We start from the raw sequence: 57,671 nt of genomic DNA on the forward strand, positions 1-57,671 counted from the left end.
AACCCGTGCATTGACGGTCCGATTTAATGCACAATTGTCAGCTGGACGGGTACAGACTCCTACACTTGGCATGATTATGGATAGGGAAAATGAGATCAACGGTTTCCGCTCGCAGGAGTATGAGACGTTAACGGCAGATTTGGGCGGTTTTCAGGCGGTATGGCGGGCTGCAGGCGGTGATTCACGCATTTTCGATCCGCAGGAGACACAAGAATTAAAAAAACGGGTCGACGGCCGCAAAGGGACGATTGCCCAAGTGAAAAAAAGCGAGAAAGTTGAGCCGCATCCGCTGGCTTATGACTTGACGGAATTACAACGGGATGCCAACCGGAAATACGGTTTTTCTGCCAAGCAAACTTCGAATGTGCTGCAACGACTATACGAACAGCACAAGCTGGTAACCTATCCGCGTACAGACAGCCGTTATCTGACTTCGGATATGACAGGTACATTGAAAGAGCGCTTGGAGAGTGTAGCGATTGGCCCTTATGCGTCGTTGGCTCGTCCGTTGTTGCGTAAAAATCTGAATATTACCAAACGTATCGTGGATGACAGCAAAGTGACGGATCACCACGCGATCATTCCAACAGAACAGACAGTTCTCCTTAATCAGTTGAATCCAGAGGAGCGAAAGCTATATGATCTCATCGTACGCCGTTTTATCAGCTTGTTCTATCCGGCGGCGAAGTACGATTCTGTGGCGATCACAGTTCAGGTGGGCACTGATTCCTTCCATGTGAAAGGCACAACGGTAAAAGAAAGCGGCTGGCGAGAAGTATACGGCGGGGATTATAGCGATGAGGATGATGATCGTGCTGACGATCCCTCAGACCATGAGCGTGCGCTTTTGCCAGAAGTAAAGCAAGGACAGTCAGTGACCGTTCAACGGTGTCATATCAAAAGTGGGCGGACGATGCCGCCTAAACGTTATACCGAAGCAGCATTACTTTCCCAAATGGAGAAGCATGGATTGGGTACGCCGGCTACACGTGCGGATATTATCGAGAAGCTGGTCAGTTCCGACACCATTGATCGTCAAGGCAACAGCATGCATCCAACAGGAAAAGGAAAGCAGTTGTTTGAACTTGCTGCCCCTCAGCTGCGTACCCCGGAGCTAACAGCCCGTTGGGAAGCTGAACTGGAGCGCATCGCACGTGGACAAGGGAAGCCTGAGCCTTTCCTGGAGAGTATACGCTTGATGGCGAAAGAGCTTGTATCTACGGTAAAAGGAAGCAAAGCCGAGTACAAGCCGCATAATGTATCCAATAGTCATTGTCCGGATTGTAATGCCCGCTTGCTGGAGAAGAAGGGCAAACGCGGCAAGTTCCTCGTGTGTCCTACAGAGGATTGCGGATATCGTCGTTCGGCAGAGAAAAGATTATCCAACCGTCGCTGTGCACAGTGTCACAAAAAGATGGAGATAAAAGAGGGTAAGGCAGGGTTATACGTGCAGTGTCTGCCTTGCGGCATAACGGAAACATTAGATAAAGACAAACAGCATGTGAATAAACGCGATCAGCAAAAGCTGGTTAAACAATATGCGAAGCAGGAGTCGATCGGTTCCAATCTGGGAGAGTTGCTGAAGGCAGCCATGGAGAAGAAGGGAGAATAAGTCCTTAGAAGAACACAAGCGGTGATGGTCGTATAAGATTCTCCTTTTTCAGGCAACGTAAGCCTAGGAGGTGATACGCAGATGCCACATAACAAACCAGAGAAGATTCATAATCAGCAGAACAAAGACAGTATTCAGGAAGAAAGTATCGCTGTACGTCCCGATAAGGCAGCTAAAAGAGTACCCAGCCTGAATGGTATTCCTAAACAGGAGTCATAGGATCAATATTCGGGCTTCATTGTTTCTAAATATCTTTGCGGTTCCCTTCTCGCGTTGATCATGTTCCTTCAGAGGACTATAATGGAGGTACAGGGAGATGTCCCGGGATAGGGGGACCGCTAAAAGGATATGCAAACCGGATTGATACTGTGGTTCTTATTTATCAACGTAGTAGGTTACCTGGTCATGTCAGATGACAAGAAGCGTGCGCAACGCCGTCGTGACCGTACACCCGAACGAACGCTCTTTCTGCTTGCCTTCATCGGTGGAGCTTTAGGAGTGTGGATTGCAATGTATCGTAAACGTCACAAAACAAAACATCCCAGCTTCACGATTGGCATTCCGTTGTTGTTGTTTCTGAATGCGGTAATCTATGGTTATTTTCTGCAATAAGATGACGGAATAAATGGATGTTAATAATTTGTGGTGATTCTTGTGAATTACTCGTAGTACTGTGTAATTATTTCCGTACGAATGGTTCACTTGGTCAAGGGACGTTTAAGGAGTTACATGAATTCTTGTATTATATTTTAATTTATTTTATGTCAGACCGAAGCTTGCTTCGAGTGTTCTACATATAAAGGAAGGGACGGGATTTTCATGTTATTCTCCAAAATACTGGTTGCTTACGACGGTTCAAAAGCTTCAAATAAAGCACTTGATCGTGCAATTGAGTTAGCCAAAGTTTCCCCGAACGCTGTACTGGATATTATTCATGCCTTTGATTTCCCACGTGTATTCATTGGAGAAGGATTGGCACCTTTGCCGCCATCAATCAATAATGACTATTATAATCTGGCAGTTCAAACCACAGATGAAGCGAAAGAGCGGGTCCAAGCCGCGGGAGTTACCGCGAACGTCGATTTGATTCAGGGTGCTGCTGCCGAGGTTCTTCTGGATTATGCCAAAGAAAACGGATCGGACATCATAATCATTGGTAGCCGCGGTCTCGGGGGAATTCGTGAATTTGTATTGGGCAGCGTCAGTCATAACGTGGTGCAGCATGCTCAGGTTCCTGTTCTTATCGTGAAATAAAAGTAGAAAAAATGATTACAAGAAATAAGCAGGAAGCCGGCTGTCTTCGATGGATTGAAGAGAAGTCGGCTTTCTTTTTTGGCCTAAACTGGATGGACTATCTCTATAATGTTCGTTATTCCCGAACATTATATTTGTCAATATGTTAAATGTTCGTCTTTAAGTTGACATTAGCTGTAGGGGATTGTTAAAATGTTAGATGTGTCGATCAGATGAAAATAAGGTCGAGTAAGAGCGAAGTGTGTAGAAGATGGAATAGAATGAATAAGATGGTTTGAAAAGATATTTGCTCGTATAACGCCGGGAATAGGGCCCGGAAGTATCTACCCGGGAACCGTAAATTTCCGGACTACGAGGAGATACGGCTGAGAGTCGCATGAATACAGATGCGGACAGCAAGCCCACTTTTGGCATGCCCAAATGCGGGATACGTATTTCTTGGAGTCCGGTGTCCGAAGAAAATGTGATGTTTTCGAGGGTAGCGGATTTTTTCATTTCATAAGGAAATGGAATGAAACAAGATACGATGAAATCAAAAAAGCTCAGACGGGAGTTGGATTATACATGTCATTGCAGGTCGCTGTAATTATGGGCAGCAAGTCAGATTGGGAAACGATGAAGCATGCGTGTGAGGTGCTGGACGAGCTCGAGATTGGATATGAGAAGAAGGTCGTATCTGCGCATCGCACACCGGATTTGATGTTTGAATATGCGGAGCAAGCGATTGGCCGCGGATTCAAGGTTATCATTGCAGGTGCGGGCGGAGCAGCACATTTGCCCGGCATGGTTGCTTCCAAAACGATGCTTCCGGTCATTGGAGTTCCTGTACAGTCCAAGGCGTTGAACGGGCTTGATTCCTTGTTGTCCATTGTTCAGATGCCTGGTGGAATCCCCGTCGCAACTGTAGCGATTGGCAAAGCAGGTGCAACGAATGCAGGATTGCTGGCAGCTCAGATCATCGGTGCTTTTGACCAGGATGTCCAACGTCGTAGTGAAGCTCGCAGAGAGCGTATTAAACAAGAAGTGCTCGAAAGCAGTGACGAAATATGAATAATACACATACAAGGGCTCTATCTGGATCGGGAGGCGAATCAGAACATGTCTTGCTTCCTGGGAAAACAACCATCGGCATTCTCGGGGGAGGGCAGCTGGGACGCATGCTGACATTAGCCGGGACAGCGATGGGTTATCGGTTTGTTACGCTTGATCCGGCAGCAGATGCACCCTGTGGACAAATTGCCGACCAGATTGAAGCTGGATATGACGACGAGAAGGCAGCGCTCGAACTGGCCCGGCAATGTGATGTAATCACGTATGAGTTCGAGAATGTAGATGCAGATGTTGCTGCATTGCTGGAGCGGGAATCCTACGTGCCTCAAGGAAGTTCATTATTGTACACGACTCAGCACCGTCTGCGTGAGAAACGAGCCATTGAAGCAGCAGGTGTGCGCGTAGCCCCCTATCGAGAAATTACAAGTAAGGATACGATGCAAGCAGCCGTAAGCGAACTTGGGGTTCCTTGTGTACTGAAGACAGTGACCGGAGGTTACGACGGTAAGGGCCAACGGGTCATTCGGGAAGCGGATCAGGCGTTAGCCGCTTATGAAGAACTGGCAGCTACCGGTGCAGAACTGGTGTTGGAGCAATTCATCAAGTTTGACTGCGAAATCTCGGTTGTCGTTGCACGGAGCACCAATGGGGAGATTAAGACATTCCCGCCTGCGGAGAACATTCATGTGAATAACATTTTGCATGCCTCGATTGTCCCAGCGAGAGTGGCTACGGAGGTGCAGATTGAAGCGCAGAAACTGGCAGCAGCCGTGGCGAAATCGATGCAAGCCGTTGGATTGCTGGCGGTGGAACTGTTTGTTGCGGCAGATGGAAGACTGTATGTGAATGAGCTGGCGCCAAGGCCGCATAATTCGGGTCACTATACAATGGAGGCCTGTGCCACATCACAATTTGAACAGCATATTCGTGCGATTTGCGGATTACCGCTTGGAGATACTTCATTATTGAGTCCGGTTGTTATGGTTAATGTGCTTGGAGAACATCTGGAAGGCATTATCGCCAGAACAGGGCAACCTGATGCAGAAGCGATAGAACTCGGTGTGATTCCCAAGCTTCACATATATGGTAAAACCGAAGCGAAGACAGGACGTAAGATGGGGCATGTGAATCTACTCTGTCAGGATGTTGAAGAAGGATTGCAATGGATTGAACAAACTAATCTTTGGAGGAATACAAATTCATGATTGAACGTTATAGCAGACCTGAAATGAGAGCCATCTGGACCGAAGAGAACAAATTCCAATCGTGGCTGGAAGTTGAAATTTGTGCATGTGAGGCGTGGGCTGAACTGGGTGTAATTCCGAAGGAAGAAGCAGCATTGCTTCGTCAGAACGCTTCTTTTGACATCGACCGCATCTATGAGATTGAAAAGGAAACACGTCATGACGTTATTGCATTTACACGTACGGTATCGGAAAGTCTGGGTGCAGAGCGGAAATGGGTCCACTACGGACTGACTTCCACGGATGTTGTTGATACTGCTTTGGGATATGTACTGCGCCAGGCAAACGAAATTTTGGAACGCGATATTGTGAACTTTATTGAAATTTTACGTGAAAAAGCGCTGACTTATCAGCACACGCCAATGATGGGACGTACACATGGGGTTCATGCGGAGCCAACAACATTTGGACTGAAAATGGCATTGTGGCATGAAGAAATGAAACGGAACCTGGAGCGTTTCCGTCATGCGGCAGATAACGTACAATACGGCAAAATCTCCGGCGCAGTCGGCACATACGCAAACATCGATCCATTCGTTGAAGAGTTTGTCTGTGAGAAACTGGGCACCAAACCTGCCCCAATCTCGACCCAGACGCTGCAGCGTGACCGTCATGCCGAATACATGGCAACCCTGGCATTGATCGCCACATCTTTGGACAAGTTCGCTACAGAAGTACGTGCACTGCAAAAGAGTGAATTCCGTGAAGTGGAAGAAGCATTTGCGAAAGGTCAAAAAGGATCTTCTGCAATGCCGCACAAACGTAACCCCATCGGCAGTGAAAACATCTCCGGTCTATCCCGCGTCATTCGCGGACATATGGTATCGGCATACGAGAACGTGACACTGTGGCACGAGCGTGATATCTCCCACTCTTCCGTAGAGCGGATTATTCTGCCGGATGCAACGATGCTGTTAAACTACATGCTGAACCGTTTTGGTAACATCGTGAAGAACTTGACCGTGTTCCCTGAAAATATGAAACGCAATATGGAGCGTACCTTCGGTGTACCATTCTCCGGTCGCGTCATGACGAAGCTGATCGACAAAGGTTTCAGCCGCGAGCAGGCTTACGATACGGTTCAACCACGTGCGATGCAGGCATGGGAAGAACAACGCCAGTTCCAGGATATCGTGAAATCCACACCGGAAATTACGGAAGTACTGAGCGAAGAGGAAATCGCAGATGCGTTCAACCCATCGTGGCACCTGAAGCATGTGGATACCATCTTTAAAAAACTCGGCTTGAACGATTAATACTTCAATAAGGCTATAGAACCGAATGATGGACTGGCAAGGAACGGAGAGGACAGAGCAAATCTGTAGAAGCAGAGCGTTCGCCTTTATCCCCGGATTTTCACTTTAAAAAAGTGGATCGAAAAATCTGGGGATAACAGCGATCGGAAGATTGTTCTGTCATCGGAGTGGAGTGTGCACCATCGCGGTTCTGTCTACAGCCTTACATCTCCTGAAAGAAGGTGAGCATCATGGCATTATCCACTGCAGCTGATCTCGTAAAAGCACCTCTGTTATATAAAGGAAAAGTACGTGAACTGTACGATCTGGGTGAACATTTTCTCATCGTGGTTACGGACCGGATTTCGGCGTTTGACTATGTGCTGGACCCAGCCGTTCCTGAGAAGGGCAATGTGCTTAATAAACTGAGCAGCTTCTGGTTTGAACTGACGGGCGACATGATGGACAACCACGTGGTGCATACCGATGTGAACCAATTGGGTGATATCCTTACGGACCCTGAACTGCTCAAGGACCGCATCATGGTGACCCGCAAAGCCGAGCGCATTGATATTGAATGTGTGGTGCGGGGATACATTACCGGGGGCGGATGGAGACAATATGAGACAAGCGGTGAAGTGAATGGGATTAAATTGCCTGTTGGACTTCGCAAAAACGCCAAGCTCGACGTTCCCATTTTCACTCCAGCAGCCAAAAACGATGTCGGTCACGACGAAGACATTCCGATGGATCGCATGAAAGAACTCGTTGGGGACGCTCTGGCGATTGAGTTACAGGAAAAGAGCCTGCGTCTCTATGAATTCGCTCGCGACTATTGCGATCAGCGCGGTATCATTCTCGCAGACTGCAAATTCGAATTCGGTATTGTTGATGGCAAAGTCATTCTGATCGATGAAATCTTCACTCCAGACGCTTCTCGCTTCTGGGCTAAAGAGAATTACGCACTCGACATCGAGATCGACAGCATGGATAAAGAGCCAGTTCGCACCTATCTGGCCGGGAGCGATTGGGACAAGAACAGTAAACCTGACCCGCTTCCACAAGAGGTTGTGGAGGCAACAACCGCAAGATACGTCGATATTTATAACCGTTTAACGAGATAATAACGTTTGAGTGAGCTACGGGAAAGTTTGGCTTTCGATCGCTGTTGCCCCCGGAATGTTTTGATTGGAATCCTTTTTTCAAAAGGAAACATTCCGGTTGCAAAGGCGAACGCTCCGCTTCTCCAGCTCAAATCTTTCCCTCCGCCAGTGTCAAACTGGGGGATGAGGCAATTAAGAGCGGTGGCTTTTCACAGGTAGGGAAGCCTGAAAAGATTACGAGAATTAAATTCATTGATTACTGAAGTAACTTAAAGACCATTCACTGGTTTCACGTAATGGTCAGTCTCGACCATTACCTACCGTGCAACGTAAAAGGTTTAAGCCTTTAAAAAACGTCGCATGGACTAGCGGAGGGCGGAATTGTTCTTAAAGGAGCAATAGCGTTCGCCTTTGTCCCCGGGTTTTGACCGCACAGCGGTTCAAAACAATCCAAAAAACCTGGGGACAACAGCGATCGGAAGAACAATCCGCCCCGGAGCAAGCTCCCAAAGTAACTTTTTTAACAGCATAAGCATTTATCCCGTTCATTACTGAGGAGGAACATAAGGATCATGATCAAAGCAACCGTATATGTCACTATTAAACAAAGCGTACTCGACCCGCAAGGCGTAGCTGTTCAAGGAGCCCTGCATTCCATGGGATTCAATGAAGTGGAAAGTGTACGGATCGGTAAAGTCATGGAACTGAACCTGGATACAACAGATCGTGCGGAAGCGGAGAAACGATTGAAAGTCATGTGTGAGAAGCTGCTGGCCAACACCGTTGTTGAAGATTACCGCTACGAATTGGAGGGTTAATCTCATGAAATTTGCAGTTCTTGTGTTCCCTGGCTCCAACTGCGACATCGACTGTTATAAAGCGGTAGAAGATGCAATTGGACAAGAGGTTGATTATGTATGGCACACGGCTACAGATCTTTCGGCTTATGATTGTATTCTGGTTCCGGGTGGTTTCTCGTATGGTGACTATCTGCGCTGCGGAGCGATTTCCCGCTTTGCACCGGTAATGAACGAGGTAGCCAAAGCTGCTGAACAAGGCAAATATATTTTGGGCATTTGCAACGGATTCCAGATCCTAACTGAAGCGGGATTGCTTCCAGGTGCATTGATCCGCAACACCTCCTTAAAATTCCGTTGTCACGATACGGTATTGAAAGTGGCAAATGCAGATACGCCATTTACGCGTGACTACGCACCTGGGGAAGAAATTATCATCCCGATTGCTCACGGTGAAGGCAACTATTATTGCGACGAGGAGACCCTTGCGAGTTTGCAAGCGAACAACCAGATCGTATTTACGTATGGCAGCAACCCGAATGGTTCCCTGGGCGATATCGCGGGGATTTGCAATGAGGGTGGTAACGTGGTCGGCATGATGCCACATCCAGAGCGCGCGGTGGACTCACTGCTCGGTTCGGAAGACGGCAAACGTATGTTTACATCTATTTTGAAAGCATGGAGGGATCGGCATGACGCAGCAGCTATCCGCTAAGGAACCGACAGCAGAACAGGTCGCAGAACATAAACTTTACGCACAAATGGGCGTATCTGACAGCGAGTATGAGCTGATCTGTGAGTTCATGGGGCGCAAGCCGAACTATACGGAAATCGGTGTATTCAGTGTCATGTGGTCCGAGCATTGCGCGTACAAAAACTCCAAGCCGTTACTGCGCCGTTTCCCTACGAGTGGGCCGCGTGTCCTGATGGGACCGGGTGAAGGTGCCGGTATCGTAGATATCGGTGACAATCAGGCGGTTGTTTTCAAAATTGAAAGCCATAACCACCCTTCCGCGGTTGAGCCTTACCAAGGTGCGGCAACAGGTGTAGGCGGCATTATCCGTGATATTTTCTCCATGGGCGCAAGACCCGTGGCGTTGCTGAATTCCCTGCGTTTTGGCAAGCTGGAGAGCGATCGCGTTAAATATTTGTTCGAGCATGTTGTAGCAGGTATTGCCGGGTACGGGAACTGTATCGGTATTCCTACCGTTGCAGGTGAAGTGATGTTTGATGAGAGCTACGAAGGCAATCCGCTGGTTAACGCCATGTGTGTGGGTCTGATTGATCATGACAAGATCCAGCGCGGCGTAGCAAAAGGTGTGGGCAACCCTGTGTATTATGTCGGACCGCCAACAGGCCGGGATGGTATTCATGGCGCTACCTTTGCATCGGTTGAACTGACGGAAGAATCGGAGTCCCAACGGACAGCGGTTCAGGTCGGTGATCCGTTTATGGAGAAACTGGTGATGGAATCTTGTCTGGAATTGATCGATACGGGAATCGTGCTCGGAATTCAGGATATGGGTGCAGCGGGTCTGACATGTTCGAGTGCAGAGATGGCAAGTAAAGCGGGTAACGGTCTGGAATTGTATTTGGATCAGGTACCACAGCGAGAAGAAGGCATGACACCTTATGAAATGATGCTATCCGAGTCTCAGGAACGTATGCTGTTCGTTGTTGAGCCGAAGGATGAAGCGCAGGCGATGGAGATCTTTGAACGTTGGGGCGTTATCTGTGCCAAAGTCGGTAAAGTAACGGATGACGGTCGTCTGAAATTGATCCACCACGGCGAAGTGGTTGGAGACATGCCGGTAACAGCACTGGTTGACGAGTGCCCTGTGTATGACAAACCTTCTTCTGTACCTGCCTACTACGAGCAAAGTGCTTCCATCGACACGCTTCGTTACGACGAAGTGTCGGATCTCGGCGGAGCGCTGAAACAAGTGCTGGCTTCACCAACAGTAGCGAGTAAAAAATGGGTTTATGATCAATACGATTACATGGTGCGTACAAGTACTGCGGTTCGTCCAGGTTCGGATGCAGCGGTTGTAACGATTCGTGGAACACGTAAGGGTCTGGCAATGACAACAGACTGTAATGGACGATATGTGTATCTTGATCCAGAAGTAGGCGGACGGATTGCTGTCAGTGAAGCTGCCCGTAACATTGTATGTTCCGGTGCAGAGCCACTCGCGATTACGGACAACCTGAACTTCGGTAACCCGGAGAAGCCGGATATTTTCTGGCAGATGGAAAAAGCAGTAGACGGTATGGCAGAAGCTTGCCGCGTGCTGGATACGCCGGTTATCGGTGGTAACGTGAGTTTGTATAACGAAAACGCCAAAGGCTCCATCTATCCAACGCCAGTCGTCGGTATGGTAGGTCTCGTTCATGACACGGATCATATCACGACACAAGCATTCAAATCCGAAGGTGATGTCATCATCCTCCTCGGTGAAACCAAAGCCGAGCTGGGCGGCAGCGAGCTGCAATACGCCGTTCATGGTCAAACAGAAGGCCGTCCGCCAGAACTGAATTTGCAAACGGAAAAAGCATTGCTCAGCACCGTGCTGGAAGCCATCCAATCCGGTCTCGTTCGCTCTGCGCATGACTTGTCTGAAGGCGGTCTGGCTGTTGCATTAGCAGAGTCCTGCATCAGCGGTAACGTGGGTGCACAAGTGAATGTGGAGACGGCATTGCGTGCAGACCATGCATTGTTCAGTGAGAGCCAATCCCGTATTTTGTTGTCCGCTTCGCCGGAGCAAGCGGGCAAGCTCGAAGCATTTGTACGTGAGCGTGGTGTACCTGTAGCTGTAATTGGACGTGTAGAAGGAAGTAACCTGACGATTGAATTGAACGGAACATCAGCCGTGAACGAACCTGTAGGAGGTTTAACTCAGGTCTGGGAGGATGCGATTCCATGTCTCATGAACTGATGACAGGACCATTGTGGACAGGTGATTATTATAACGAAGGGTCCGGCAAAGAAGGACTCGACAAATTGAAGGAAGAATGCGGCGTGTTTGGGGTGTATCGTCACCCTGACGCGGCTTCTCTTTCCTATTATGGTCTGCATGCGCTGCAGCATCGCGGGGAAGAAAGTGCAGGCATGTGTGTGAGTGACGGTACGCAGTTTAACTATCACCGCGGTATGGGACTGGTGAAAGAAGTGTTCACCAAAGACCTGATGCAGACGTTGACCGGGGATATCTCCATCGGACACGTTCGCTATTCGACCAGTGGTGACAGTAAGCTGACGAACGCACAGCCATTGGTATTCAAGTATCGTGATGGTGATCTGGCTGTAGCAACCAACGGCAACATCGTCAATGCACCAACGATCCGGCGTGAGCTGGAGCAGAGCGGGTCCATTTTCCAGACGACGAGTGATACTGAGGTTATTGCCCATCTGATCGCGAGATCATCCAAGGGATTGGTGGAAGCGGCAAAGGATGCATTCCAGCGTATTGTGGGTGGTTATGCCTTTCTGATCATGACCAACGACAAGCTGCTGGTTGCTTCTGATCCCCACGGTCTGCGACCGTTGACGATGGGCAAATTGGGAGATGCGTATTTATTCGCATCCGAGACATGTGCCCTGGAAACAATTGGTGCAGAACTGATTCGTGATATTGAACCGGGTGAACTCCTGATCTTGGATGCGGATGGTCTTCACGAAGACCGTTTCGATCATCATAAACACCGCAAGGCGTTGTGCGCGATGGAGTATATCTATTTTGCTCGTCCGGACAGCGACATGAACGGTGTCAATCAGCACGCTGCCCGTAAACGGATGGGTAGCCGGATGGCGATTGAGTCCTTTGTGGATGCCGATTTGGTAACTGGTGTACCGGATTCGAGTATTTCCGCGGCAATCGGATACGCTGAGCAAACGGGAATCCCGTATGAGATGGGTATGATCAAAAACAAATACACCGGACGTACGTTTATCCAGCCAAGCCAGGAACTGCGAGAGCAGGGTGTGAAGATGAAGCTGAGTGCCGTGCGTCGTGTGGTGGAAGGCAAACGTGTGGTCATGATTGACGACTCCATCGTACGGGGAACAACGTCCCGCCGGATCGTGAACATGCTGCGTGATGCAGGAGCAACCGAGGTCCATGTTCGTATTACATCACCACCGTTCAAAAACCCGTGTTTCTACGGTATTGATACGCCTGACAGCCGCGAATTGATCGCATCATCATTGTCGGTGGAAGAGATCTGCCGTGAGATCAACGCGGACTCCCTGGAGTTCCTCAGTCCCGATGGGCTAATTGCATCGATTCAGGGAGATAATCAGGATGACTATAAAGGCGGGCTCTGCCTTGCATGTTTTGATCATGATTACCCAACCCGGCTCGACTTCGACGGCGAAGAGAAATTCGGCTGTAGCTGCTAGTTGTAATGCCCCGCCTTGCGGAGCAACAGGGGCAAGGGCAGCCGAGCGAAGCAGCTGCCCCTGGGCATAGCCCAAGCCCTTAAGCCCCGCCTTGCGGAGCAACAGGGGCAAGGGCAGCCGAGCGAAGCAGCTGCCCCTGGGCGCAGCCCAAGCCCTTAAGCCCCGCCTTGCGGAGCAACAGGGGCAGGGGCAGCCGAGCGAAGCAGCTGCCGCCGGGCGCAGCCCGAACGCCCTTAGCCCCGCCTTGCGGAGCAACAGGGGCAAGGGCAGCCGAGCGAAGCAGCTGCCCCTGGGCATAGCCCAAGCCCTTAAGCCCCGCCTTGCGGAGCAACAGGGGCAAGGGCAGCCGAGCGAAGCAGCTGCCCCTGGGCATAGCCCAAGCCCTTAAGCCCCGCCTTGCGGAGCAACAGGGGCAAGGGCAGCCGAGCGAAGCAGCTGCCCCTGGGCATAGCCCAAGCCCTTAAGCCCCGCCTTGCGGAGCAACAGGGGCAGGGGCAGCCGAGCGAAGCAGCTGCCTCCGCGGGCTTGCCCGCAACGCAGCCGAGCGGGGTTCGCGCTGACCGATGGCCTGTGGCCAACGGAATCGGCGAACAATCCAGCGAGCACACGCACGAATCAACCATAGCAAGATCATACCAGCCACCCCTGCACCGCTTGTTTGGCGGGTGTCCAGAGGGCCTGCCAAGGTCCTATGGGGTCCTCCCGGGCGGGAGGATTTAGGAGGGGCGAAAAAAAGGAGCTGATTCCACTTGTCAGAAGCATATAAAAAGGCCGGGGTTGATATCGCGGCAGGCAATGAAGCGGTTGAACGGATGAAAAAACACGTTAAGCGTACCTTCCGTCCGGAAGTGATGACAGATCTGGGGGGCTTTGGCGCCCTGTTCGGTTTGAACAAAGATAAATATGATGAGCCGGTACTCGTATCCGGTACAGACGGCGTAGGAACCAAGCTGAAAATCGCGTTTGCCATGGATCGTCATGACACGATCGGCATCGACGCGGTAGCCATGTGTGTGAACGACATTGTTGTACAGGGAGCAGAGCCACTCTTTTTCCTGGACTACCTTGCTTGTGACAAAGTCATCCCTGAGAAGATCGAAGCGATCGTTGCGGGTATCGCGGAAGGCTGTCATCAATCCGGCTGTGCATTGATCGGCGGTGAAACGGCTGAAATGCCGGGCATGTACAGCGAAGGGGAGTACGACATTGCCGGATTTACCGTAGGAATTGTGGACAAAGCCAAGATCATCAACGGTACAACCATTGCTCCTGGTGATACTGTAATTGGGCTGGCTTCCAGCGGTGTGCATAGTAACGGGTTCTCGTTGGTACGCCGACTGCTGCTTGAAGAAGCGGGACTGGATCTCCACACTGACATAGCGGAACTGGGCGGCAAATTGGGTGATGCCCTGCTGGAACCAACGAAAATCTATGTGAAACCACTTCTGTCCCTCCTTGAAAAGGTAAAAGTAAAAGGTATGGCTCACATTACAGGTGGCGGCTTCATCGAGAATATTCCGCGCATGTTGCCAAGCAACGTAAATGTAGATATTGATTACGGCTCTTGGCCGATCCTGCCGATCTTCAACTTGCTGCAGCAAAAAGGATCTGTTTCCAATCGTGACATGTTCACCACATTTAACATGGGAGTTGGACTTGTCCTGGTGGTTAATGAAGCAGATGCAGCGGAAGCTCTGCAACAGCTGAAATCATCTGGTGAAGAAGCGTACATCATTGGCCGTGTTACTGAAGGAGATGCGCGAGTAACCTTCACGGGAGCGGATGTTTAATGGCGAACTACCGCATAGCTGTATTTGCCTCGGGTGAAGGGACTAACTTTCAGTCATTGGTCGATGCAGTACGGAACGGTGGGCTGAATGCATCCGTAGATCTGCTCGTATGTGATAAACCGTCTGCACGTGTTGTGCAGCGGGCACAGGATGCAGGCGTAGATTGTCATCTGTTTACTCCGAAAAATTATGCTTCCCGTGAAGCCTATGAGGCAGAGATCGTGGAAGTGCTTGAATCCAAAAAAATCGACTTGGTTGTTCTTGCAGGATATATGAGATTGCTGACTTCTGTTGTGGTGGATCGTTATGCAGGGCGGTTGATTAACATTCATCCGTCCTTGCTACCGGCATTTGCAGGCAAGGATGCGATTGGACAGGCACTTGACTATGGTGTGAAAGTGACGGGCGTGACTGTGCATTTCGTAGACGGAGGTATGGATACCGGCCCGATTATTGCCCAGCATCCGGTTCCCATTCTGCCAGAGGATACGCCTGAGTCAATCAGCCGTTCCATCCATGCAGCCGAACAGCAGTTATACCCTGAGGTTGTTTCCTGGTTCGCTCAAGGTCTGGTTCAATTAGACGGACGTCATGTTACTGTTAACAAACCGGTTTGATATAGTTTTAAACTGTTTCACACATTAACGGAGAGGACAGAAATAAGCTGGAGAAGCAAAGCGCTCGCCTAAAAGCTTTCTGAAAGAAAGCTACTTCGGAAGCATAGGCTTATTACTGGATTTTTACCATTGAGAAATTGTTCAAAAAAATCTAGGAATAACAGCGATCGAAAGATTATTCTGGACTCGTAGTGTTTTAGTGTGAAAATCCATTTATCAACTGTATAACAGAAGTCGAAAATTGGTACGCATTTTGTGATATTTCTCGGGAAATAAATCGGTTGTGTTTCGCCATGAAACGCGAAGCCATGGGACATTAAAGGAGGAGCATATTGTGAGTATCAAAAGAGCGCTGGTCAGCGTATGGGATAAAACAGGTATCGTGGACTTTTGCCGCGAGCTGTCGCAAATGGGTGTGGAGATTATTTCGACAGGAGGTACAAGCAGCCTCTTGTCGAAGGAAGGCGTGCCTGTCATCGGAATTTCAGATGTGACCGGATTTCCGGAGATTATGGACGGACGTGTCAAAACATTGCATCCGGCAGTTCATGGTGGCTTGCTGGCTGTTCGTGACAGCGAAGAGCACAAACGCCAAATGGAAGAGAACGGGCTGGGTTATATTGACCTCGTTGTTGTGAACCTGTATCCATTTCAGGACACCATCGCCAAGCCGGACGTAACGTATGAAGATGCGATTGAAAACATCGATATCGGTGGTCCAACTATGCTTCGTTCTGCTGCTAAAAACCATGCTTATGTTAGTGTCGTTGTAGACACCGCAGATTATGGCAAGGTGCTTGAAGAAGTTCGCAGCAATGGGGACACCACACTCGAAACACGCAAACGGCTTGCAGCAAAAGTGTTCCGCCATACAGCGGCTTACGATGCAGTTATTTCCGATTATCTCTCCAACCTGAACGGTGACCCGCTGCCAGAGCGACTGACGGTTACTTACGAGAAACTTCAAGATTTGCGCTACGGCGAAAATCCGCACCAGCAGGCGGCATTCTACCGCAAACCGCTGGCAGCCCAAGATACGTTGACAACAGCCGAGCAGTTACACGGCAAAGAATTGTCCTACAATAATATCAACGATGCAAACGCAGCCTTGCAGATCGTTAAAGAATTTGAAGAACCGGCAGTTGTGGCGGTTAAACATATGAATCCTTGCGGCGTAGGTATTGGCGAAAGCATCTATGAAGCTTATGGTAAAGCCTATGCGGCAGATCCAACTTCCATCTTTGGCGGAATCGTGGCAGCGAACCGCATTATCGACAGCGATACAGCAGCCAAACTGAGTGAAATCTTCCTGGAAATCGTGCTGGCACCTGACTTTACACAAGAAGCACTCGATATCCTGACCAAAAAGAAAAACATTCGTTTGCTCAAAACGGGTGAACTGAACGCTGCCCGCAATCGGGAGAGCCAATTCGTAGTCACTTCCATCGACGGAGGCATGATCGTGCAACAAAGCGATGTGCATTCCATCGAAGCGAGCGAGTTGAAAGTTGTTACAGATCGTGCACCATCCGAAGAAGAATTGAAACAGCTGTTGTTTGGCTGGAAAGTGGTTAAGCATGTGAAATCCAATGCGATCGTGCTCGCAGCAAACGACATGACTGTAGGTGTAGGGGCTGGGCAAATGAATCGTGTCGGCGCAGCCAAAATTGCTATTGAACAAGCAGGGGATCAAGCCAAAGGAGCCATTCTGGCATCCGATGCGTTCTTCCCAATGGGCGACACACTGGAACTCGCAGCGAAAGCTGGAGTTACGGCTGTTATTCAACCAGGTGGCTCCATCAAGGATGAAGAATCCATCAAAGTAGCGAATGAATACGGCATTGCTATGGTTTTCACTGGCGTTCGTCACTTCAAACACTAATCAACCACTATATAAAAAAATTGGTGTGAATAGAATGCGCTCGATTCGTTAGACTGGTATGCGTTGGTAAGGGGTGTCCTCCGTCATGCTCATGACTTATATGGACACCCCTCTTTTTCAGTTTATTGGCCAAGAGAACGGAATATATTCTTAATTCATGGAGGGGAACAACGCTAATGGATATTCTCGTAGTAGGCGGCGGCGGCCGGGAACATGCAATTATATGGGCACTGGCGAAAAGCCCGAAGGCTGGCAAGATTCATTGTGCTCCGGGAAATGCAGGAATTGCACAGCTCGCCGAGTGTCATCCGATTGCGGTTAATGAATTCGATAAACTGACGGAACTTGCCGTGGAGCTTAACGTGGGTCTGGTTGTTATTGGCCCAGATGATCCGCTTGCAGATGGCATTGTGGATGCTTTTGACAAGACAGGCATACCGGTATTTGGACCACGCCGTAATGCAGCAGAGATTGAGGGCAGCAAAACGTTTATGAAAGATCTGCTGCACAAATACAATATTCCGACTGCGGCCTATGAAAAATTCGATAACTACGAACAAGCTCAAGCATACCTGAATGAACAAGCTATTCCGGTTGTCATCAAGGCCGATGGGCTGGCAGCGGGTAAAGGTGTGACGGTAGCTTATTCCCGTGAAGAGGCTGATCAGGCACTCCGCAGCATTATGGTGGACAAGGTATTTGGGGAAGCAGGAGCCAAGGTCATCATCGAAGAATTCCTGGCAGGTCAGGAAATGTCGATTTTGGCTTTTGTCGATGGGGAGACCGTTCGTCCCATGGCGGCTGCACAGGATCATAAACCGGTATTCGATAACGATCAGGGGCCAAACACAGGTGGCATGGGTACGTACTCACCATTGCCTCATATCCCGGCTTCGATCATTGAAGAAGCTGTGGAGACGATCATCAAACCCACAGCCAAGGCGATGGTGTCCGAAGGGCGTCCGTTCCAAGGCGTGTTGTTTGCCGGACTGATGATCTCTCCCGATGGCAGACCCAAAACGATTGAGTTCAATGCACGTTTCGGTGATCCCGAGACACAGGTTGTGTTGCCGCGTTTGAAGAGTGATCTGCTCGATATTTTCTGGGCAACCGTGCACGGGAAATTGGCTGATATTGAGATTGAGTGGAGCGACGAAGCCGCTGTATGTGTAGTGCTTGCTTCTGGGGGATATCCTGGTCCTTATACAAAGGGAGCAGCCATTGAGGGACTGGATCAAGTTGATGAAGCCGTAGTATTCCATGCTGGAACGGCACGCAATGAAGCTGGAGAATGGGTCACCAATGGTGGGCGGATTCTGGGCGTTGTGGGTCTTGGCTCTGATATTGCTGAAGCCAGAGACAAAGCTTATGCGCAAGCGGAACGAATCCGTTTTGACGGGAAACATCAGCGTTCTGACATCGCTGCCAAAGCTTTGGTTTAACCCATTCGAATTAAATAACGTAACACAGGAGGGTCCGTGCAGATGTACACCGAAAAAGGTGTTTGCATCCTGCGGGCCCTTTTCAACGTATATATGATTATGGTATGTACTGCTGGACTGATCTTAGTCTGGATACGACAAAGTGAATTGGTGTAAATTAAAGGTCCTGAGCAGGTTTAATCCACTAAAGTAAGGGGTAGTTTTTCTATAAACGGGTCTATACTATACATGTGAACAATATCACATGAATTAACTGTAGGCACGATACAAAGCAAGACCACGTACATAAAAGTTTATTTTGTGAACACGTTTTAGAATCCATATTCCAAACCATAACGTGCAACTGGATGGTTTGGCGCAGATCATGTTATACTTTTCTGAAACAGGGATGAACAAGAGGGGAGGTGGATATCTATTGGGAAGGCGATATTGTAAACTGTCCAAATGGAGAATTTTGGTGGAGTAAATCGGGAAACCATGACAGCATGAGGGGCAACCCTGTTTTTAGTGAAGTAGTTTCTAAGTTGATTGACTTCATCCTGAATTCCTGTTTTGCAATTTTACAAGGTCAGAGTACAACTTATACAAACGTTAAGATCAGATCGATTTTATATAAGGCATACGCCGTGTTTGAACGAAAATCAGCGGTTGAATGGTTAACCAAGTTAACGACTCACGCTGTAACTATCTCTGGAGGTGAATCCCTGAGAAGCGGGGAAATCATTGGACATAATTACCATATTGAATATTGTATTACTCATTATTTTGATTGCGTTGACCGCATTTTTCGTTGCATCCGAATTCGCTGTGGTCAAGATTCGTACGTCACGAATAGATCAGCTTGTTGCGGAAGGCAATAAGAAGGCTGTTTTGGCGAAAAAAGTAGTGTCGGATCTGGATTACTATCTGTCAGCCTGTCAACTTGGTATTACCGTCACTGCCCTTGGATTGGGAGCGCTCGGTAAACCAACGGTTGAAAGGCTACTGTATCCTGTATTTGATTACCTTAACGTATCTGCTTCCATCTCGTCTGTTGCATCGTATGCGATCGCGTTTATACTCGTCACGTTCCTGCACGTTGTTGTTGGTGAGATGGCTCCCAAAACGATGGCAATTCAATTTTCGGAAAAATTGACGCTGTTGCTCTCGCCGTCACTGTACTGGTTCGGAAAAATCATGTATCCGTTCATCTGGGCGCTGAATGGAGCGTCACGTGTCCTTCTGCGGGGATTCGGCGTTAAACCTGCCGGGCATGATCAAGCCTACTCGGAGGATGAGATCAAGATCATCATGAACCAGAGTTACGAAGGGGACGAGGACAACAAGACCAAGCTTTCGTATCTGGAAAATGTATTTGTATTCGATGAACGGGATGCCAAAGATATCATGGTTCCGAGGACGGAGCTTGTGACACTGAATCAGAATATGACCTATGACGATATTATTCCGATACTGGATGAACATAATTATTCACGTTATCCCGTCATCGAGGATGGAGACAAGGACCGTATTGTCGGTGTGGTGAATGTGAAAAAGATTTTGCCGGACATGGTTGCTACCCGGGCACATCAACTGAGCGAATTCGTGCGCGAGATTCCGTTCGTATCCGAAGTTACACGTATCCAGGATGCCATGATCAAGATGCAGCAAGAGCGAGTCCATATGGCTGTTGTTGTGGATGAATATGGCGGTACAGCAGGTATTCTGACGATGGAAGATATTTTGGAAGAACTCGTGGGTGAAATTCGGGATGAGTTCGATGCCGATGAAGTTGCTGACATTCAGGAGACTGGAGAGAACCAGTATCTCATTAACGGCCGGGTGCTTCTGGATGAGCTGGAGCGGCAGTTTGGGCTTGTTTTTGAAGGCAATGAAGAGATGGATACCGTGGCCGGATGGATTCAATTCCAGAAGGGTGTCGGTGTGGAAAAAGGAGATACGGTAGAACACGGTGATTACGTCTGGACCGTTGTGGACGCAGAGAATTTTCACATTAAGCAGGTACTGCTTGAACGTGTAAACGGTGCTGAGGTTGAGGAAACAGCCAGTGACCTGGCGTGATTTTGGTTCGATCAGGGCTGTAATCTTGGTTTGACTACACAATTGGCTACTGTTCTCAGGATTTATTTGGCAACGTCACTCGTGCAACCTTATTTTAAATTTTATTGGAGGTGAATCCCTCAACCTGAGGGAAATCATTGGACGGAATAATAGCCTTGAACTTATTTTTAGTAGCCGTATTTATAGGCCTGACCGCCTTTTTCGTTGGAGCGGAATTTGCAATTCTGAAAGTACGGATGTCCCGAATCGATCAGCTGATCCTGGAAGGGAACAAAAAAGCGGTGTTGGCCAAAAAAGTGGCTCACAATCTGGATTATTATCTATCTGCTTGTCAATTGGGTATCACAATCACGGCTCTCGTATTGGGTGCATTGGGTGAACCTACCGTTGAGAAAATGCTGCATCCACTGTTTGAGCGACTGGAAGTGCCAGCAGCCTTGTCTACAGTACTCTCTTACGGAATTGCCCTCGCGATCATCACGTTCCTGCATGTCGTAATTGGTGAATTGGCACCAAAAACATTGGCGATTCAGTTTGCCGAGAAGATGACGCTTATGCTGGCACCACCGCTGTACTGGTTTGGCAAAATCATGAATCCGTTCATCTACGCGCTGAATGGGGCTGCCCGTCTATTGCTTGGCATATTCGGTATAAAGCCTGCCGGTCACGATACGGTTCACTCTGAAGAGGAATTGAAGCTGATCATGGCGCAGAGTTATGAGAGCGGGGAGATCAATCAGACGGAGCTTGACTATCTGAAGAACATTTTTGCTTTTGATGAGCGTCTGCTTCAGGAGATTATGATCCGCAAAGAAAAAATTGTGACGCTGGACAAAGAAATGCCGCTGAATCGTATGATTGAGGTTTTAAAGCAGCATGAGTATACACGCTTCCCTGTGATCGAAAAAGGAAATCAGGATCACTTCGTTGGATTTATTCATACAAAAGAGATGCTGACAAGTGTTGCCGCAGGCCGTGCATTCAACATGGATACGTTTGTACATGACATGTTGAGATTTTCGGAGTTATCTCCAATAAAGGATGTCTTGATCCAGATGCAGCAAAGTCGTTCCCATATCGCAACGGTTCATAATGCGGAGGGAGCTACGGTTGGCCTGGTTACAATGGAGGATATCCTTGAAGAAATTGTTGGAGATATCAAGGATGAGTATGATGGCAAAGATCTGGTTCAACCGCCAAAGCGATTGAAATTAACCTAGAAAGCGTCCAAATAAGGTACAAAGAAAGACGGGTTTCCGAGTGATCGGGAACCTGTTTTTTGTTCCTGAAAATAGCCCAAGCCATGGTTAAGCAAGTTAAAAGAGTAACAATGTCTTAATTTTAAAACAAAAGCTTGCATAATGTCGGCAGATAGATTAATATAAATTTAAAGAATCTTAATTTAAAGATAAATAACAAAAAGGCAATGCATAACAAACTGCTAAATATAACAATGATACAATTAAAACTAAGGGAGTGGAGATTATGTTCAGAACTTCAGGAATCCATCACGTTACGGCTTTTGTAGATGACGCACAGAAAAATGTTGATTTTTACGCAGGTGTATTGGCACTGAGACTGGTGAAAAAAACAATTAATTTCGATGCACCGGATGTGTACCATCTGTATTATGGCAATGAGGATGGGGCACCGGGCACCATTATCACGTTCTTCCCACAGCAAAATGCAAGAAGAGGTGTCATCGGCTCAGGACAGACCGGCGTAACCGTATATGCGATTCCAATGGGCAGCCTGTCATTCTGGAAAGAACGTCTGACTTCCTTCAATATCCCGTTTGAAAATAAAACACGATTTGGCGAGCAGTACATTCGCTTCTTCGATAAAGGCGGTCTGTTGCTCGAATTGGTCGAGCGCGAAGGAGGTCAGCCAAGTCAGTGGGCATTCAATGGTGTACCGTCTGAACATGCGATCAAAGGTTTTGGTGGAGCTGTATTATTCAGCCATGTACCCGACAAAACAATGGATGTACTGACAACGATGCTTGGTCTGGAGCAGGTTGGAGAAGAGGATGGAATCATTCGCTTGCAGGCGACTGGTGACATCGGTCAACTGATCGACATTCAATCGACTGGAATCCAGCGGGGCATTGGCGGAGCAGGTACGGTTCACCATATTGCATGGCGTGCGAAAGACTATGTTGAGCATGAACAAATGCAGCAGGATCTTCAAAAAGCCGGATACCATCCAACACCGGTCATTGACCGCCAGTACTTCAACGCTGTGTATTTCCGGGAACCGGGAGGTATACTGTTTGAACTGGCTACGGATCCTCCGGGATTTGCACGGGATGAACCACAGGAGAGCATGGGACAGAAACTGATGCTGCCTGAATGGTATGAACCACAGCGTGAGCAGATTGAACAGATGTTGCCACCTATTCAAGTACGTGAATGGAAAGGAGAGTCCAAATCATGACTACTACCAATACAATGAAACATATTTATAAAGCAGGTTCTCAGCCGGATGCCCCTACAATTTTGTTGCTGCATGGGACAGGTGGAACGGAGAATGATCTGGTAGGTCTGGCCGAGATGATTGCACCAGGAGCAGGTATTCTGGGGGTACGTGGTAACGTCTCCGAGAACGGGATGCCCCGATTCTTCCGCCGTCTGGCGGAAGGGGTGTTTGACGAAGAGGATCTCGTTGCACGGACAGCGGAATTAGGTTCTTTTGTGGATGCAGCAGCTGTGGAGTATGGTTTTGATCGTGCGAATGTCTATGCCCTGGGCTATTCCAACGGTGCTAACATCGCCGCGAGTCTGATCTTCCATCAAGCTGACGTATTCAAAGGGGCGATTCTGCACCATCCGATGGTACCCCTGCGCGGTCTCGAAATGCCAGACCTGAAAGGTCTGCCTGTATTTATCGGCGCTGGAGAGAACGATCCGATTGTGCCGAAACGTGAGACAGAAGAACTCGCTTCACTTCTGAGTGGAGCAGGCGCAGCCGTGCACATGCACTGGGAGCGTCAGGGCCATCAGCTGACCCGTACCGAGGCGGAAGCTGCGGCGGCATGGTTTAAAACTCAGGGATAAATCTCCCTGGAGGCTCTAAATACTTCTTTAAAAGGGGTGTCCCATAGTCATGAAAATGACGGGGACACCCTTTTTTGGCATTTTTACTGATGTGCTTCTCGGGCCGAGATGTTGATCTGGAAGATGATTAATAAGGCTACATTACATTGCCAACGTTTAATACGCCTTGTCCTAAAGGGTGGAATAATTTATAATCAAGTAATTGATAATCATTTTCAATTAGATCGGTTTGTGATGACTAAGCGTGTAATCAAGCGGGGAAGATGAACTGGCGCAAGGAAAGAACAAAAGTGATACAATAAAAGAAAAAGCAATGCTTGCATTGCCAACCAAGATAAGCGGAGTGTGGAGAAGAGATGAAACCAGTGGAACAAGAACCAACGGGAACTACAAATCCCGGCCGTGCCAGTGTTGGCATGGAAGATATCGTGCGCGCACATCATGTGCTGCGTGAAGTCATTGTAAGAACACCGCTGCAGCGGGACGCTGTATTGTCGGCCAAATATAACTGTAATGTATACCTCAAACGGGAAGACTTGCAAGTGGTACGTTCGTTCAAAATACGTGGTGCATACAACATGATTCGTAGTCTGACTCCAGCAGAGATGGAGAAAGGCATTGTCTGTGCGAGCGCAGGAAACCATGCACAAGGCGTTGCTTTTTCCTGTAATGCTTTGGGCATCCACGGCAAAATCTTTATGCCGAGCACGACGCCTAACCAAAAAGTGAAACAGGTACGTCGGTTTGGTGGAAATAATGTTGAAGTTGTGCTCACAGGCGATACGTATGACGATGCTTATGAAGAAGCAATTCGTACCTGTAATGAACAAGGCATGACGTTTATCCATCCATTCGACCAACCCAAGATTATTGCAGGCAATGGTACGGTGGCGATGGAAATCATGGAGAGCCTGGATGAGAACGCGGACTATATGTTTGTTACGATCGGTGGCGGCGGTCTCGCTGCTGGAGTCGGAACTTATATGAAGACGGTCAGTCCGGAAACGCGTATCATTGGTGTAGAGCCACTTGGCGCAGCTTCCATGAGTGAAGCCATGTTCCGCAAACAGGTGGTCACGCTGGATGATATCGATAAATTCGTGGATGGTGCTGCGGTAAAACGCGTGGGTGACCTGACCTTTGATATCTGTAGTGGCACGCTGGACGACATTGTGAAGGTTCCTGAAGGTAAAGCCTGTACCACCATTTTGGAGCTGTATAATGAAAATGCCATTGTGGTAGAGCCTGCCGGTTCCCTGGCGGTTGCTGCGCTGGAGCAGTATCGCGAGCAAATTGCGGGTAAGACCGTTGTTTGTGTAATCAGCGGCGGGAACAACGATATCGACCGGATGCAGGAAATTAAGGAGCGTTCCTTGATCTACGAAGGTCTGAAATATTATTTCATGGTCAATTTCCCACAGCGTGCAGGAGCTTTGCGTGAGTTTCTCGAGGAAGTATTGGGACCGAATGACGACATTGCCCGTTTTGAATACACGAAGAAGCATGATAAGGAAAATGGGCCTGCCCTGGTGGGCATTGAGTTGATGTACAAGGAAGATTACCAGCCGCTGATTGAACGAATGAATCGTAAAGGCCTCGCGTATACGGAGCTGAACAAAAATCTCAATCTGTTCAACATGTTAATCTGATGAATCACTCCCATGTGAAGTCGGACCGTAGTGAGGCGCAGCCTCTGTTGAGACCTGCTCGCAAAGAAGATGCAGCACAGGTCATTCCTTTACTTTATCAGGCGATCGGTGATATTGCATACGCTCTGGCTGGTGAAGAAGATCATGAGAAAGCGATGGGGATTTTGCAGCAATTTTACGTGCGTGAAGACAATCGGATCAGCTATCGTAATATAACGGTAATGGAGCAGGATAAGCAAGTTGCTGGAATTCTGGTAGCCTATGATGGCGGAGAAGCAGACATTCTGGATCAGCCGATTCTGGATCGGCCTGGTCGGAGCACAGATGAGAAATATACGTTGGTCAAAGAAACCCGTCCCGGGGAGTATTATCTGGATACTCTATCGGTAAGCGAAGCATATCAGGGGCAGGGCATCGGCAAGGCATTGATGGCTGCTTTTGAGCAGCGTGGTCGAGAACTTGGACACTCGCAGGTGTCCCTCATTGTTGAACGTGACAATGGACGGGCCTTGATGTTATACGAACGGCAAGGGTACATCAAAGATGATGTGATTGTAATTGCTGGACATGAGTATAACCATATGGTCAAACCAATTCTGTAGTTCTTGAATTTGAGTTAGCCGGGTATAGGAGTTACAAATACAACGGTAGAATCAAAAGAAAACCGACATGGGAGCGAATCCTGTGTCGGTTTCTTTGAGTTATTTAGATGATTAACACCATAAATCAATTATGAATTGGCATTATCTCCGGTCGGAACATTCTGTTCAAGCCATTTCTCCACTGCTGCTGTTTTCTCATACTTTGCTTCTTTAACAACATCCATAAAGGCACCCAGCTTGGTTAGGAATTCACTATCCACGGATGCAAGACGCTGTAACACACCATTGTATCCTCTTTGGGCATTGGCAACCATTTTGTTCGTTTCATAATCAAACAGCGGTGTATTGTTCAGCCCATAAAAGGTATACAGGGTATAACTGTTCAACAGATCCTGCATCTGTTTAGCCCGATTCGATTTCGGATGCAGCTCCAGGAAGCTTTCCTGGCTGCGTGCTCGATCGAGAATTTCCTGATAGCCAATGATCAGAGCTCCGTCATCCGCAGGCAAGTTTTTCGTTTCCCTCATCATGATGAAGATGTAGCTTGAGATATCCTCAGTAATATCAGAGGTATATTTCACGAGTGCCGCATAATTCATAATGGGATAGAGGGAGCCTTCGAGCATGACGAGACGATAGCCGCTGTCACGGGCTTCTTTTAGCAGTGCACGCAGATCGGAGTCCTGGGTACGCTTCATGAGTTTAGTGAAGCTGTCGTTCGCTTGATATGCCTTGAGCATCTTGTCCTGAACGTTGGGAACGAGCAAACGGTCCGTCATCGAAGTTAAAGTCTTCAGGCGTGCATTCTCCAACTGCAAAACCATCAGGGTAGCGTGATGCGTTGTTACCTTTTTGATATTGGATTCCAGATAGGTGTCAGCGGCGGGCAAGCCGTTCTTTTTTTGGAGCATGGATTGGAATGTTTTATATATGGCGGTTGAACTGCTGGTGGTTACTTTGGCATCCGGGCCTGAGGGAGCTGCAGCTGCAATTCCAGGTGTCACCGCAGTTGCTGTAATGATTGCAGTAAGGGTAACAACAGTTATGAAGAAACGTAGCCCTTTATGCTGGCCAGATAAATATGATGATGTCATCCGTGTAGACCTCCCGTAGTTTTAGAGATAATAGGTTGTTATTCACTATAGATTAAACGAATTTGGGAAGAATGTTGTTTCGGAATAATGACAAAATATTCTGTTATTTTTAACCTTTCAAAGGTAGATGATGGAAGGGGATTTCTGCGAAAATATTTTTTGTGGGATTGGAAACTTTTACGCCTATTCATACGTCTTAGATGTGCACAGGAAATTACAGGAATTAATGAAATTCAGAAACGAATACAATTAACTTAAATAATGAAGAGAATGGGGATATTGGATATGAGGAAAGCGGGAGGACGTCAAGTGAAAAAGGTAATGTCAGCACTGGCCGTATCAGCCATGTTGATGTCTGCACTACCCACGTCAGTGATGGGTGCAGCTGCAAGAATCAGCATATATATTAACGGTGCGGAGCTGTCGTCAGCACAAGCCCCTGTCATGAAAGGTGGACGTGTACTGGTTCCGTTGCGCTCCATTTTTGAAGGCTTGGATGCCACAGTAAAGTATACGAATAAAACCAAAACGATTACAGCAAGCCGGGAAGATCAGGAAGTGATCCTGAAGCTGGGCTCCAAAACAGCATACATCAACGGAGAAGCGATCTCATTGGATGTACCTGCGAATACAATCAAAGGAAATACGATGGTTCCCATTCGTTTTGTGAGTGAAGCATTTGGAGAAAAAGTATTCTGGAACTCTCGTAATCAGCGGGTAGATATTAAAACAACGTCTACACCTCCTGTGGATGAGACGAAATATGCAGCATGGAACATTTATGGTTCTGTATCCGGAAGTAATGGGGATGGTCGTGATCTGACCGTAAGCTTCACGCGTCCAACGTCCGAGAAAGCCGTATCCGCATATCGTATTATGCTTGTAAAAACCCGTGATGTGAATAGCTTCAATGAGTCTGCGGCAACGGCTGTGCCTGCTGCGAATTATACATCCGTTACTCCAAATGGCACTGATCCAAGATTGACGCTTAATGCACAGACCCGTGACGTGAACGGGGATCTGTTAAATTCCAATGAGACCTATCGTCTGTATGTCCTTACGGTGGGAAACAGCAACAATAGCTACAAAAATCTGCTAGCCTGGTCCTCCCAGTCTTTGAAACTAAATAACAATGTGAAAACGACGGTGCAACCTGTCACAAGCCTGCGGATCGCAGATATCAGTGACTATGGGGACGGCCGTGATCTGGAAATTAACTTCACACAGCCGAGTACCACATCCAATATTACGTATTACCGTGCTTTTGTAGTCAAGGCGAAAGATGCTTCTTCCTTCAATCTGACTGCGGCGAATAATGTGTCCAGTTCCAATTCAACCATTATCTACAAAGGCAACAGCACGACGGTCAAAAGCCAGCTCTCGTCTTCTACGCGTGACACATCCGGGGAACTGATCAAAAGCGGCACATCCTATGTCGTCTACATCATGTCCGTAAGCTCGAATGCGGCAACAGCAGACAACAAACTGTCCGCGGTATCTTCTTCCCTAACGCTTGGAGTAAATACAGCAACAGCACCTGTCATCACGTCAGTGAGAGACAATTCCGATTATGGAGATGGTCGTGACATCCAGGTGAGCTTTAACCGTTCATCCGATGAATCGAAGGTTGCTAATTATCGAATTTTCGTAGTGCGCAACTCGGTATCCAGCAGCTTTAATCTGACTACGGCGAGCAATCTGTCTTCGAGCTTGTATTATACTGTGAACAAGACAGGCAACAACATTACAACCACACTGCCATCCTCCATGAAGGACACCAGTGGTTATAACGTAACGAATCTGCAGGACTACCGAATCTATGTTATGGCAGTGGGGAACCAGCAGAATGGATATACCAATGCGCTGTCCTCCTCGTCAACGCAGTTGAGACTGACAACGAATAGTAATGCTGGTGTCGCAAGCAATATTGGGGTGGCTGATGTGAGTGACTACAGCGATGGACGGGATCTCCGCGTTTCGTTTAATAGAGCTTCGGATGAATCCAACGTTTCCGCGTATCGGGTATATGTGGTACGTTCCGGCAATGCAGGCAGCTTCACGCTGAGTGCGGCTAACGCATCGAACAATTACTATCAGGTAAACAAGACAGGTGGAAATCAGTCATTTACTCTTCCTAACTATATGGTAGATACCAATGGTTACACAGTTACGAATAACAATAACTATCGTGTGTTTGTCCTGTCGGTAAGCACAAGTGGAAATTCCAGTCAGAACGCGCTGTCCTCTTATTCTTCACAGATTACCCTGACTGCCAATGCAGCTGTGACTGCACCAAGCAATGTGGCGGCAACAGATATTGGGGATAACGGTAATGGTAGCGATCTGCGTGTGACGTTCAATCGTTCGACGGATGAGACGAATGTGAATCACTATCGTGTGTTTGTGGTGAAATCGGGTACCAACTTCAATTTGGCATCAGCTAATGCAGTTGGTAGTGCGAATTATACGTATGTAAACAAAAATGGAAATAACCAAACGGTTAACCTTACAAGTAATACTAGAACTGTGGATAACAGTACTATTGGCAATGGAGTAGCCTACCAAGTATATGTGATGGCAGTGAATAATAACGGCTCTCTTGCCAATGCATTGTCTTCGGGCTCGGGAACGATCACATTAGCTTCCAATACCGCTGTGTCAGCAGCGAGCAACGTGAACGTAACCGTGAAAAGTCAGGGGCAAGCGGGAGATGCATCGGATGTAACGATAAGTTTCAATAAAGCTTCCAGTGAAAATGGAATTGCCGGTTACAGAGCATTTGTTGTACCAGCAAACCAGGTAAGTGGTTTTAATACGGCTTCTGCACTGGGAATTTCTTCGAACATTGATATCAACAAAAATGATGCTGCCGGTCCTGTCGTCCTGAATAATGGTCATCGGGATATTAATAACAAGTCACTTGTTGTAGGTCAAAAATATCGGGTCTTTGTGTTATCCGTATCAGACAGCGGCTCGCGCGCTTCCAATCTGTCCGCTGCTTCCAATGAGTTCAGTATTCTTGCGCCAGTCACTGAAGTCAAAACCGCAACTATAAGCGACTTAAAAAATACTAGCTCGACCACGGATGTCAGTTATAAGATATTATTTAGTAAACCATCGGATGAAGCTGGAATATCCCAATATCGACTTTTTATTGTTAAAGGATCAGATAATTTGAATGTAGCCTCAGCAGCCTCGGCAGTCTATAGAGTAATTACTCCGGGAGAACTTGCGTCGGGGGAAATCAACCTGACACTAGGAACAAAAGATTCCACAGGTACCGATATTGCCATTGGCAATGATTACAAAGTGTATATCTTGTCTGTAGCCGCAAATCCAACGACATATAGTAATGCTCTTTCCGCTGTATCAAGAACAGTCAAACTGGAATTAGCTAAGCCTGTTGCACCTGTTCAAGATCCAGGTCAAGCTACAAATCCAACTGCTGATCCTTCTCAGAGCAGTGGGAATACACCACAGATCTAAATTGAATGGTAGGAACTAATCACAATAAGAATATGGCTCCCTTTCTAAACTGGAAGGGAGCTTTTTCTATCATAATTCATGAAAGTTAACAATAAAATGCGTACGTAACAGCGAGTAGGAAACTTTTCTGTGATGCTATAAAATCCATTAACCAAATAAAGCAATGGAGGAAGACTCTACGTTCGCAGGGGATCATTCGTTCTGAAGTACGACAAGGCCAGTCCTTTTTCTGGAGTGGATGGAAATCAAAATAGCTGTCGAGACTTTCTCGACAGCCGGGGAGGTAGGGGCCATTACCATAATGGCTCCTTTTTTGACACTCGATATTCTATCCTCTCACCGAATGTCGTTACTTCCTTTTCACATACCATATTCCGTTGTGATATACCCAATGATGCTGCTCAACAAAGGGCAATCCTTACGCTTTCCGCTGTCCGAAGAGTGGTCTCAATGTCGCCAATCCCACAATCCCGATTACTAGACTTATCCATGGAGCCAGTGTAAATACGGGAAGTCTGTCACGCAGCGGATAACCTACAAACAAGACCAGCACAACGATGACGATATAAATGACGATTCCGCGAAGGTTGATTTGCGGTCTGGAAGTCTTGTCTGCTCCGTGATCGTCAGGCCGCTCAGCGAGACGACGAAGCATTTCTACCAATGCAATTCCGCCAACCGCCGCTACGATTAGCGAGAACAGGCTGATATGGTTAAAAGGTTCCGTATCTCCACCTGTCCAGCCGACAAATAGCCCTGCCCCACCCTGAATCAGCATGACAAAAGACAAAGCAGCCCAGGAAATCATGGCATACCACTTGGGCGTGCGTCTGACCTGCTCCGGTGTCTCCGAGGATTCGGTTTCATCCGCTGATTCTTTTTTCTTGGCGGAAGTATTTTGTGTATTCGATTTGTTCCGGCTGCCGGATGCAGCTGTACTTGAAGCTCCGGATGGTTGAACCTTGGAATGGCCAGCAGTGGCATCCTGTGTATGCTCATCAACACCAAGCCGCGAATGGATATCCTGTTCCAGATCAGGCCCGTATAATTCACGAGCAGGCTGTCCCTCACGCTGAGCTTGTACGATGGCTTTTCCTGCATAGAGAATCCATTCTTCCTGCGTTCTCTCGTCAGCAGGTGCATGGCGCGCAATGGTGCTGATCTGGTCGAACAGCTTTACATTTTCAGGCGTCATTTTACTCATTTCGGTCATTTGGCGATTCTGTATTTCTTTCAACTTTTTATAGGAAATTCCCAATGATTGCTCCCCCTGTCTACACACGTTCTGATCCCCGGCGATCTGGAGACCCTGACGGTATTTTAGTATACGGGAAGGGCTCTCGTTTCGCAAAGTCATTCCTTATAAAACAACTGTTTGTGATTCGCCCATAGCCCTGCAAAGGCCAGAATGACACAGGTGCACAGCAGCACCAGTTTTCCGTGATTGCGAATCCATTCCAAGATGTGTTCCATGAGTTCAATCCTTTCACCGGAAGAGTCGAAAGGCAAATGTTGCCTGTGATATATGGTCTATGTTCCCCTTGGCTCGTCGTAAATATGCGTAGGGTTCCGTCCATTTCCAACGATTGTGTGAAGCATGAATAAAGTGCAGCCGATTCCACCACAATAGTAGCATTTCCAACAGAAACCAGGGATTGGAGTGTGCCAGATATGGATCAACAAACGGAACAATTAACCAGGAAGCTGCTGTTAAACAGTAATTCTCGTGGAGTTACGGATGAGGTTGTGCCTATGGAAGAGACGTTGGAAGATACTGAATATGCCGAAGAATACACTGAAGGCACCTTTCCGTCAGGAAGCTTCTGGGAAGGCTCTAACTCGGCACATGAACAGGATTGGCAGGGACGGGTGGAGACCCATGAGATGTTCCGACGGAGCTACGAATAGCTGTCACGACACATATTAAGTTCCCAATACAAGTGCTATCAGGCCACCTTCGACAAGAGGCTCGGCGCGCAAGTTATTCGCCTGTCTCACTTATATACAAGCTTAGGAATGATTCGAGTCAGCTGCTGTCAGCATGGCTCATTTTTTTTGGGATATCCCGATAAAATGTGGACAAGCAGCCTCTTGGAAAAGGACATTTCCTCACGTTGACTTGAGGATCACAGGATGATAATATACTAATATCATCTTAATACACATTAAACTTATCGGATTTATAGATAATTAAAAAAATGAACAAGAGCAGGGAAGAATGGAAAGGGGAAATGAACATGGAGCGTCAGATCAGTATTCGTCATGGGCAGGAGGAATTAACAGCTACGATTCATTATCCGGTTGTGAAAGACATCAAGGAGGAGAATCAACAGAAGCGTGTACCTCTGGCTGTCATTTGTCATGGCTTTGTAGGAAGCCGGATCGGTGTAGATCGTCTGTTTGTAAAAACTGCTCGTGAGTTGGCCGAAGATGGGTATCTGGTTCTGCGCTTTGATTACATTGGCTGCGGGGAGAGCAGTGGTGAATATGGCGCAGAGGGACTGGAGTCCATGATTCTTCAGACACGCTCCGTGTTGGATTACGCTGTGAATTGCAGTGATGTAGATCCAACCCGTGTAACGTTAATCGGTCATAGTCTGGGCGGCGCCGTGGCCCTGCTTACCGCTGTTCGAGACAAACGTGTCAAAAACCTGGTGATGTGGTCGTCCGTGGGTTATCCATTCAATGACATCGTGAAGATTACAGGAAGGGAAGTTTACGATGAAGGGGTGAAACAGGGTTCTGCCGATTATCTCGGTTATAAGTTCACGCCAGCATTTTTTGAGTCACTCGCTGAGCATCAGCCATTCCAGGAAGCCGTTAAGTTCAACGGGGATGTTCTGGTAGTACATGGAACATCGGATGAGATTATTCCTGTAGATTACGCATTCCTGTATCAGAAGGTACTCTGGATGCGTCAGGAAGGACGCTGCGACAAGGAGATTATTTTCCAGGGTGATCATACCTTCTCTTCTGGTAAAGAGCGGGAACAACTGATTACCCGGACGAGAGAATGGCTCGGAGAGCGTCAGAAGATTGAACAGGATTGGCAGCACTGGATGATCTAAGAGCGATATGGGTGGAGTCTTTGGGTGCCGCTGGAACATCACAGGGACAACATGATCGATCTAAATGGCAACATGGCGTCCGAATGCCAACAGATTGGGATGTCTGCTTGGAAAAGCGCCTTCTTCGGGGTAAAATAGAAGAGGTAAGCATCCTATCGTGTCTGGAGGTTGGCAGCAATGACATTACCCGCATTTTTCATTGCGCATGGTTCTCCCGCACTGGCGGTGGAGAGCAATGACTACACTCACTTCTTGAAACAGCTTGGAGACAGGCTGCCGGCTCCGAAAGCCATTGTTGTATTTACGGCGCATTGGGATTGTCCCGAACCGTCCGTCACAATGGATGATACACATCAGACTTTGCATGATTTTTACGGATTTCCATCTAATATGTATACAATGGATTACCCTGCACCTGGCCAACCAGATATTGCGAATGAAATCTGCGCTTTGTTCACCCGGAGTAATCTTCCGCATCAACCGATCCGAGGCCGTGGTCTGGATCATGGGGTATGGGTACCGCTGTTACACATGTATCCAGAGGCCCAGATTCCGGTAATAGCGTTATCCGTGGATTCGCTGCGCTCCCCGCAGGAACAGTATGATATAGGCCGGATGCTGGAGCAGCTGCGCCATGATGATGTGCTGATCCTTGGCAGCGGCGGAACGGTCCATAATCTGCGCTTGCTTGGTAGTGACGACGAACCGCAAGAATGGGCGGTTGAGTTCGACAACTGGATTGGCGAGCGGCTCACGCAGTGGAATACGAGAGAGCTGTTTCAATATGACAAAAAGGCACCCCATGCCCGCACGGCTGTTCCATCGTATGGAACGGAGCACATTGCACCCTTGTTCTATGCCATGGGTACAGCGGATATGTCGCGATCTGCAAAACGTCTATTTCAGTCGTATCCTTACGGTACGCTCAGTTTGAACTGTTGGCAGTTTGGTGACGGCGCATAACTTGGAGCAGACAACAGAACGTAAACGGTCTGTGGGTGTAATTTTGCTAATCTGCTTGTCATTCTGCAAGAAAGACAGACGTTTAGTTGAACAGCAAGACAAAAAGGTTTCTGCAGCCAGCTTGGTGGGCTACAGGAACCTTTTTCTAACTTGGAAAACTCCTAATACAATACGTTAATTACTTGCGAATCTCGAAGAGCTCACATGCTGTACGCGAATGATAAGCCAGTTCACTAACACTGGACTGCACGACAACCGTGTTATGGTCAAACCGAATAATGACGCCACCGGAATTGATCTGGTGGTTATCTTTAAAAACACGAACCTTATGCTTCATTTCCATGGCTTCCTGGAAGTCGGCATCGGTTTCAAGACGGCGCTGGGTTGGCATGTCACGTACTCCTTTAGTTATAATCAATCGCTATGTTCATCATAATACGTGTTTCTGTGAATGAGCAAGCGAGACTGAATACATAGGCTTATGAAAGGAAGAAAAAAGTCCTGCTCTCCAGGGGGAGGAGAGCAGGACCAAGTTATTTAGTCGAATGATTAAGCTGTTTTATGCGTAGGGCTTATCGTTGGTGTGTCTTTAGGCTGGCTGCCTTTATTGCGAGTGAACAATCCGCGGAGGTAAGGCAGTACCCAACGATCCAGACCGATTTTACCAGCGTTTGCTCCAGCGACCACAAGGAAGATTTCCATTAGAACCAGTTGAGCATTCGTGCTTACGGTTCCCGAGAAGAGGAACGCGAAGTTCATGACCATGGCCATCAATGCTGCCAGTGTTGTGAAGCATCCAAGAATGAGACCCAAACCTACAAGGAACTCACCGAGAGGGATGACGAAGTCGAACAGTCCTGCATTTGGTACTGCGAATTTCTCAAGGAAGGTTGCCCACCAAGCTTGAACTGCCGGATGATCGCCCGTTGCTTTTTCTACAGCTCCTGCAAGGAATCCACCTGCTTCAAATCCGCCTGTCAGTTTGCCCCAGCCGTGTGTCATCCAGTCGTAACCGATATACACCCGAAGTACTGTCAAAATCCACATTGCCACTTTGTTTTCTCTAAGCCATTGGTTGAAGCTGAACATATAAACCACTCCTTCATGGAATTTAGTGTGTGTTGTTTTTGTTTTTCTAAGTGATCACCTTTGATGTCTTTATTGTATAGTTCAAAAGTCATCTTGTTTGTGATTATTATCACAATCTAGTTCAAATTTTAAGTAAGGTTTGAGAAGTTCACATTTAGGACTTATTTTCAGCTTGCCTGAAGTTTCAAACGTAAAATACAGGGTACAAAATGCTCCCTTAATCGAAGACAAATGATGCAGTGTGTGATTAAATGGAAAGAAATACGTGAAATGGTCACCTCATAAGAGCAACTACAGCCTAGATTTCAGCCAAATCGTTCAGGAGGTACATATATTGAAGCAATGGAAATGGAACAAAACGACGTCAGCGGCGTCGATGTTCATTCTGGCTATGAGTCTGGTGGCTTGTCAGAACAAGGAGATGGTCCAGAACCCGAATCCGGAACCCGTTCCAACACCTGTACAGGAACAAGTGACGGAAGAGCCTGCCACGTCTCTCTACACAGCACCACTCACAGGTCTGCCTGTGGATGAAGCGATTACACGCCGCCCACTGGCGGTCATGATTAACAATGCTCCTGCGGCACGGCCACAGTCAGGTCTGAGTGCGGCTGACATTATTATCGAAGTACTCGCAGAGGGAGGCATTACCCGTTTTATTGCGATCTTCCAGAGTGAAGGCGGATCAGAGACGGTCGGACCTGTGCGCAGTATCCGTCCATATCTGATCGAGCTTGGTGAGAGTTACGATGGTGTATTAGTTCATGCAGGCGGCAGCCCGGATGCATATTCCATTTTGCAAAAGCAGCAAAAGCAGCATATGGATGAGATCTCGAATGGTGGCCCCTATTTCTGGCGTTCCTCCGATCGTAAAGCACCGCATAATCTGTACACGTCGTCGGACAAGCTGAGAGAAGGTGCGGACACCAAGGGCTATAGTCACGATTTCAAGTCTCCTGTGTATACGTATAACGAAGAAGGTTCTACATCCTCTGGCGAGTTGGCCAAGCGATTCGATATTCATTATTTATTGAAGAGTTACCAGGTCACGTATGATTATGATGAAGTTGGCGGACGATATATGAGATTGGTGAACGGAAAGGCAGATCAGGACATGGACAACGACGAACAGATTGGAGCGACCAACATTATTGTCGCCGGTGCGAATCATAAGGTGCTCGACAATGTGGGCAGACTGTCGGTGAATCTGGAACAAGGCGGGGAAGCCATGCTGTTTCAGAAGGGAAAGGTCATTCATGGGCAATGGATAAAGAAACCAGGGGATATTATTCGTTTTGTGCAAAATGGGACGGAAGCTGCTCTGGTTCCTGGAAAGACCTTTATCAGTATTGTTCCGAATCAGCCTGACTTTGCAGAGCATGTTGAAATTCAAAATTAATCCAATTCCAAGAGAAATGTAAACGCAGTGTAAAATTTCATCATCATTTTTCCAGTCATTCCAAATAATTAAGATTCATTTCAGATTTATGTGATAAGAATATAAAAAAGGATCATGCCTTATGTACAAACCATGAAACAAATATGATAAGATATCAAAGGTTGTCATTTCATGTTTCATCGGTTATCGGCAATTTCTCGTAAAGGGGATAGAGCTATGAAGCTTAAGAAGAAGAAGGATATATTTTTTGAGACACTAGAGAACATGGCAGATACGGTCGTGCAAGCGGCTGATTATTTCTCCCAACATGTTTCCAACCTTCAGGATGTGACTCTTTTTGCCAATGAAATGAAGAAGTACGAGTCCCAGTGTGATGATTATGTTCATACCATCATTACAGAGCTCAACAAAACATTTATCACGCCGATCGAACGCGATGATATTATGGAACTGACAACGACACTTGATGACGTATTGGACGGACTCGAAGCAACGGCTTCCCGTTTCTATATGTACCAACTGACTGATCCGGACGAATATATCGTTCAATTCGCTGAAATTTTGCGCCAATCGGCTTACGAAATTCAGAAGGCCATTCATTTGCTGTCTCAGAAAAAATTGCTGGCGATCCGCGAGTACACGATTCGTCTGAACGATCTGGAAAACCAGGGTGACGAAGTGCTGCGCAACTGTATCAAGAACCTTTTCGCTACCGTGCCTGATCCGATTGAATTGATCAAGCGCAAAGAAATCTATGAACGTCTTGAGACGACAACGGATGCTTGTGAACACGTAGCGAATGTGCTCGAATCCATCATCATGCGTAATTCTTAAGGAGCCAGAGAATAATGGAAACAACGATTTGGGTATTGGGTATAGTCGTCTTCCTTGCACTGGCGTTTGACTTCATTAATGGTTTTCACGATACAGCGAATGCCATTGCAACTTCGGTTTCGACACGGGCACTGACCCCGCGGCGGGCAATCCTTATGGCTGCAGTGATGAACTTTGTCGGTGCCATGATGTTTACTGGAGTAGCGAAGACGATTGGGGGAAGTGTAACAGACCCCACCAAGCTGGATAACGGGATTGAGGTCGTCATCGTCACCTTGATCGCCGCGATTATCTGGAATCTCGTTACATGGTGGTTCGGAATTCCTTCTTCATCCTCGCATGCACTGATTGGTGCTCTTGCTGGTGCTGTACTTGTTGGCGCAGGGGCTGATAAAGTGAAATGGAGTGGATTTATTGATATCGTCGGAGGATTGTTGTTATCACCTCTGATTGCATTTGCCATAGGTTATGTGGTCATGACGATTCTCAAATATGTTTTTGCGAAACGCAGTCCGCATAACGTGAACAAAGGTTTCCGTACGGTCCAGATTTTTACGGCAGCGCTCCAGGCGTTTACACATGGTACGAATGATGCTCAGAAAGCAATGGGGATTATTACGTTTGCACTGGTTGCAGCAGGCGTACAGGATCATCTGGATGTTCCGCTGTGGGTTAAGATCTCAGCAGCAACAGCCATGGCTCTGGGTACGTCCATCGGTGGTTGGAAAATCATCAAAACGATGGGAACCAAAATCTTTAAAATTGAACCGATTAACGGGTTTGCCGCGGATTTGTCAGCTGCATCCGTTATTTTCTCAGCAACGTTGCTTCATCTTCCAGTGAGTACAACACATGCGATTACATCGGCCATTCTGGGTGTCGGTTCCGCGAAGCGTTTTTCGGCTGTGAAATGGGGACTTGCTGGACGTATTATTATTACGTGGTTCATTACGATTCCAATTACGGGGTTGCTCGCAGGTTTGCTGTACTGGATTATGTTCTAACAAAGTTATCCCGGAAGCATTCGGGGTTACAGAGTTAACAGACAAACTGTTCATAACTGTGTGAATATCGGGATATGTGGACAATTATACAACCATAATGAAGAGACGCCTGTGCATGAACATGTGGACAGGCTGGATATGTGGATAGCCATCCGTGGAATGATAAACCAAAAGAAGATATTCCTGTGGATACAGGAAACTGTGGATAGGGAAATGAGAGAAGCCAACAGGGTTGGCTTTTTTTGTTGTCACGTCCGCAGGATAAAGTGGAATCATGGGCAGTTGCAGGAGACGATTCAGTGGTTAAAGTTGTACAATAACGTAAAGGATACAAGACAAGGACGTGGTCTAACTTATGATTCGTACACTCGCGATTACACGGGATCATCAGGTTTCCGTGAATGTACCACTGACACAGCTGGACCTCCAGGATTACGCCTGGGTATGGGCAGACTTCAACCAGCCTTCGGAAGAGGAAAGCCGATTGCTGGATACATATTTTCATTTTCACCCCTTGGCGATTGAAGATTGCTTGCATGTGCTGCAGCGGCCCAAGCTCGACTATTACGACAATTTGCAGTTCCTCGTACTGCATGCATTGAATCCGTCCACATTGGAAGCAGAAGAGGTGGATCTGTTCCTCGGGGCGAACTTCCTGGTTTCTTTTCATCATGGCGTATTGGAAGAAGTCGATGAAGCATGGGAGCGGTTGTTGCATCACGCACACGAACGAACCATGTGGGCCCGTGGCCCGGTGGCGGCTGCCTATACGGTGATGGACAAGCTGGTTGATCATTATTTTCCGTCACTGTTTGCCATCGAGGATGAGCTGGCTGAATTGGAGAACCGGGGCGGGCAAGAATCGGTGGAAGAGCTGATGAACCAGGTGTTTGACCTGCGCAGTCGATTGCTGAAGCTTAGACGAACGGTAGTGCCGATGCGGGATCTGCTATATCGGGTGGTCAATTCCCAACATGTGCAGCGATCAGGGGAGCATACAGCATATTTTACGGATATCTATGATCATCTGCTGAAGCTGACCGACATGATTGAAGCTGATCGGGAGATGACCGCAGACCTGAGAGACAGTTATATTTCGCTGAATTCCAACCGAATGAATGCAATTATGAAGACCCTCACGGTAATTACGACGGTCTTCATGCCACTGACACTGATTGCGGGGATCTATGGCATGAACTTTGCCTATATGCCTGAGCTGCAATGGAAATTTGGGTATGGTGCGGTGCTGCTGTTGATGTTCATTCTTGGCGGGAGTATGGTGGCCTGGTTTGTGAAACGGGGCTGGTTTAAGTAAGGGATAATAGAAACTGGATAGCAAGTGAAGAGTTAGCGGTCTGCACAGATCGCTTCTTTAGCCTGTCTATAATGTGCATAAGAGGGCAAATAGGAGTACATATAGATTCATTTTCGGAATAGATGTCCACATGTGGATAAGATAAATGAAGAAGCATCATGTGCATAACTTGGTTTAGGGGAATCTATCTGTTACGAACAGGGTGAAAATAGTAAAAGGCATCTTCAGTACTGAAGACACCTTAGGAATATTTCAAATTTCAAAAAATGGATTCCATGAGCTGAATTGTAACATGGGATTCTTATCATGAAATGAACCCTGCTACGTTTTCATAATAAGTTGGATGGCTCTATCGTATTGTAGATTACTCTGTTTGCTCCAATACAAAGGTAGCTGTAGCGGTAGGTTGTCCATTAACGACAATCGTTAGTGTATGCAAACCGGCATAATAACGTCTCGTCGTAATCACTTTGAACGATTGCTTTGTAGCAACCTTGGTTCTTCCCGTGGGATAAGTCTTATCGGAGCACTTGAAACGTTTGGGTGCCTGTTTGCCGTTTGCCTTCATATACCCAATTTCATACTCGATCCGCAGCATCTGTGGCTGGCCGCTCTCATTGACCACATCGAACGAAAAGTGAAGCTCCTCGCCAATGACTACTGTATCCTGGGCAAGCTGAAGATGCTCAATATGTGTCGCGTTCTGCTCTACATAGCCAAAGAGACTTAATGCTTTTGGATGGCCCTTCTTCAGCAGGGAGCGGCTTGCATGACGAACAATCCAGTCGGTGTGTTCATGCTGCCCGTACCAGCTGGAGGCCAGATCCAGAACCCGTTCCGGATGATCTTTCGAGATGTCGTTCAGATGATTGGCTACACTTTTTCTCACGTACAAGGACTCGTCCTGCTTCAATTTATGCAAAATCGGAAGTACAGGCGTTGGATCGGTAATGAATGTCCGAAGTTTGGAACCCCACGGAAGACGCGGACGACTGCCTTCACTGGCAAGTCTGCGAATGTGTTCATCGGAACTGCCTGCCCATTCCATCATACGTTTCATCGTCTCGATCGGGTAACGTTCAATAAACGGGCGTACCGCGAACTCGGAACTGGAATAAGGTGTGAAAACGGTCAAGTACTTCATGGATAGCTCGTAGTTTTCCGATGCCAGTCCGTTCACTTCAATAAAATCCGGTACGAACAAATACTCAACGCCTCGCATATGTGGTGCAGCCTGTTCGATAATCGTCAATGCTTCTTCATAGCTGGGAGGTAGCACTTCAGTTAGAGCCAACGTGATTCGGCGAATACGAGCTTTGAATTCCAGTTCATCCCAGCCATCGGCAAATACAAGTTCTCGGAATTGCTGTATGTTCAGCTTGGGATAAAATTGGTGCAGCTGTTCTCCCGTCCGATTGATTAAAGCGGGAGTATATTTATCTTTGAACAGTTCCATAGTCCGCCTCCTTTATCTAATTCCAGTATACCTCAATTCACTGGGATAAGAACATAAGTTCCTGTAATTTCTGTTTGTAATTTATTTTATTCGTTGAAAAGGTGCATGGATTGGAGATATGAGCAGCGGCGTGAACATGGATGAAGGCACCCTCTTTCTGCAAGAGAGTGCCTGGGAAATGAATTAGATTTTTTTGCTGCTTTTGGGACGACGTCTGGTAGAATTGGATTTACGACGGGGGTTGCTGCTGGAGCTGCGTTTACGCGGTACAGCAGTCGTTTTCTTACGGCGTTTGCGTGAGCGAGGCGGCGAATATTCTTCATAATCTTTATCCGCAACGCTTTTGTTCGTTTTTCCTTTGCCAAAAGGAAGCATACCCATCACGAGCTTCATCATGGGCGCCATCTGCTGAATGCCGCCCACGACCTTTTGCATTTTGCCGATCCCGTTCATGATGCCATCGATTCCCCCGAAGCGGTCGATCATACCCTTCAGTTCTCCAATGTTGGCCAGTGAAAAGCCTGAGGAAGATGCAGGTGCTGTCACCGGAGCAGGAGGGGCTGCAGGAGTTCCTCCGCCAAAGAGACTTCCTCCAGGTCCTCCCGGGCCTCCTGGGCTATAAGGTACAAGTCCGGATGCTTCGACCTCCTGGAATGGAGGGTAGTATGGATCTACTCCAGGATATACGGGTTGAACCTCAACTTCATTCAATGCCCGCGGCGGCATGTATGCAGATGTATAAGCCTGCCGATGCGAATGGGAAGACGGACGCTGCCGCGAGGCGGACTGGCGGTGATAATAATGCTGTGGCATGAACTATCACGTTCCTTCTATGTTGGATTTCGGAATTGCGTTCCACCAGCTGTATGACAGATGTGCATAACAGACCGAGATGGAACTCCCTTTTGCTATACTGTATGTCATTCGCGGAGAGACGGCGTAGGCGGTTATCCCGGAAAACGGGATATTTGCGGATTTGGGCGCAGAGGGAGATAAGAGGTTTAGAGTTGGGTGGCCTAGTTTAGACACAAATTTGTAACATTTTAAAGGTATAAAATCATACATGATTAATCGGATATATAGAGGTGAATAATGGGAAAAATCGTGATATAGCAGGGATTGTACGCGAGGGAAGGACAATAGTACCTGTTGAAAGCGGTAACATGTATTTTTATTCTGTACTGCGTGAAAACGGTAACGCTTGAAATACCAACTCAGGGTTAGTACAATGTAGGTACACAGTAACCGCTAGGGGATGATGATGAAATGCAGCTGAAAAAGCTAAATGATAAAAGTATTGAACAACTATTTGAGGCCATTTTGACTCTGAAAGATATTGAAGAGTGTTATGTATTTTTTGATGACCTCTGCACGGTAAACGAGATTCAATCCATGTCCCAGCGGCTGGAAGTAGCCCGTATGCTTGGTAAAGGAAATACGTATAACCAGATTGAAGCAGAGACGGGAGCAAGTACCGCTACGATCTCTCGTGTTAAACGCTGCCTGAATTACGGCAATGACGGGTATAAAATGACGCTGGAACGCCTGGGACGCTAAGCAATGAAGAAACCGGGTGTACTTATCATTAGTCACGGTTCTCAGGAGAAGACCTGGGTGGAATCCGTCGATGACGCGGTCTCCCGGTTGAATCTGCCTGAATCATTACCCGTTGAAGCCGGGTTTCTTGAACTTGTGGAAAGACGCCTGATCCAGGACGGTATCGACCGACTGGAAGCACAAGGCGTAACGGACATCCTGGTGGTACCGTTGTTTGTTTCATCCGGTAGTACACATGTGGATGAAATTGAATATGCCATCGGTGCCAAAGACGCTCCGGAACGCGAGACGGATCTGGAACCGTTCCACGTAAATGCGCGGGTTCACTTCGGTTATCCTGTGGATAATGATCCGGACATTGCAGTCATGGTATGGGATAAAGTAAAATCCCTGTCGCGGCAACCAGAACAGGAGACGATTCTGTTAATAGGACACGGTAGTATCCACAATGGATTCCGTCAGCGCTGGGAAGCAGGTATTTCTTCACTCGCACAGCGGGTGCAGGAAGTTAGCGGAGTCGCTCATACCGATTATGCGCTGCTAAATCCGGATAGTGTGTACGACAAGGCGAAATACTGGAGTGAAGAGCGGGGGAGTCGGGTTATTGTGGCGCCGCTGTTTTTGAGTGCCGGTTATTTCACCATGAAGGTGATCCCGGGCCGACTGAAGGAACTGGATTACGCGTATAGTGGTGAGACGCTGCTTCCACATCCGCTGTTAGGAACGTGGCTGGAGCGCCAGATTCGAATTTTGCTGGACCGATGCAGTGAGGCCAAGGTTTAGTTCAGGGAAAACAGGTCGCTGTTAGCGATTATTCCCGTTATCTCTAACAATAGCTTAAACACAAACGGCAGAAATGCCGTTTTTTTGTTTTGTATAAACTTTAGATAAACACGCCGAAGCAGGGCGTGTTTTTTTTGTATTAGGAAAAACCCTCTTCGAGCCGAAGTTCCGGGTTCAATCCGTTCATACAGAGTGGAGGGTGAGGGTTCTAGCTCAGAAATGATTCTCTTTACAGGAAAGTTTTTGTCTGATAAGATGTCAACATTCAATTGTTAACCTATAAAATAATTTTGGGTTAACAATTGAAATGATCTAACGGAAGGTGATATCTTGTGACACATTATGAACGGCTTGCAGCTATAAATAAGGCCCATTTATGGAACCCTTTTACGCAGATGAAAGATTACAATAACTCCGATCCTCTCATCATTGAACGAGGCGAAGGCGTCATGCTGTATGACATCCAGGGACGTGCTTATTATGATGGATTCTCCTCGGTTTGGCTTAACGTTCACGGACATAACATACCCGAGCTGAACCAAGCTATAACGGATCAGTTGGAACGTGTTGCACATTCTACGTTACTCGGAATGGCTAATGTGCCTGCTATAGAACTTGCAGAGAAATTAGTAGAGATCTCCCCAGAGGGATTAAATAAAGTATTTTATTCCGATTCGGGAGCAACCGGTGTCGAGATCGCAGTGAAAATGGCATTTCAATACTGGAAGAACCGGGGAGAAACCGGTAAAACGAAGTTTATCACGATGAAACAAGCCTATCACGGAGATACGATTGGTGCGGTAAGTGTCGGTGCAATTCCGTTGTACCATGATGTGTTCCGTCCGATGCTGTTTCCTACTCATGTCATTCCATATCCTTACGTTTATCGACATGAGGACGGCGAGCGAGAAGCCATGCAAGCCACGATAACCGCGTTACGCAATTTACTTGAAACCAGTGCAGGTGAAATCGCGGCTATTATTGTGGAGCCGATTGTGCAAGGGGCTAGTGGCATCCTGATTATGCCAGAGGGATGTCTACGCGAGATGGCAGCACTTTGCCGTACATATGGCGTACTGTTCATAGCCGATGAGGTGGCGACAGGGTTCGGTCGGACAGGCGCTATGTTTGCTTGTGATCTGGAAGAGGTATCACCTGATTTGATGGTGATAGGCAAAGGCCTTACAGGCGGCTACTTACCTGTGGCTGCGACACTGGCAACGGATGATGTGTACAACGCATTTTATGCTGATTACGAAGAGCAGAAAACATTTTTCCACGGTCATTCTTTCACAGGTAACCCGCTCGGTTGTGCAGTAGCTTTGGCTAACTTGAAACTATTTGAAGAGCGCAACTTGGTAGAAGGTGTAAGAGCCAAGGCGACTTTTGTGGAGCGCAAGCTCGCAGTGCTTAAAGATTGCCCGCATGTCGGTGATATCAGGCAGAAGGGTTTGATGGTAGGAATTGAGCTTGTACGGGATAAGGTGACTCGCGAACCTTACGATTGGCCCGAACGCATCGGCGTTCGTGTAACCGGGCGGGCCAGAGAGCTTGGCATGCTTACGAGACCGCTTGGTAATGTTGTGGTGTTCATTCCTCCTCTTGCCAGCACTGAGGCTGAGCTTGATGCAATGACTGATATCCTGATGCAATCCATCTTTGATGTCACTGAGGGTGGTTTGGAAACGTGAATGTCATTCGCGGATTATTCGTAACAGGCACGGACACCGATGTTGGAAAAACAATCGTTACAGGGGCTCTTGCTGCTGCGCTTCGTGCTGAAAATCTGAATGTAGGCGTCTGGAAGCCCGTGCAGTCCGGTGCACTTCTTGGCAGCGGAGAAACCGATGCAGAACGTCTATTGCAATACACCGGAATTCATGAACGTGCCGAGGATGTGGCGTCATTTACCTTCCAAGCTCCAGTGACCCCGATGCTCGCTGCCAAGCAGGATGGAGTGACGATTACGTTACAGGAGATCATCAACGCTGGTCAGCCGCTGGCAGATCGATACGAATCAGTACTCATCGAAGGGGCAGGCGGCGTCGCTGTTCCATTGACTGAAGACTCTTTTGTGGTGGATTTAATCTCGGAGCTTCGGATACCAGCTCTGATCGTTGCACGCTCAGGACTAGGTACAATTAATCACACACTTCTTACGGTGTCATACCTGCAGCAGCATGGGATTCCGATCATAGGTTTTATTCTGAACGATGGTGAATCTGACGAGATTTATAACGATTCCAGCATCACAACAAACGCGGAGCTGATTGAACGTAATTGCGGCATCCCCTTTCTTGGGCGCTTTCCACGCTTAATGGATGAATTAAATACGGAATTGTTGATCCAGGTGATTCGAGAGAAGATCCAGTTAACACCAATCAGACAGGCACTAACAGTTCAATTCATGGAGGAGGAATGAATATGAAAACAACGGTAACTAATCTAGTATGGTCGTCGCTTGCGGACCGATCGTTGAAGGGCGAATGTTTAACAATGGAAGAAGGACTTGCCGTGCTTGAAGCAAACGACGATGAGGTACTGCCGCTGATGCAAGCGGCTTTTCAAGTGAGACAATATTTTTACGGCAAAAAAGTGAAGCTGAATATGATCATCAACGCCAAAAGCGGCTTTTGTCCCGAAGACTGCGGGTATTGTTCACAATCCATCGTGTCCACCGCTCCCATCCAAAAATACAGCTTGCTTGACAAAGAAACGCTGCTTGCAGGAGCAAATGAAGCTATGGCTCGTAAAGCAGGAACCTACTGCATTGTAGCTTCAGGCAAGGGTCCCACGAATAAGGAGCTGGATCAAGTTGTAGAGGCAGTAAAAGAAATCCGTCAAACGATGCCACTTAAAATCTGTGCTTGTCTAGGAATCTTAAAGGACGGTCAAGCAGAACGTTTGGCCGAAGCAGGTGTACACCGATACAATCACAACCTGAACACAAGCAAAGCCAATTATCCGTCGATCACCACAACGCATACCTATGACCAGCGAATTGAAACCGTGGAAAAGGTAAAAGCATATGGTATGTCCCCCTGCTCCGGGGTCATTATCGGTATGGGGGAGAGTAATCAGGAGATTGTTGAGATGGCTTTGGCACTCCGTGAGCTTGATGCCGATTCAATTCCGATTAATTTCCTGAATGCGATACCGGGAACCCCTCTGGAAGGAGCAGGACGCACACCGGCTATGAAGGCGCTTAAGGTACTGGCACTATTTCGGTTCATCTGCCCATCCAAAGAGATTCGTGTCGCGGGCGGACGTGAGATCAACCTGCGTACATTGCAACCTTTGTCACTGTATGCTGCCAATTCACTCTTTGTAGGTGACTATCTAACAACAGCAGGTCAAGAAATCTCGAACGATCATCAAATGATTGAAGATTTGGGCTTTGAGATTGAGCTAAATGCTCTTTAAGGCGGTACAGACTATGGACTGGATGGAAAAAGAACTTTCGTTATTGGCGGATGATTCCAATGAACGTTACTTACGTGATAGTGCTGCTGTTTCGGATAGTCCTGGCTATACGTTGAGAGGAGATCAAGTGCTGCTCAACCTGGCCTCCAATGATTATCTGGGACTCGCACAGCATCCCGCTATCATCGATACGATTCGTAAGACGCTTCTTACCGAAGGAGGGGGTTCGGGGGCATCTCGTCTTGTCACTGGGAATCGACCACTGTATGGCCATCTGGAAGAAGCGCTGGCTACTTGGCAGCATAGTGAAGCCGCGCTTGTTTTTGCAAACGGCTATATGGCTAATTCCGGTGTCATTCGTGCACTCGCAGGCCGGGGCGATGTGGTGTTTAGCGATCAATTAAACCATGCGAGTATCGTGGACGGCATTGTGCTGAGCCGTGCGGAGCATGCCCGGTATCGACATAATGATATGGAACATCTAAAACTATTATTGAACAAGCATCGGGATAAACGACGTAAGCTGATTGTTACGGATGCTGTCTTTTCTATGGATGGGGATCAAGCACACCTGCGTGAGCTCGTTGCGCTCAAACAGGAGTACGGGGCAATGCTGATGGTAGATGAGGCGCACAGTGGAGGCATCTATGGGGAGAGGGGCGAAGGACTATGCTTTAAGCTTGGTCTGCAGAATGATGTGGATGTGCATATGGGGACATTTAGCAAATCGTTTGGTTTATATGGAGCTTATGTCTGTGGCAGCCGAACATTAATCCGCTTTCTCATCAACAAAGCAAGGCCGCTCATCTATTCAACGGCATTGCCTCCTTCTCTCGTCGCAGGTATTTCAACAGCGTTAACCTTGGTACAAAATGATCATTGGCGTCGTGAACGTCTCTACTCTACCAGTAAGTTATTCCGTTCTTCGCTTGGTGATGCCGGATTTAACGTTGGGATTGGGGACTCTCCAATTGTTCCGGTAATTATCGGTGATAACGAAAGGGCCCTTCGTTTCAGTGAGGCACTTGAAGCAGGCGGAATTGCTGGGGTCGCCATCCGACCGCCTACCGTTCCTGATGGAACTGCGAGAATTCGCTTCTCCTTATCGGTCAACCATACCCCTAAGGAAATGAATGATGCCAGTTCACGAATCTGCAACATCGGGCTTCAGTTAGGGGTGCTGAGCTTATGAATGCCTCGGAAAATATTCCGCTGTTAAAAGAGCAGGAGACAAACGGAACCATTCTGTGGCTAACGGGATGGAGCATGCCAGATGTGGTGTTTGACCGTCTTCGCCTGTTATTGCCCGATTTCCGTCATATTTCTGTAGATTACAGTGCTGCTAATTCTCCAGAAGACATGTTGTGCGTAGCTGAAACGGCAGTGAGTAATATTTTATTTGTTAGAGGGTCAGCTGGTACTGAACAGGCGATTCACGGTCCGCTTTTGGTATCAGGCTGGTCGCTTGGAGGTTTACTGGCGCTCAGACTAGCAGCTAAAGGTTGCGTGGATGGCCTTGTGTTGTTCGGTGCAACGGCTCGTTTTACCCGCTCAAAGGAAGAGTTTGACCGCGGTTTGGCAGATGCATACGTTAGACAGATGATCAAAGGGGTCTCAAGGGATCGACATGTAGTTGAAACGAATTTTCGAAAGATGATGTTTACGGAGCTGGAATGGGAGGGGGGGCTTGCTGAACGTCTACCTCAAACGGGTAGCTGGACAACTCAAGCACTACTGGCAGGTCTTCAAATTTTGAGAAGCGAGGAATGCTTGTCTCAACTGCCCCATATCGATTGTCCGGTTCTTCTTATTCACGGGACTGAGGACAAGATTTGTCCTTACGGTGCCGCTTTGGAGCTTACGGCTCAATTACCTCATGCTAAGTTAATAACATTAACCGCATGCGGGCATGCACCTTTTTGGGGAAGGGAAGTACAGATAACGGATGAATGGAGGAGATGGTGGTATGGCCTATAGTAGGAATAGTGCTGTTCAACGCCAATTTAATCGTAGTGCCATTTCATACGATGCACACGCCCATATTCAGCGTTCTATGGCTAATCAGCTAGCAAGATCTCTCGCAGGATGGAAAGGCATGGGATTCACAAGTAACCCGAGCATTCTCGAAATCGGTTGTGGCACAGGGGCTTTGACTCAAATCCTGGTGAATGAATGGCCCAGTGCGAAGATCACTGCAATTGACATTGCACCCGAGATGATCGAAGTGGCTTCAAAACGGTTCCGATCAGCACAGTATCCAGGTTCAAGAAATCGTGCAGCGGATCGTTTGCGTTTTCTTCAAGCGGATATTGAGACATGGGCGGCAACTGCTCCAGAATCCTCCGTGGATATCATCGTCTCCAATGCCTGTTTTCAATGGCTAAGTTCTCCGCAGGAAACACTGGATCATCTGCGGCGAATGCTGCGTCCCGGAGGTTTGCTGATATTTACGACCTTCGGGCCGGATACATTTCGTGAGATGCATGAGGCATTTAATGAAGTATATCGAGCCAACGGAATGGAAGCACAGCGGCATGGACTTTCATTTCCATCGCCTGTTCAATGGGAAATCATGCTCCAGGAATCTGGATATTCTAGTTTCCATTGTGAGCGTTCAATTCATAAGGAAAAGTATGCTTCTGCAAAGGATTTTCTGTATTCGGTTAAAGGGATGGGAGCCAGCACTTCAGAAGCAGTAACGGTATCAGGTTACAGCTTGCGACGATTGTTCACCGATATGTATCAGGAGTATGAGAATATGTTCAGCATGCAGGGAGGAGTCGCAGCGACGTACGATCTTCTACTCATTCAATCCGTAGCTCTTTATTAACCCTTTACCTGAGAAGGAAGGATCAGGTGAAGCTCCAGCAAAGACATCAATTCTTCGACGATCTGCTCCGCAGGATAGGGCATGGAATTCATGATCCACCATTCCAGCAGGCCAGCGGAGGCACAGGCCAGAAATTGTACAGTGATCTCCCGGTTGATCCCTTTGTGAATGCCGCATGCATCCACCTGCTCTTCGACCCCCTGAATCAGGAGCGTCATCATCCGATTCCGGAAGGCGGGAATGCCTTTTTGGGTTAATAGCGTGGTATACACGGGGGCATGCTGCTCCAGGTAACGGAAGGTTCGGAGCAACGCCTCCCTAACAGTCATGGGAGTAGTAGGGCTCTCGACCATACAGCTCTCCACCAATTGCTGCAAATACGTCTCAATGCTTTGATCCAGCAAATCAAACTTGTCCGTGTAGTGCAAATAGACGGTACCACGGTTCACATTGGCCCGATCAGCAATCTCATTAATCGTAATTTGCTCGAAATCCTGCTCTTCTAACAACCCGATAAACGCATCGGTTATGGCTTTTCTTGTTTTGACAACTCGTCTGTCCATGGCGCCTCCTTTGATGTTTTCAACAATATGAATCAATTCGTTGATTATTCAACAATAACGGATATTTTAGCGATTGAAGCGTTGCACCTGCTTTGTTACTCTTATTTTATCAACAAATGTTGATAAAGCAACGAATATCCATAAAAAATTGAAATAGAGGGATAACAAATGAATATATTAGTGTATGGCGCAGGTGTTCTGGGCAGTCAGTTGGCGCAGGTTCTGGTACGTGGGGGAAATAACGTTACCCTTCTGGCTAGAGGGAAGCGGGCAGAGGAACTGGAGAGAGATGGCATTGTCATTCGTCATGTGTTCCAGTTTAAAACGACCGTTGATCCGGTTCGGGTAACAAGAACGCTGGAAGAGAATGATGAATATGATCTTATTTTCGTGGTTATGAAGTATAACGATTTCCCATCGGTGCTGCCTATTTTGGCTGCCAATCAGAGCAGGAACATAGTGATCGTCGGCAACAATGCAGATGCACGAAGCATGCAAATCTTTTTGGAGGAAAATAGCAAGGTGGAAAAAAAGGTCGCCTTTGGTTTCCAGGTCAGCGGCGGGCGGCGGCAAGAAGACCGTATGTTATCCATTGGTGGAGCAAGCGGGCAAATGGTGATTGGTGGGCTGGATGGTGAAATTGCCTTTAAATCCATACTGGATCAAGCTTTTGAGAAGACGAAATACAAGTTGAATTACCTGGACGATATCGATGCCTGGCTGAAAAGCCATATTGTGCCCATTCTGATGCTTAATGCGGTGAGCTTTAATGAGAAGTTTGAAATGATCAAGTTGAATGGGAGCAGAAAACAAATCCAGCATATGATTGGGGCGATGGATGAGGGATTTAGCGTGCTTGAAGCCATGGGCATATCGATCATACCTGAGATTCAGGCCAAACTGATTCGTAAGCATCAACGAATGTTTTACTTCCTGTTGAAGATCTATAGTATGCTTCCGGTCTATAAACTGGTTGCGGGTTCTTATGGGGAGATCGAGGCGTTAAATGATGCATTTACCGATTGGAAAAAGGCTACCCGCATGCCTACTCCTCATTGGGATGTGCTCAAAAAAGAATATTCTAATCTCAAATGAGATGACGTCACTGTAAAAGTGAAATTTCTTCTGAAAATTTGCCTATAGTAAGCATCCGGCACATATCTTCCTATTGCTCAATGTCCCAATCCCGACTACAATTAAACCAACTAATAAAATAGGGATAAGGTGATATGCAAATGCGGGAAGTACCTATGCGCTATGTCAAAGCGAACCAGATTGGGATTGTGCTATTTGTTATCCTGTCATTTCTGTTTAACCAGCCGTTATTTCTGGGAGCGTTATGGATCATCCAAGTTGTCGGTCTGGCATCCGGAGGCAAGCTTAATCTGTTTGTGCAGATTGGGAAGGTTGTGTTAACTGGAAAAGGTACAGAGACGCAGGCAGTGGAACTGCAACGCTTCAACAATGTTCTGGCCGTATTGTTTCTTACGCTGGCACTTGTTTCATTCGGCCTTGGTTGGCAGGTAGCGGGTTATATTTTCTCGTCGATGCTTCTCCTCGCTGCAAGTGCCGCATTGCTCGGCTACTGTGTGGGCTGCACCGTATATTTCTGGTATAAGCAATTACGTGCGGGCAGAAAGATTGGCTTCTAATCCGCAACTCCATACGTCAATCCCCTCCAAGTTCAGTGGTCTACTTGAAGGGGATTTTACTTTTTTATCTAAAACCAAGCCTTGTTTAAATTGTTCGTAAAATTGCTGTCGTTCAATGGAACATTGGCACTGCCAAAATCGGTCGTATTCAGCGTATCGCGTGCCGCAGACGTCAGATCATCCCAGCCGATCAAAGGCTGCATTCCGCCGACGGTTCCAGTAACTCCAAGCTTATGGTTTAGAGGCCAGGTACTGCTGTAACTAATCAAAGGATTCGTACCGTTCAGGTTCGTATTACTTGGTGGAACATTACGGGGGGGAATGGAACACATCCATGGTAGACTTTTAAGTAGGGTTGGAAACGCTTGGCTGCTATTTGGGTGACGGTGACGGGGCTTACTTCCTGGAATCCGACAACCTGATCATGATTAATTACCGCTGCTTCAACGGCTTTGACAAAGGGAATACAGGACAGGATCGAAACCATAAGCAATAATACAAGTTTCTTCATTCGGTGATCTCCTTCATAGGTATGATATTGGAATGCGTTGAGGATGTTGATTTAAGAGGGGATAAGACTATTTCCGGCCCAAGCGGGCAGAATGGTGATGAATGGTTATAAATGACGGGAAATCCATAGGATTAGATTCAAGAGGAGTGCTAGAGGTTTATTTTGTAAAGGATAGACAGGTTCGGAAATATGGGAAAGCATGAATGCCAATGCTGCTGGAGAGAGGTGGCTCTCTTGAATTTAGTGTTATTGTCATCGTAATGTAAAATTCAGCGATCTCAATATGAAAGTAATTACTTATCAATCGCAGGCTAGGACATCTTTACATTTGATGATATGATAGTACATAAAGGCTTTGGAATGAGATGGAATTCCTTATGCATAGATATAGGTATGGATGAAGATTCGGGCAGGATTAACGGATGTGGGTCATCATGTAAAATGGTGCCGGCTGTGGACGTTCGCAAGTGGAAAGATAATGAGATTGTTCAGACTCATGGATAATGTGGAATAGGTGGCGTATGAGATGAAAAAAGCTCGTTTAATATATAATCCGACCTCTGGCCGGGAAGAAATGAAGAAACGTCTGGCTGATGTTTTGCAGCGTTTGGATCAAGGTGGAATTGAAGCTTCAGTACATGCAACAACGGGTGAAGGAGATGCAACCCGGGAAGCGGAGCTCGCAATCGAGCGTGGTTATGACATGATTATTGCCGCAGGCGGCGACGGTACGTTGTACGAAGTCATTAACGGCATGGCCGAGCGGGAGAATCGTCCTCCGCTTGGTGTTTTCCCATTGGGAACGACGAATGATTTTGCGCGCGCGCTGGGTATTCCGAGACAGTGGGAAGATTACGTAGATCTGGTCGTTAACCAGCAGCTTCGCCCACTTGACCTGGGAAAGGCAAACAATAAATATTTTATCAATATCGCAGGCGGAGGCTCGTTAACCGAGCTGACCTATGAGGTGCCAAGCCGTCTGAAAACGATGATTGGGCAACTTGCCTACTATATGAAGGGTATTGAGAAAATGGCAAGCCTGTCTCCGCAGGAGTTGGTTATCCGTGCTGCGGGTCAGGAAGAAATTCATGATGAATTCATGTTGTTCCTCATTGCCAATACCAACTCCGTCGGGGGCTTCGAGAAGCTGGCTCCGGGTGCAACCATTGATGATGGTCTGTTCGATGTGATCGGTGTGCGCAAATGTAATCTGGCTGACATGATTCGCCTCGTAACCCTTGCGCTGCGTGGGGAACATCTGAATGACAAGAAGGTCGTTCATTTCCAAACGGACTATATGGAAGTGACGTCACCGGGCTATGTTCAGTTGAATCTGGATGGCGAGCTGGGCGGCACACTGCCTGCGACATTCAAGAACCTGCGTCATCACCTAATGTTGTATCGTTGATCCGAATGGACGCTGTAACCTGAAGCTTCCCAAGACATGGAAGTCAAACAGATCCGGCAAGCGGGACGTCGGACCGGGGAATGGAAAAAGGGTTGTCGTTGCACTCTGCATACTGCATGGATGAGTCAAGCAATGAAGCGGTTTATCGTAGAGCTTTTCCAGTTGCGGCGGTTGCCGAGATCACGTATAATCTCATGGGGTTCGTTCGTGCTAATGAACTCAGGAGGTCTTATTTTGGCGAAATGAGTGGAATTAGAATTCTAACGAATCTTAGCGTCGCTATTTAGGCTGAAATGACCTAAAAAGATATGGAAACACGATTGTAGACTGAAATAACGTCTCTGAAGTTCGTTAGGATTTTGGAACGTTATTTTTGACGTAAATAAAGTGTCTCAGGTTCACTAGATTCAGTGAATTATCTCTCGTGTACGTGTACCTAGAAAGTGTCCCACATGACTGAAACCACTGCCTGAACAGGCAGGGTACTATATAAGAAGAAAGAAGTGAATGTACGTTGTCTAATACGAACCGCAGCGGTCGTGGAAAAAACCGCCGGAATTCGGCTGCCTCTCAGGGGCTAGGGAATGCTTCAGCGTCCCGTCAGCCAAGTCAATCATCTCGTCCATCACCACGTCAGCAAGGAAAAGAGGTGCGGCCACAAGGCGCATCTCTTTCTGCCGTTCGTCCAAAGGGGAGAACGCGTGAATCTGCACCAATCGAAGGACTGCCCGTTAGTAAAAATGAAGAGACCGTCATCGACATCATTGGCATGAACCATGACGGTGAGGGTGTAGGTCGTGCGAATGGATACACGCTCTTTGTACAGGGTGCGCTTCCAGGTGAAACCGTGCGTGTGCGTGTGATGAAGACCAAGAAGCAGTATGGCTACGCCAAACTGCTGGAGATCGTGAAGGCAAGCCCGGATCGGGTGTCCGCGCCTTGCCCGATCTATGATCAGTGCGGCGGCTGCCAGATCCAGCATATGAGCTATGCCGGACAGCTTGCGTGGAAACGCCAGTTGGTGGTAGATAATTTGCAGCGGATTGGCAAGTTGAACGTGATGGTGGAGGATGCAGAAGGTGCAGAGGAACAAGGCATTCGCGTACTGCCTACGATGGGCATGGACGAGCCATGGCGCTATCGCAACAAGGCACAGGTGCCGATCGGCGTAACCGAAGGCGGATTGGTAGGTGGGTTTTATGCTAAAGGAAGCCATCGGATCATCGATATGGAGAGTTGTCTTATTCAGCATGAGCACAATGACGAAGTGGTTGCGAAGGTTAAGGAGATCGGCAGTCATTTTGGAATCAGCGCATATAACGAAGAGACAGGTCGCGGTTTGCTGCGTCACGTGGTCGTGAAGAAGGCGTTCCGTACAGGCGAGATGATGCTTGTTCTAGTCACCAATGGCCGAGACATTCCGTACAAAGACGAATGGATTGGCAGTATCCGTGAAGCGATTCCGCATGTGGCGAGCATCTGCCAGAACGTGAACAAGAAACAGACCAACGTCATCTTTGGCGATGAAACCCGCGTCCTGTGGGGCCGTGATGTAATTTATGATTATATCGGTGATGTGCAGTTTGCCATTTCGGCGCGTTCGTTCTATCAGGTGAATCCGGTACAGACGGAAGTGCTGTATGGGAAGACGGTAGAGTACGCAGGACTGAGCGGCAAAGAGACAGTCATCGATGCCTATTGCGGCATCGGTACGATCTCTCTTTTCCTCGCGCAACATGCGGATCAGGTGTATGGTGTGGAGATCGTGCCCGAAGCGATTGAAGATGCGCGCAGCAATGCGATGTTGAACGACATGAAGAACGTCAAGTTTGAAGTCGGTGCCTCCGAGGATGTCATTCCACGCTGGAAAGAACAAGGCATCGAAGCAGACGTCATCGTTGTCGATCCGCCGCGTAAGGGTTGCGATCCGCGCTTGCTGGATACGATCCTGGAGATGAAGCCGGAGCGAGTGGTGTACGTGAGTTGTAATCCGAGCACGTTGGCACGTGATCTTCGTGTGCTTGAGGATGGCGGATATCGCACGGTTGAGGTGACGCCGGTGGACATGTTCCCGCATACGGTGCATGTGGAGTCGGTGGCGATGTTGGTTAGGGTGTAGTGTTTTGAAGCTACATTTACCTGTTTTAATAAATAGCTACTTTGCCCGAAGCTTCTAAAGCTCGGGCTATATTTGTTATAACCAAAGTAATTCATTCAGCGAAGGGCATTTGATGAGGCTTCCGTTCGTCGGATACTAGTTTTATATAATCATTAGTAGAGTTGATGTTGGTCTGAACAATATCAAGTTTTCCAGTTTATCCGTTTTCAATAGCTTTGTATTGTTCAGTGTTTTCTAATTCCACAGTAAGACGTGGCAAAGGTATACCTAACTTTTTTGCTTCTCTCACAACTTCAAGTACCGCAAAACCGGCTTTACTATTGTTGTATTCAATGAAAAGTCGTGGTAAGCTACCCTTTGCAAAAATAACCTTGTTAAAAAGCGTGCCGAGAAGTGCCGGTGGAATCTTGGTCAACAGTAGAGTAATCGCGTCCATCTTTGCGCCTCTTGCTTTAAGTACAGGGGTCATTTCCCGCATACTCTTACCGACATTTGCGAATGAATCACTATGATTCAAGACTGCTGGGAAACTTCCCCGTTTTAACACCTCGGTCTCCATCGCCGCATTCATGGCAAAGTGATTCCATAGCCAGCTTTGCATATCCTTGATCCAATTGATTTTAAAATGGGCGCTTTCAAATAGTTCTTTGACCTTGTTGTTTATCTGTTCCGTGCCTACCCGTGGTTTTTCCAGAAATATCGTTTTTAAAAAGCCGCCCCTAAGCTTATTGTCCTCAATGCCGCCTCCTGCTCCTGGGAACCCAAAGACAACATTGTTCATAGACAAGGGCAAGATCGATGATTTTAAATCTTGCCAAATATTATTGAATATTAGGATCGGGGTGTTACCCGCGGTAGTCGATAGTAATTGTGCTGCTTTGGGAAGTTGCTCCGTGTTGACACTCGCAATAATGAGATCGTAATTTGGGCTTATCTCCTCATGCAGCTTGACTTTCCAGCTTTCTTGGATTAACTGTTTCCCTCTTCGTGCGTCCCACATTTCAAGCGCTATATGACTTCCGAGGGTTTTTTTTCTCCCTTTTCTAACGTAAAACTCAACGGTATGCCCTGCCTTTTCGAAAGCCCACGCGTATTGGGTAGATATTACACCTCTACCGAAAAATAAAATTCTCATCTTAGCCTCCTATATATCCATATTCATCCTTGTTGATAATCAAACAACGTGTTGTATAATGTATTGTATAGATTCACTATCCGGTCATCAACCATCAGATTTTTAATATCTGTCGTATAATTGATCGAACAGCAAACGGAGGCAAATAATGAAAAAGCAACCTGAAATTACGGACAAAACAAGGCAGAC

52 protein-coding genes, 1 pseudogene and 1 riboswitch (2 of these 54 cut by a window edge) are annotated in these 57,671 nt (G+C 47.5%); of the genes and pseudogenes, 43 read left to right on the plus strand and 10 right to left on the minus strand.

The features are described 5' to 3' along the window. The 12 genes from JNUCC31_RS18585 to purF all read left to right on the plus strand — a co-directional run. Nucleotides 1-1,612: the 3' portion of a DNA topoisomerase III gene (locus JNUCC31_RS18585; RefSeq protein WP_192263207.1), read on the plus strand. The gene continues 518 nt to the left of window position 1, outside the view; 1,612 of the gene's 2,130 nt are visible here — the last part of the coding sequence; its start codon lies off the left edge, out of view; its stop codon occupies nucleotides 1,610-1,612. Nucleotides 1,613-1,693: 81 nt separating this feature from the next. Beyond that, nucleotides 1,694-1,831: a hypothetical protein gene (locus JNUCC31_RS18590; protein ID WP_167666131.1), complete on the plus strand. Its 138-nt coding sequence runs from the start codon at nucleotides 1,694-1,696 to the stop codon at nucleotides 1,829-1,831. A 129-nt stretch (nucleotides 1,832-1,960) separates the two neighbouring features. Continuing rightward, complete coding sequence (locus JNUCC31_RS18595; RefSeq protein ID WP_063568208.1) at nucleotides 1,961-2,224, plus strand: DUF1294 domain-containing protein; 264 nt, start codon at nucleotides 1,961-1,963, stop codon at nucleotides 2,222-2,224. Between the two features lie 207 nt (nucleotides 2,225-2,431). Further along, nucleotides 2,432-2,866 carry a universal stress protein gene (locus JNUCC31_RS18600; RefSeq protein ID WP_192263209.1) on the plus strand — a complete coding sequence of 145 codons (435 nt, stop codon included), beginning with the start codon at nucleotides 2,432-2,434 and terminating at the stop codon, nucleotides 2,864-2,866. 270 nt (nucleotides 2,867-3,136) lie between these two features. Next, nucleotides 3,137-3,238, plus strand: a riboswitch (purine riboswitch). Nucleotides 3,239-3,430: 192 nt separating this feature from the next. Next, entirely contained in the window at nucleotides 3,431-3,916 is a 486-nt protein-coding gene (purE, locus tag JNUCC31_RS18605) for a 5-(carboxyamino)imidazole ribonucleotide mutase (RefSeq protein WP_192263211.1), read from the plus strand. After that, a complete protein-coding gene (purK, locus tag JNUCC31_RS18610) occupies nucleotides 3,913-5,121 on the plus strand; it encodes a 5-(carboxyamino)imidazole ribonucleotide synthase (RefSeq protein WP_228469089.1) in 1,209 nt (402 codons plus the stop codon). The genes purE and purK overlap by 4 nt, the downstream gene beginning before the upstream one ends. Further along, complete coding sequence (gene purB / locus JNUCC31_RS18615; protein ID WP_192263213.1) at nucleotides 5,118-6,416, plus strand: adenylosuccinate lyase; 1,299 nt, start codon at nucleotides 5,118-5,120, stop codon at nucleotides 6,414-6,416. Before purK ends, purB begins: the two co-directional genes overlap by 4 nt. 230 nt (nucleotides 6,417-6,646) lie before the next feature. Beyond that, on the plus strand, nucleotides 6,647-7,519 hold the full coding sequence (locus JNUCC31_RS18620; RefSeq protein ID WP_192263215.1) for a phosphoribosylaminoimidazolesuccinocarboxamide synthase: 873 nt from the start codon (nucleotides 6,647-6,649) through the stop codon (nucleotides 7,517-7,519). 551 nt (nucleotides 7,520-8,070) lie between these two features. After that, nucleotides 8,071-8,316, plus strand: coding sequence for a phosphoribosylformylglycinamidine synthase subunit PurS (purS, locus tag JNUCC31_RS18625; protein ID WP_017690695.1), 246 nt, complete (start codon nucleotides 8,071-8,073; stop codon nucleotides 8,314-8,316). A 4-nt stretch (nucleotides 8,317-8,320) separates the two neighbouring features. Then, the gene (gene purQ / locus JNUCC31_RS18630; protein WP_062329968.1) at nucleotides 8,321-9,010 is read left to right on the plus strand and encodes a phosphoribosylformylglycinamidine synthase subunit PurQ; all 690 of its coding nucleotides are present in this window, start codon (nucleotides 8,321-8,323) and stop codon (nucleotides 9,008-9,010) included. Continuing rightward, nucleotides 8,988-11,231 carry a phosphoribosylformylglycinamidine synthase subunit PurL gene (purL, locus tag JNUCC31_RS18635; protein ID WP_192263216.1) on the plus strand — a complete coding sequence of 748 codons (2,244 nt, stop codon included), beginning with the start codon at nucleotides 8,988-8,990 and terminating at the stop codon, nucleotides 11,229-11,231. The genes purQ and purL overlap by 23 nt, the downstream gene beginning before the upstream one ends. Next, entirely contained in the window at nucleotides 11,216-12,694 is a 1,479-nt protein-coding gene (purF, locus tag JNUCC31_RS18640; RefSeq protein WP_192263218.1) for an amidophosphoribosyltransferase, read from the plus strand. The genes purL and purF overlap by 16 nt, the downstream gene beginning before the upstream one ends. Before the next feature lie 460 nt (nucleotides 12,695-13,154). On the opposite strand, the gene JNUCC31_RS18650 is transcribed toward purF, so the two are convergent. Beyond that, nucleotides 13,155-13,379 carry a hypothetical protein gene (locus tag JNUCC31_RS18650; RefSeq protein WP_192263222.1) on the minus strand — a complete coding sequence of 75 codons (225 nt, stop codon included), beginning with the start codon at nucleotides 13,377-13,379 and terminating at the stop codon, nucleotides 13,155-13,157. Nucleotides 13,380-13,443: 64 nt separating this feature from the next. Between JNUCC31_RS18650 and purM the strand changes: the two genes are divergently transcribed. The 10 genes from purM (at nucleotide 13,444) to JNUCC31_RS18700 (ending at nucleotide 25,793) form a co-directional block, all read left to right on the plus strand. Continuing rightward, entirely contained in the window at nucleotides 13,444-14,484 is a 1,041-nt protein-coding gene (purM, locus tag JNUCC31_RS18655) for a phosphoribosylformylglycinamidine cyclo-ligase (RefSeq protein WP_192263224.1), read from the plus strand. Beyond that, complete coding sequence (purN, locus tag JNUCC31_RS18660) at nucleotides 14,484-15,101, plus strand: phosphoribosylglycinamide formyltransferase (RefSeq protein ID WP_192263226.1); 618 nt, start codon at nucleotides 14,484-14,486, stop codon at nucleotides 15,099-15,101. Before purM ends, purN begins: the two co-directional genes overlap by 1 nt. Before the next feature lie 334 nt (nucleotides 15,102-15,435). Next, nucleotides 15,436-16,983: a bifunctional phosphoribosylaminoimidazolecarboxamide formyltransferase/IMP cyclohydrolase gene (gene purH / locus JNUCC31_RS18665; RefSeq protein WP_192263228.1), complete on the plus strand. Its 1,548-nt coding sequence runs from the start codon at nucleotides 15,436-15,438 to the stop codon at nucleotides 16,981-16,983. Nucleotides 16,984-17,159: 176 nt separating this feature from the next. Then, nucleotides 17,160-18,425: a phosphoribosylamine--glycine ligase gene (gene purD, locus JNUCC31_RS18670; RefSeq protein ID WP_192263230.1), complete on the plus strand. Its 1,266-nt coding sequence runs from the start codon at nucleotides 17,160-17,162 to the stop codon at nucleotides 18,423-18,425. A 723-nt stretch (nucleotides 18,426-19,148) separates the two neighbouring features. Then, complete coding sequence (locus JNUCC31_RS18675; protein WP_192263232.1) at nucleotides 19,149-20,486, plus strand: hemolysin family protein; 1,338 nt, start codon at nucleotides 19,149-19,151, stop codon at nucleotides 20,484-20,486. 137 nt (nucleotides 20,487-20,623) lie between these two features. Beyond that, nucleotides 20,624-21,706: a hemolysin family protein gene (locus tag JNUCC31_RS18680; RefSeq protein ID WP_192263234.1), complete on the plus strand. Its 1,083-nt coding sequence runs from the start codon at nucleotides 20,624-20,626 to the stop codon at nucleotides 21,704-21,706. A gap of 265 nt (nucleotides 21,707-21,971) precedes the next feature. Next, nucleotides 21,972-22,922: a ring-cleaving dioxygenase gene (locus JNUCC31_RS18685; RefSeq protein ID WP_416234319.1), complete on the plus strand. Its 951-nt coding sequence runs from the start codon at nucleotides 21,972-21,974 to the stop codon at nucleotides 22,920-22,922. Between the two features lie 14 nt (nucleotides 22,923-22,936). After that, nucleotides 22,937-23,542 carry an alpha/beta hydrolase gene (locus JNUCC31_RS18690; protein WP_192273131.1) on the plus strand — a complete coding sequence of 202 codons (606 nt, stop codon included), beginning with the start codon at nucleotides 22,937-22,939 and terminating at the stop codon, nucleotides 23,540-23,542. A 356-nt stretch (nucleotides 23,543-23,898) separates the two neighbouring features. Then, a complete protein-coding gene (gene ilvA / locus JNUCC31_RS18695) occupies nucleotides 23,899-25,191 on the plus strand; it encodes a threonine ammonia-lyase IlvA (protein ID WP_192263236.1) in 1,293 nt (430 codons plus the stop codon). Further along, nucleotides 25,191-25,793, plus strand: a complete 603-nt coding sequence (locus tag JNUCC31_RS18700) for a GNAT family N-acetyltransferase (protein WP_192263239.1) — start codon at nucleotides 25,191-25,193, stop codon at nucleotides 25,791-25,793. The genes ilvA and JNUCC31_RS18700 overlap by 1 nt, the downstream gene beginning before the upstream one ends. A 128-nt stretch (nucleotides 25,794-25,921) precedes the next feature. On the opposite strand, the gene JNUCC31_RS18705 is transcribed toward JNUCC31_RS18700, so the two are convergent. Then, nucleotides 25,922-26,887: a hypothetical protein gene (locus JNUCC31_RS18705; RefSeq protein WP_192263241.1), complete on the minus strand. Its 966-nt coding sequence runs from the start codon at nucleotides 26,885-26,887 to the stop codon at nucleotides 25,922-25,924. A gap of 309 nt (nucleotides 26,888-27,196) precedes the next feature. Here JNUCC31_RS18705 and JNUCC31_RS18710 point away from each other — a divergent pair, with 309 nt between their 5' ends. After that, a complete protein-coding gene (locus JNUCC31_RS18710; RefSeq protein ID WP_192263242.1) occupies nucleotides 27,197-30,373 on the plus strand; it encodes a copper amine oxidase N-terminal domain-containing protein in 3,177 nt (1,058 codons plus the stop codon). 418 nt (nucleotides 30,374-30,791) lie between these two features. Here the strand turns inward: JNUCC31_RS18710 and JNUCC31_RS18715 are convergent, their stop codons facing one another. Continuing rightward, nucleotides 30,792-31,631, minus strand: a complete 840-nt coding sequence (locus tag JNUCC31_RS18715) for a hypothetical protein (RefSeq protein WP_192263244.1) — start codon at nucleotides 31,629-31,631, stop codon at nucleotides 30,792-30,794. 413 nt (nucleotides 31,632-32,044) lie between these two features. Between JNUCC31_RS18715 and JNUCC31_RS18720 the strand changes: the two genes are divergently transcribed. The 3 genes from JNUCC31_RS18720 to JNUCC31_RS18730 all read left to right on the plus strand — a co-directional run bounded on the left by JNUCC31_RS18720 (nucleotide 32,045) and on the right by JNUCC31_RS18730 (nucleotide 34,404). Then, entirely contained in the window at nucleotides 32,045-32,281 is a 237-nt protein-coding gene (locus tag JNUCC31_RS18720; RefSeq protein WP_192263246.1) for a hypothetical protein, read from the plus strand. 329 nt (nucleotides 32,282-32,610) lie between these two features. Next, complete coding sequence (locus tag JNUCC31_RS18725) at nucleotides 32,611-33,441, plus strand: alpha/beta hydrolase (RefSeq protein WP_062327037.1); 831 nt, start codon at nucleotides 32,611-32,613, stop codon at nucleotides 33,439-33,441. Between the two features lie 177 nt (nucleotides 33,442-33,618). Next, on the plus strand, nucleotides 33,619-34,404 hold the full coding sequence (locus JNUCC31_RS18730; protein WP_192263248.1) for a DODA-type extradiol aromatic ring-opening family dioxygenase: 786 nt from the start codon (nucleotides 33,619-33,621) through the stop codon (nucleotides 34,402-34,404). Nucleotides 34,405-34,582: 178 nt separating this feature from the next. On the opposite strand, the gene JNUCC31_RS18735 is transcribed toward JNUCC31_RS18730, so the two are convergent. Beyond that, entirely contained in the window at nucleotides 34,583-34,795 is a 213-nt protein-coding gene (locus tag JNUCC31_RS18735; RefSeq protein WP_192263250.1) for a hypothetical protein, read from the minus strand. Nucleotides 34,796-34,953: 158 nt separating this feature from the next. Beyond that, nucleotides 34,954-35,493 carry a DoxX family protein gene (locus JNUCC31_RS18740; protein WP_192263252.1) on the minus strand — a complete coding sequence of 180 codons (540 nt, stop codon included), beginning with the start codon at nucleotides 35,491-35,493 and terminating at the stop codon, nucleotides 34,954-34,956. 334 nt (nucleotides 35,494-35,827) lie between these two features. Between JNUCC31_RS18740 and JNUCC31_RS18745 the strand changes: the two genes are divergently transcribed. The 4 genes from JNUCC31_RS18745 (at nucleotide 35,828) to corA (ending at nucleotide 40,045) form a co-directional block, all read left to right on the plus strand. Next, a complete protein-coding gene (locus tag JNUCC31_RS18745) occupies nucleotides 35,828-36,892 on the plus strand; it encodes a DUF3048 domain-containing protein (protein WP_228469091.1) in 1,065 nt (354 codons plus the stop codon). A 216-nt stretch (nucleotides 36,893-37,108) separates the two neighbouring features. Continuing rightward, nucleotides 37,109-37,726 carry a DUF47 domain-containing protein gene (locus tag JNUCC31_RS18750; protein ID WP_062327047.1) on the plus strand — a complete coding sequence of 206 codons (618 nt, stop codon included), beginning with the start codon at nucleotides 37,109-37,111 and terminating at the stop codon, nucleotides 37,724-37,726. Between the two features lie 14 nt (nucleotides 37,727-37,740). Then, complete coding sequence (locus tag JNUCC31_RS18755; protein ID WP_192263254.1) at nucleotides 37,741-38,730, plus strand: inorganic phosphate transporter; 990 nt, start codon at nucleotides 37,741-37,743, stop codon at nucleotides 38,728-38,730. Nucleotides 38,731-39,085: 355 nt separating this feature from the next. After that, entirely contained in the window at nucleotides 39,086-40,045 is a 960-nt protein-coding gene (corA, locus tag JNUCC31_RS18760; RefSeq protein WP_192263256.1) for a magnesium/cobalt transporter CorA, read from the plus strand. 364 nt (nucleotides 40,046-40,409) lie between these two features. Here the strand turns inward: corA and JNUCC31_RS18765 are convergent, their stop codons facing one another. Then, nucleotides 40,410-41,501, minus strand: coding sequence for a DNA alkylation repair protein (locus JNUCC31_RS18765; RefSeq protein ID WP_192263258.1), 1,092 nt, complete (start codon nucleotides 41,499-41,501; stop codon nucleotides 40,410-40,412). A 183-nt stretch (nucleotides 41,502-41,684) separates the two neighbouring features. Further along, nucleotides 41,685-42,314 (minus strand): tyrosine protein kinase, encoded by a 630-nt coding sequence (locus JNUCC31_RS18770; protein WP_192263260.1) that lies wholly within the window; start codon nucleotides 42,312-42,314, stop codon nucleotides 41,685-41,687. A gap of 453 nt (nucleotides 42,315-42,767) precedes the next feature. On the opposite strand from JNUCC31_RS18770, the gene JNUCC31_RS18775 reads away from it, so the two are divergent. From JNUCC31_RS18775 to bioC, 8 genes are all read left to right on the plus strand, one after another. Beyond that, complete coding sequence (locus JNUCC31_RS18775) at nucleotides 42,768-43,058, plus strand: YerC/YecD family TrpR-related protein (RefSeq protein WP_017690665.1); 291 nt, start codon at nucleotides 42,768-42,770, stop codon at nucleotides 43,056-43,058. A 3-nt stretch (nucleotides 43,059-43,061) separates the two neighbouring features. Further along, entirely contained in the window at nucleotides 43,062-43,841 is a 780-nt protein-coding gene (locus JNUCC31_RS18780; protein ID WP_192263262.1) for a sirohydrochlorin chelatase, read from the plus strand. Nucleotides 43,842-44,173: 332 nt separating this feature from the next. Beyond that, nucleotides 44,174-45,532 (plus strand): adenosylmethionine--8-amino-7-oxononanoate transaminase, encoded by a 1,359-nt coding sequence (gene bioA / locus JNUCC31_RS18785; protein WP_192263264.1) that lies wholly within the window; start codon nucleotides 44,174-44,176, stop codon nucleotides 45,530-45,532. Next, nucleotides 45,529-46,263, plus strand: coding sequence for a dethiobiotin synthase (gene bioD, locus JNUCC31_RS18790; RefSeq protein WP_228469093.1), 735 nt, complete (start codon nucleotides 45,529-45,531; stop codon nucleotides 46,261-46,263). Before bioA ends, bioD begins: the two co-directional genes overlap by 4 nt. A gap of 2 nt (nucleotides 46,264-46,265) precedes the next feature. Then, nucleotides 46,266-47,264 carry a biotin synthase BioB gene (gene bioB / locus JNUCC31_RS18795; protein WP_192263266.1) on the plus strand — a complete coding sequence of 333 codons (999 nt, stop codon included), beginning with the start codon at nucleotides 46,266-46,268 and terminating at the stop codon, nucleotides 47,262-47,264. Nucleotides 47,265-47,277: 13 nt separating this feature from the next. After that, nucleotides 47,278-48,456, plus strand: coding sequence for an 8-amino-7-oxononanoate synthase (gene bioF / locus JNUCC31_RS18800; RefSeq protein ID WP_192263268.1), 1,179 nt, complete (start codon nucleotides 47,278-47,280; stop codon nucleotides 48,454-48,456). Then, nucleotides 48,453-49,241, plus strand: coding sequence for an alpha/beta fold hydrolase (locus JNUCC31_RS18805; protein WP_192263270.1), 789 nt, complete (start codon nucleotides 48,453-48,455; stop codon nucleotides 49,239-49,241). The genes bioF and JNUCC31_RS18805 overlap by 4 nt, the downstream gene beginning before the upstream one ends. After that, a complete protein-coding gene (gene bioC / locus JNUCC31_RS18810) occupies nucleotides 49,231-50,094 on the plus strand; it encodes a malonyl-ACP O-methyltransferase BioC (protein ID WP_192263272.1) in 864 nt (287 codons plus the stop codon). The genes JNUCC31_RS18805 and bioC overlap by 11 nt, the downstream gene beginning before the upstream one ends. Here bioC and JNUCC31_RS18815 read toward each other — a convergent pair. Continuing rightward, nucleotides 50,091-50,657, minus strand: coding sequence for a TetR/AcrR family transcriptional regulator (locus JNUCC31_RS18815; RefSeq protein WP_192263274.1), 567 nt, complete (start codon nucleotides 50,655-50,657; stop codon nucleotides 50,091-50,093). The genes bioC and JNUCC31_RS18815 overlap by 4 nt on opposite strands. A gap of 168 nt (nucleotides 50,658-50,825) precedes the next feature. On the opposite strand from JNUCC31_RS18815, the gene JNUCC31_RS18820 reads away from it, so the two are divergent. Together JNUCC31_RS18820 and JNUCC31_RS18825 are read left to right on the plus strand one after the other, a co-directional pair. Continuing rightward, entirely contained in the window at nucleotides 50,826-51,752 is a 927-nt protein-coding gene (locus tag JNUCC31_RS18820) for a ketopantoate reductase family protein (protein WP_192263276.1), read from the plus strand. 140 nt (nucleotides 51,753-51,892) lie between these two features. Then, nucleotides 51,893-52,309: a DUF4395 domain-containing protein gene (locus JNUCC31_RS18825; protein WP_192263278.1), complete on the plus strand. Its 417-nt coding sequence runs from the start codon at nucleotides 51,893-51,895 to the stop codon at nucleotides 52,307-52,309. A 68-nt stretch (nucleotides 52,310-52,377) separates the two neighbouring features. Here the strand turns inward: JNUCC31_RS18825 and JNUCC31_RS18830 are convergent. After that, a pseudogene (locus JNUCC31_RS18830) lies at nucleotides 52,378-52,820 on the minus strand (NPP1 family protein). 526 nt (nucleotides 52,821-53,346) lie between these two features. Here JNUCC31_RS18830 and JNUCC31_RS18835 point away from each other — a divergent pair. After that, entirely contained in the window at nucleotides 53,347-54,228 is an 882-nt protein-coding gene (locus JNUCC31_RS18835) for a diacylglycerol kinase (protein WP_192263280.1), read from the plus strand. Between the two features lie 514 nt (nucleotides 54,229-54,742). Further along, entirely contained in the window at nucleotides 54,743-56,347 is a 1,605-nt protein-coding gene (gene rlmD / locus JNUCC31_RS18840) for a 23S rRNA (uracil(1939)-C(5))-methyltransferase RlmD (protein ID WP_192263282.1), read from the plus strand. A gap of 196 nt (nucleotides 56,348-56,543) precedes the next feature. Here the strand turns inward: rlmD and JNUCC31_RS18845 are convergent, their stop codons facing one another. Beyond that, nucleotides 56,544-57,482, minus strand: a complete 939-nt coding sequence (locus tag JNUCC31_RS18845) for a ketopantoate reductase family protein (protein ID WP_192263284.1) — start codon at nucleotides 57,480-57,482, stop codon at nucleotides 56,544-56,546. Between the two features lie 148 nt (nucleotides 57,483-57,630). On the opposite strand from JNUCC31_RS18845, the gene JNUCC31_RS18850 reads away from it, so the two are divergent. After that, on the plus strand, nucleotides 57,631-57,671 hold the 5' end (the start) of the coding sequence (locus JNUCC31_RS18850) for a TetR/AcrR family transcriptional regulator (RefSeq protein ID WP_192263286.1). It continues 550 nt past the right edge of the window; only the first 41 of its 591 coding nucleotides appear in the window; its start codon is at nucleotides 57,631-57,633; the stop codon falls past the right edge of the window.

Source organism: Paenibacillus sp. JNUCC-31 (assembly GCF_014844075.1).
In the GTDB taxonomy this organism is placed as follows: Bacteria; Bacillota; Bacilli; order Paenibacillales; family Paenibacillaceae; genus Paenibacillus.

Coding starts and splice junctions, on each gene's coding strand:
- JNUCC31_RS18820 (WP_192263276.1), top strand. CDS start 50,826: ATGAATATATTAGTGTATGGCGCAGGTGTTCTGGGCAGTCAGTTGGCG.
- JNUCC31_RS18620 (WP_192263215.1), top strand. CDS start 6,647: ATGGCATTATCCACTGCAGCTGATCTCGTAAAAGCACCTCTGTTATAT.
- JNUCC31_RS18770 (WP_192263260.1), bottom strand. CDS start 42,314: ATGCCACAGCATTATTATCACCGCCAGTCCGCCTCGCGGCAGCGTCCG.
- purQ (WP_062329968.1), top strand. CDS start 8,321: ATGAAATTTGCAGTTCTTGTGTTCCCTGGCTCCAACTGCGACATCGAC.
- purB (WP_192263213.1), top strand. CDS start 5,118: ATGATTGAACGTTATAGCAGACCTGAAATGAGAGCCATCTGGACCGAA.
- bioC (WP_192263272.1), top strand. CDS start 49,231: ATGGCCTATAGTAGGAATAGTGCTGTTCAACGCCAATTTAATCGTAGT.
- ilvA (WP_192263236.1), top strand. CDS start 23,899: ATGAAACCAGTGGAACAAGAACCAACGGGAACTACAAATCCCGGCCGT.
- purE (WP_192263211.1), top strand. CDS start 3,431: ATGTCATTGCAGGTCGCTGTAATTATGGGCAGCAAGTCAGATTGGGAA.
- JNUCC31_RS18590 (WP_167666131.1), top strand. CDS start 1,694: ATGCCACATAACAAACCAGAGAAGATTCATAATCAGCAGAACAAAGAC.
- bioF (WP_192263268.1), top strand. CDS start 47,278: ATGGACTGGATGGAAAAAGAACTTTCGTTATTGGCGGATGATTCCAAT.
- JNUCC31_RS18845 (WP_192263284.1), bottom strand. CDS start 57,482: ATGAGAATTTTATTTTTCGGTAGAGGTGTAATATCTACCCAATACGCG.
- JNUCC31_RS18685 (WP_416234319.1), top strand. CDS start 21,972: ATGTTCAGAACTTCAGGAATCCATCACGTTACGGCTTTTGTAGATGAC.
- JNUCC31_RS18815 (WP_192263274.1), bottom strand. CDS start 50,657: ATGGACAGACGAGTTGTCAAAACAAGAAAAGCCATAACCGATGCGTTT.
- JNUCC31_RS18755 (WP_192263254.1), top strand. CDS start 37,741: ATGGAAACAACGATTTGGGTATTGGGTATAGTCGTCTTCCTTGCACTG.
- JNUCC31_RS18740 (WP_192263252.1), bottom strand. CDS start 35,493: ATGTTCAGCTTCAACCAATGGCTTAGAGAAAACAAAGTGGCAATGTGG.
- JNUCC31_RS18825 (WP_192263278.1), top strand. CDS start 51,893: ATGCGGGAAGTACCTATGCGCTATGTCAAAGCGAACCAGATTGGGATT.
- JNUCC31_RS18725 (WP_062327037.1), top strand. CDS start 32,611: ATGGAGCGTCAGATCAGTATTCGTCATGGGCAGGAGGAATTAACAGCT.
- JNUCC31_RS18700 (WP_192263239.1), top strand. CDS start 25,191: ATGAATCACTCCCATGTGAAGTCGGACCGTAGTGAGGCGCAGCCTCTG.
- purF (WP_192263218.1), top strand. CDS start 11,216: ATGTCTCATGAACTGATGACAGGACCATTGTGGACAGGTGATTATTAT.
- JNUCC31_RS18705 (WP_192263241.1), bottom strand. CDS start 26,887: ATGACATCATCATATTTATCTGGCCAGCATAAAGGGCTACGTTTCTTC.
- JNUCC31_RS18595 (WP_063568208.1), top strand. CDS start 1,961: ATGCAAACCGGATTGATACTGTGGTTCTTATTTATCAACGTAGTAGGT.
- JNUCC31_RS18750 (WP_062327047.1), top strand. CDS start 37,109: ATGAAGCTTAAGAAGAAGAAGGATATATTTTTTGAGACACTAGAGAAC.
- JNUCC31_RS18730 (WP_192263248.1), top strand. CDS start 33,619: ATGACATTACCCGCATTTTTCATTGCGCATGGTTCTCCCGCACTGGCG.
- JNUCC31_RS18775 (WP_017690665.1), top strand. CDS start 42,768: ATGCAGCTGAAAAAGCTAAATGATAAAAGTATTGAACAACTATTTGAG.
- purL (WP_192263216.1), top strand. CDS start 8,988: ATGACGCAGCAGCTATCCGCTAAGGAACCGACAGCAGAACAGGTCGCA.
- JNUCC31_RS18720 (WP_192263246.1), top strand. CDS start 32,045: ATGGATCAACAAACGGAACAATTAACCAGGAAGCTGCTGTTAAACAGT.
- JNUCC31_RS18600 (WP_192263209.1), top strand. CDS start 2,432: ATGTTATTCTCCAAAATACTGGTTGCTTACGACGGTTCAAAAGCTTCA.
- JNUCC31_RS18805 (WP_192263270.1), top strand. CDS start 48,453: ATGAATGCCTCGGAAAATATTCCGCTGTTAAAAGAGCAGGAGACAAAC.
- JNUCC31_RS18835 (WP_192263280.1), top strand. CDS start 53,347: ATGAAAAAAGCTCGTTTAATATATAATCCGACCTCTGGCCGGGAAGAA.
- purD (WP_192263230.1), top strand. CDS start 17,160: ATGGATATTCTCGTAGTAGGCGGCGGCGGCCGGGAACATGCAATTATA.
- JNUCC31_RS18735 (WP_192263250.1), bottom strand. CDS start 34,795: ATGCCAACCCAGCGCCGTCTTGAAACCGATGCCGACTTCCAGGAAGCC.
- JNUCC31_RS18780 (WP_192263262.1), top strand. CDS start 43,062: ATGAAGAAACCGGGTGTACTTATCATTAGTCACGGTTCTCAGGAGAAG.
- corA (WP_192263256.1), top strand. CDS start 39,086: ATGATTCGTACACTCGCGATTACACGGGATCATCAGGTTTCCGTGAAT.
- JNUCC31_RS18690 (WP_192273131.1), top strand. CDS start 22,937: ATGAAACATATTTATAAAGCAGGTTCTCAGCCGGATGCCCCTACAATT.
- purK (WP_228469089.1), top strand. CDS start 3,913: ATGAATAATACACATACAAGGGCTCTATCTGGATCGGGAGGCGAATCA.
- purN (WP_192263226.1), top strand. CDS start 14,484: ATGGCGAACTACCGCATAGCTGTATTTGCCTCGGGTGAAGGGACTAAC.
- purS (WP_017690695.1), top strand. CDS start 8,071: ATGATCAAAGCAACCGTATATGTCACTATTAAACAAAGCGTACTCGAC.
- bioB (WP_192263266.1), top strand. CDS start 46,266: ATGAAAACAACGGTAACTAATCTAGTATGGTCGTCGCTTGCGGACCGA.
- JNUCC31_RS18765 (WP_192263258.1), bottom strand. CDS start 41,501: ATGGAACTGTTCAAAGATAAATATACTCCCGCTTTAATCAATCGGACG.